We start from the raw sequence: 56,552 nt of genomic DNA on the forward strand, positions 1-56,552 counted from the left end.
GCCTGCGGTTTTGGAGACCGCTGCTCTGCCAGTTGAGCTACACCCCTAGTGCCCGGGACCGGTGCCACGCGTGCGGTGGTCCCGAGCGCCCCGGGACGGCCTGACCCGCCGGTCCAGCGCGGTTCCCCGGAGGTTCCGGGGCACGCCGGTGGCGGGGGTCGATCGCCCCAGGGTTGCCAGTGTACGGGACCACCGGATCGGTCCGTGACCACGCTCCGGACGGCGCCCCGTCGTCGGCCCGGGCGGCGACGAGGTGCACGTCGGCGCCGGTTCCGCACGGGGTGCTGCGCCGGCGCGGAGGAGGCCGTCCGGAACTGACCGGCCCCTCTGGCGCGTCCTCCGGCAGGATGGGCACATGACCGCCGTCTCCCCGTCGGAGCCCGCTGCCCCCTCCCCCGCCCAGCGCCGCGTCTCGCGGCGCATCGGGTCGATCGCCGAGTCCGCGACGCTCGCGGTCGACGCGAAGGCCAAGGCGCTCAAGGCGGCGGGCAAGCCGGTCATCGGCTTCGGCGCCGGCGAGCCGGACTTCCCGACGCCGGACTACGTCGTCGAGGCGGCCGTCGCGGCCTGCAGCCGGCCCGCGATGCACCGCTACACCCCGGCCGGCGGGTTGCCCGTGCTCAAGGAGGCGATCGTCGCCAAGACCGCCCGCGACTCCGGCCTGACCGTCACCCCGGCGCAGGTGCTGGTCACCAACGGCGGCAAGCAGGCCGTCTACGAGGCCTTCGCCACCCTGCTCGACCCGGGCGACGAGGTGCTCGTCCCCGCGCCGTACTGGACCACCTACCCCGAGGCGATCCGGCTGGCCGGCGGCGTGCCGGTGCCCGTCGTCGCCGACGAGGACAGCGACTACCTGGTCACCGTCGAGCAGCTCGAGGCGGCCCGCACCGAGCGGACCAAGGTGCTGCTGTTCGTCTCGCCGTCCAACCCGACCGGTGCGGTGTACCCGCCCGAGCAGGTGGAGGCCATCGGCCGGTGGGCGCTGGAGGCCGGCCTCTGGGTGCTCACCGACGAGATCTACGAGCACCTGACCTACGGCGGGGCCACCGCGCCGTCCATGCCGGTGGTGGTGCCCGAGCTCGCCGACCGCTGCGTCGTCGTCAACGGGGTGGCCAAGACCTACGCGATGACCGGCTGGCGGGTCGGCTGGATCGTCGGGCCGGCCGACGTCGTCAAGGCCGCGACCAACCTGCAGTCCCACGCCACCTCGAACGTCGCCAACGTCTCCCAGGCCGCCGCGGTGGCCGCGCTGACCGGCGACCTGTCGGCGGTCGACGAGATGCGCACCGCGTTCGACCGCCGGCGGAAGACGATCGTGTCGATGCTGCGCGAGATCCCCGGGGTCACCTGCCCGGAGCCGCAGGGCGCGTTCTACGTCTACCCGTCGGTCAAGGGCCTGCTCGGCCGGCCGATCAACGGCCGGACCGCGTCCTCCAGCGCCGAGCTCGCCGAGCTGCTGCTGGAGGAGGCGGAGGTCGCCGTCGTCCCCGGTGAGGCGTTCGGCACGCCGGGCTACGTGCGGATGTCCTACGCCCTCGGCGACGACGACCTCGTCGAGGGCGTCGGCCGGCTGCAGCGGCTGCTCGGATCCGCGGGCTGAGGCGGCTCAGTCCGGCAGGTCGTCCTCGTCGAGGGCACCGGCCGCCACCAGCACCTCGGTGGCGGCCGGGAGGTCGGCCAGCGCCGCCGCCAGGTCCGCGGGCGTGGCGGTCGACCAGGCGTTGACCTGCACGTAGCAGCGCACCGCCGCGTCGAACGGCGCCGGACCGGCCGCCTCCCGGGCGGCGACCAGCGCGGCGCCGCCCTTCTCGTACACGGCCTCGAAGTACGCGCCGGTGTCGGCGAACTCGTCCATCGCCGCACCGACGTCGCCCGGGCCGGCCAGCACCCGGTCGAGGGTCTCCTGGGAGACCTGGCCGTCGACGCGCTCGGCGTAGGTCGCGAACGCCTCGTCCAGCCACGGGTCGCGGAACTGCGAGTCGCCGACCATCCCGTAGAACCACATGTGCGCGACCTCGTGCTCGAGGACGACGCGGCTGGCGCCGGCCAGCAGGATCGAGCTCGGGTACTCGATGCCGCCGTCCTCCTCGGGCAGCAGCGGCACCGTGAGGGTGTCGTAGGGGAAGGCGCCGAACCGGTCGGCGAGCTCCGTGACGTCCTCGCTGGCCCAGTCGGCGAGCTCGCCGGGGCCGGTCCCCGACCCGGGCAGCACGCCGGTGGTGATCTCGACGCCGCCGGGTGAGGTGAGGGTGGCGGTGCGGAACTCCCCGACGGCCACGCTGACGTCGCGGGCCACCGGCTCGTGCGAGGTCCAGGTCCGCCGGCCGTCGTCGGGTCCGGAGGGCTCGTCCTGCGCGCCGGTCATCAGCACGGTGAGGTCCTCGGGCGCCGAGACGGTGATCGTGGTGTCGGCGACCGGGCTGCTCGCGGTCTCGCCGAGGATGCCGACGAAGGGGTCGCGCGCCCAGCCGACGCCGGGCTCCCACGCCAGCAGCGGGAAGCCGCTGGCCCACCAGGACACGTCCTCGGCCGTGCCGAGCCGCTCGAACCCGCGGCGGCCGAGGGAGACGGTGAAGTCCAGCTCCACCTCGGTGGACTCGCCCGCCGCGAGCTCGCCGTCGAGCTGCAGGACGTACAGCCCGCCCGGGCCCTCGGCGCCGGCGTCCTCGTAGCCGGCCTGGTCGACGTCGTCGCCGCGGACGTCGTCGACGGTGATCCGGTTGCCCAGCCCGGTGGCGCCGGGGCCGTTGGGCACCAGCCGGAACACCATCTCGTCGGTGTCCACGTCGGGGGTGAACACGACGGTCTCGGTGCCGGTGACGGTGCGTCCGTCGTCGGAGAGCCGGAAGTCCAGGTCGACGACGGGGCGGTCGGGGTCGGGGGCGGCGCGCTCGGCCGGGCAGCTCGGGCCGTCGCTGCTCCCGCCCTCGTCCGGCGGGGCCGGCGAGGAAGGGGCGGCCGGCGGGGCGTCGTCCGCGGCGAGCGTCTCGGTGAAGCTGGTGCCGCAGCCGGCGAGCAGCAGCAGTGCCGCGGCGGCGGCCGGGACGGTCCGCCGCCGCGTCATGCCAGTGCGACGGTGGCGCGGGCCAGCGACAGGACCTTCTCGCCGCCGCTGGTGACCGTGAGGTCCACGCGGACGCGGCCGCCGTCGAGGACGGCGCTGATCCTCCCGCGGACGGTCACCTCCGCGCCGGTGTCGTCGTCGGGGACGACGACCGGGCGGCCGAAGCGGACCTGGTACTCGACGACGGCACCGGGGTCACCGGCCCAGTCGGTGACCGCCCGGGCGGCCAGGCCCATGGTGAGCATCCCGTGGGCGATGACCCCGGGCAGGCCCACGGAGGTGGCCACCCGGTCGCTCCAGTGGATGGGGTTGAGGTCGCCGGAGGCGCCGGCGTAGCGGACGAGGTCCGCGCGGGTGACGCGGTGGGTCTGCTCGGGCAGCTCGGTGCCGACGGCGACGTCGGCCGCCCGCAGTCGGGCGCTCACGCCGTCCCCCGGGCCACGAGCATCGAGGTGGCGGTGCAGACGGCCTCGCCGTCCTCGGTGGCGACGTCGACCCGCGTGGTGAGCAGGTCGTTGCCGGCCACGCTGCGCACCGTCCCGATCGTGGTGGTGCTCACCAGCCGGTCGCCGGCGCGGATGGGCCGGTGGTGGGTGAAGCGCTGCTCGCCGTGCACCACCCGGCTGTAGTCGAGGGCCACGTCGGGGTCGGCGAGCACCACGTCGGCCGCACCGAGGGTCACCACGATGGCGAAGGTGGGCGGCGCGACGACGTCGGGGTGCCCGAGCGCCCGGGCGGCGTCGGCGTCGGTGTGCGCCGGGTCGGCCGCGCCGACGGCGGTGGCGAACGCGGCGATCGCCGCCCGCCCGACCTCGTAGACGGCGGAGGGCGGGTAGCTGCGCCCGACCAGTCCTGCGTCCAGCGCCACGCCCGCCCTCCCTCGCTCCGTGCGGACCGGCGTCAGCGGGTCTCGCGGTGGACCGTGTGCTTGCGGTCCCGCGGGCAGTACTTCTTCATCTCGAGCCGGTCGGGGTCGTTGCGCCGGTTCTTGCGGGTGATGTAGTTCCGGCTCTTGCACTCCTGGCAGGCCAGGGTGATCTTCGGACGGACGTCGGTGGCTGCCATGGAGGCACTCCTCGCCTTGTGTGTGGACCGGCCCGGATGAGGCCGGGACCGTGGCGGCGGGTGCCGGCACGGCGACGGACCCCGGTCGCCCGAGGTCCGTCTGGGGTAGCGGTGACCGGACTTGAACCGGTGACACAGCGATTATGAGCCGCTTGCTCTACCAGGCTGAGCTACACCGCCGGGTGACCGCACGGCCCGGTCTCACGACTGGACCGGCTGGTCGGAGCCCCTTTACGGAATCGAACCGTAGACCTTCTCCTTACCATGGAGACGCTCTGCCGACTGAGCTAAAGGGGCGTGCTCGAAGAGCCGTCGAGGACTATACCCGACACCTCTCGACCCCCTGCGGGGGCCCCGCGGGGGTCCGTCCTCAGGCGCGGACGAACAGCCGGCGGTGCTGGGCGCCCGGCGCGGCCGAGCGGACGCCGGTGCGTGCGAGCAGCCACTTCTCCAGCACGTCGTCGGCGAGCGGCCGGCTGACCAGGAAGCCCTGCAGCTTGTCGCAGCCCATCTCGGTGAGCAGCTTGCGGGTCAGCTCGTCCTCGACGCCCTCGGCCACCACGCGCAGGCCGAGGTTGTGCGCCAGCTCGATGATCGAGCGCGCGATGAACGACTCGCCCTGGCTGGTGGACATCCCCAGCACGAAGGACTTGTCGATCTTGACCTCGTCGATGGGCAGCTGGCGGAGCTGCGACAGCGACGAGTAGCCGGTGCCGAAGTCGTCCATCGACAGCCGCAGGCCCAGGGCGTGCAGGTCGGTCAGGACGTTGCTGGAGCGCACGGAGTCGTCGACGACGCTGCCCTCGGTGAGCTCGAGGATGAGCAGCTCGCCGGGGACGCCGTGGCGGCGCAGCGCCCGCTGCACCCGCTCGACGAGGTCCGGCTCGGCCAGGCAGCGCGCCGAGAGGTTCACCGCGACCGACAGGGCGATGTCCTGGTCGAGCCACCGCCGGCAGCGCGCCAGCGCCAGGTCGAGCACGTGGTCGGTCAGCGGGCCGATGCGGCCGATCTGCTCGGCGAGGTGGATGAAGTCGTCCGGCGGGATCGCCCCGAAGCGCGGGTGCGCCCAGCGCACGAGGGTCTCCACCGAGACGATGTCGGAGGTCCGCGCGTCGATGATCGGCTGGAAGACGACGCTGATCTGCCCGTCGGCCATGGCCTGCTCGAGCTCGGTGCCCAGCTGGAGGCGCCGCAGGCTCTGCTGGTCGAGCACCTGGTGGTAGCTGGCCACGCCGCTGCTCTCCGAGGCGGCCGCCAGCAGCGCGACGTCGGCCCGCTGCATCAGCGTGCCCGAGTCGGTGCCGTGGACCGGTGCGGCGGCCACGCCGACGGTGAGCGTCACCTCCAGGTCCAGGCCGGCGACGCGCGCCCGGGTGGAGGTGGCCTCGCGCAGCCGGCGCGCGGCGCGGTCGGTGGCGGCCAGGGACAGCCCGGGCAGCAGGACGGCGAACTGCTCGCCCTCCATGCGCGCCACGAGGGCGTCCGGCGGCGCGTGCTCGCGCAGCAGGCCGGCGGTGACCAGGAGCAGCTCGTCGGCGGCGGCGTGCCCGAGGGTGTCGACGATCTCGGTGTGGTTGTCCAGGGCCGCCAGCACCAGGCCGGCCCGGGCGCCCACGGGGTCGGCCTCGAGGAGCTGGTCGATCTCGGCGGCCAGCCGCTGCCGGTTGGGCAGGCCGGTGAGCCGGTCGTGGTCGGCGTCGTAGCGGATCTGGGTCAGCAGCTGCTGCTGGCGGATGGCCGCGTTGACGTGGGTGAGCATCGAGTCGAGCGCGGAGCGGTCGCTGCCGGTGAAGGACACCACGTCGCTGCGCCGGTCGCAGACCTCCAGGTAGCCCGGCTCGCCCGCCGCCGTCGCCACCGGGGCCCCGAGGACCTCCTCGGCGCCGCGGCGGGCCAGGGCGGCGGCCTCGGCCGGCGTCGACCGCCCGGCGGCGACCAGGACCGGCTCGGACGAGCCGGGCATCAGCACCCGCTGGCGCAGGACGTCCTCGGGGTCGGCCGGCCCGTCGTACCAGCTGACGCCGCCGTCACCGGCCACCACCAGCCGCGGCGGCTCGTCGAGGTAGGGCGGCAGCCAGAGGGCGACCTTGTCGGCGTTGAGCAGCTCCTGGACCGCCAGGACGATCTGCAGCGGCCCGTCGGCGTCCGGCCGGACCTGCTCGACCCGGCGGGCGAACTCGTAGACCTGCTGCACGGTGCGCCGCTCGCGCAGGGCCGAGGCCGACAGGCGGAAGACCGCGATCATCGCCGCGAGGATCGGCAGGATGAGCAGCCAGGCCCAGCCGTTGTCGCGGATCAGCAGGACCGCCCCGACGCCGGCGGCCACGCTGAGCGGCCCCACGAGGAACTGCGGCACGAGGGCGCCGATCCAGAACTGCCGGTCCAGCCGGCCGTCGATCAACGTGATGATGGCGGCGACGCAGCCTGCCGAGACGACGTCGGCGACGGTGACGGCCACGGCCAGGGCGGCCCAGGTCAGCGGAGAGTCGATGTCCGACGTCGGGAAGAGCTGCAGGACCGCCACCGCCGCGGTCACCTCGAGGACGGCGAGGGCGACGTTGAAGACCGTCTTCATCGGCGCGTAGCGCTGGTGGACGAGGACGAGGACGACGGCAGCACCCCGCACGACGGCGGCCCACAGGCCGCCGAGCTCGACCAGCGCGATGACGACCAGCTCGATCGGTGTGACCTGGAAGGTCTGGCGCCGCACCTCGAGGTCGAGCTGGACCGACTCGGTGATCACGAAGGCGACGAACAGCGCCAGGAGCCCGAACACCGAGGTGGTCTGCCAGGTCGGCAGCAGCACGAGGGCACCGAGGACCACGGCCAGCACCGCCAGGACGCCGATCGGCACCCACGGCCGGGGCGCGGTCACGGCAGGCTGCGCGGGAGCGGGAGCCACGGGCTCGCTGCGCTCGACGGCATGGGCCTGGGGCTCGGCCAACGGAACCCTGTCTTCTGGATGGGGCGGGCGTCGGCAGAGGCTAACAGCGGGCACCGTGTCCGTCCTCACCCTTCGGGGGCGGTCGCCGGACGCCGGCGACCTCAGCCCCCGAGACGTTCCCCGGGGTCAGACGCCCCAGCGGTTGCCGCGCCCCCAGCGGTTGCCGCGGCCCCACCGGTTGCCACGGCCCCAGCGGTTGCCGGGCAGGGACTGGGTCGAGGACATGGTGGTGCTCATGACGCCTCCTCAGGCATGAATGGACAGCACTCGCAGTGCGGCTGTCACCCAGGCGCGGGGGCAGAGCGTCGTTCGTGTACGGACCGCGCCCGGAACCTTCGTGCCCTCACTCGGGCGAGGCAAGCACGCAGGATCACGATGGGGTGACGAACCGTTATGTCGTGACTCAGCGTGTCTGATGATCAGCTAGACGTCACCGGTATGGGTGACGACTGGGGCGCGTGGGTCCACCGATGCCGTGCACGGGGGGCGCGGGGCCGCGTTCCGTCCCTACGCTGCGCGCCGTGCGGGACGGGGCGACGACGGCGCGGGAGCGCGGCTCGGCACTGCCGTTCGTCCTCGTGTGCTGGCTGGTCGCGGCGTTCATGGCCCTGGGCGCCGTCGCGGCGTCCGACGCCTTCCTCGAGCAGCAGGACCTCCAGGCGGCCTGCGACGGCGCGGCCCTGGCCGCGGCCAACCAGGCCGACGAGGCGCGGGTCTACGCCGCCGGGGTGGGCACGTCCCTGCCGCTGACCGCCGAGACGGCCCGGGCCGCCGTCGCCGACCACCTCGCCGACGGCGCGACGCCTCTGGACGGGTGGACGGCGGAGACCGACGGCACGGAGGTGACGGTCCGCTGCGTGCGGTCGGTGGAGATCGCCTTCGGCGCGCTGTTCCTGGGTGGCCGGCCCCTGGAGGTCGACGCGGTCGCCGGGGCGCGCGCACCCGCGCTGGGCTGAGGACCCGGGACGCGCAGCGGCCCCCGACCTGCCGGTCGGGGGCCGCTGCCGTGGGTGTGGCGGGTGAAGGATTCGAACCTTCGTAGGCTAAGCCGACGGATTTACAGTCCGCTCCCATTGGCCACTCGGGCAACCCGCCGTGGTGCCACGGGAGAAGGGTACAAGACGGGCCGACCCCGGCCCGACGGGTCCCGGCGCGGGTCAGCCCCGCGCGGGAGGAGGAGCAGACATGGCCGACTCGTCCTTCGACGTCGTGAGCAAGGTCGACCGTCAGGAGATCGACAACGCGCTCAACCAGGCGGGCAAGGAGCTCTCCCAGCGCTTCGACTTCCGCGGGACCAACGCGAGCATCAGCTGGGCAGGGGAGGACGGCGTGCTCCTGCAGGCCGACACCGAGGAGCGGGTCACCGCCGCCCTCGACGTCTTCAGGGACAAGCTCGTCAAGCGCGGCATCTCGCTCAAGGCCCTCGACGCCGACGAGCCGCAGGCCTCGGGCAAGGCCTACAAGCTCTCGGCGCGCATCAAGCAGGGCATCGAGTCCGACGTGGCGAAGAAGATCGCGAAGATCATCCGCGACGAGGGCCCCAAGGGCGTGCAGGCGCAGATCCAGGGCGACCAGCTGCGGGTGAGCGGCAAGAAGCGCGACGACCTGCAGGTGGTCCAGCAGCTGCTGCGGGCCCAGGACCTCGACGTCGCCCTGCAGTTCGACAACTACCGCTGATCCCGTCCGTATCCGCAGCTCAGCGGCTCGTCCGTCCCGTTCGGTCCGCAGAGAGTCCGCAGGAGCGCGCGTCGCGGCCGCCATCAGCCCGGCGGCCGCGGCCCGCGTGCGGTCCTCCGCGGTGGGCCACAGGTGGGAGTAGGCGTTGAGCGTGATGGTCGCCGAGGAGTGCCCCGGCGCCCGCTGGACGGTGACCACCTCGCAGCCGGCGGCGATCAGCCCGCTGGCCTGGAAGTGCCGCAGGTCGTGCAGCGTGTACTGCTCGAGCCCGGCCGCACGCCGGACCTGGCGCCACTGGTGGCCGGCGGCGTTGCGGGTCAGCGGCGCCCCGCCGAGGGAGAACAGCCACTCCCCCGTGCCGACGCCGGTGCTGCGGACGTGCCCGGCCAGCAGGTCCACGAGCTCGGCCGGCGCGTGCACGATGCCCTACTGGTCCGACGGACTGACGGTCGGCGACTGCAAGAGGCGTGCGCCACTTCCTGGTGCGCGTTCTCCAGCACCTCGAGCAGCGGCGACCGCGGCCTGACCGGACGCCTGGGCAGCACGGCTCGGAGCCGATGCCCGTCCGGAGGCTGTGCCCTGGGGTGGATGTGCGGGCCGCGGGGGCCGGAGCTGATCGCAGCCACCCACCGTGCTGGATCACTGTCCGCCAGTGATGACGTGGCGGCGATCGTGCGCCGTTCACCCCGAGGTCGTCTGTGCGCCTCGTCCTGCCCGTCTGCCGGTCCGGCGAGCCCCGGCAGGGTCCGCCCGTCGGGGGCGGACGTCCCCGACGGTTGAGGGGAGACCGCACGCATGCGCAAGAAGCACCTGGTCGCTGCGCTGGCCGTTCCGGTGGCCGGCGCGGTGGTCATCGCCCCATCGGGGGCGACCGCGTCGGACGACGCGTCGCCGCCGGAGACGGGCAACATGATCTTCATCCACCCGGACGGCTCGGACGCCGCGCTGTGGGAGCTGTCCCGCATCTACTGGTACGGACCGGACTCGGTCAGCAACTGGGACCAGCTACCGGCGGCGGCGCCCTACCGGGGCCATGCGGCCGACATCCTGACCAACTCCTCGAACGGCGGCGCGACCACGCACGCCTTCGGGTTCAAGGTCGATGCACCGGACTCCTTCGGCACCGACTCGAGCGCCGAGGACGTCCTCGCGGGCGACGCCGAGGAGCCGCGCACCGTCAACGCGCTGTCGGGTTACGCCGGTAGCTGGCTGCGTGAGGCGGGTAACGCCGGTCACCCGATCGGCGTGGTCAACGACGGCGACGTCGCCGAGCCCGGTACCGCCGCCTTCCTGACCGAGGTCACCGAGCGGACCGACGCCTCGGCGCTGGAGATCGCCCGCCAGCTCGTCGAGGGCCGGCCGGACTTCGGCGCGGCCGATGCCGACCCGGTCGTGATCATGGGCGGCGGCGAGGACCTGTTCTTCCCGACGGAGACCCCGGTCTGCAGCCAGGCGGAGATCGACGCGGCCCTGGCCGCTGCGGGTGACCCCGTGGCGACGATCCCCGCGACCTGCGTCGTGCACCGCGCCCCGGGCGACACCCTCGACGAGGACGGCCCGTCGGCCACCGGCGGCCTGCGCACCGACGGGGTCAACCTGGCCCAGCTCGCCGTGGACGAGGGCTACACGCTCATCCGCACCCGGGCGGAGTTCGACGCCCTCGCCGCGGCCGTCGACTCCGGCGACGCGGACCCGGCGGACCTGAAGGTCCTGGCGCTGCTCGCCAGCCAGGACATCTTCAACGCGGTCACCGAGGAGGAGCTGATGGCCGCCGGGCTGGTCGACCCGAGCGTTCCCGAGGACGCACGCGAGACCAACCTCGTCCTCTACGGCTCCGAGCCGGGCACCCCGGGCTACCGCCCGCCCACGGCGCCGGAGATGGCCCAGGTCGCCACCGCGGTCCTCGACGCGCACAGCGAGGAGGCCGGCAAGCCCTTCGCCACCGTGTGGGAGGTCGAGGGCACCGACAACATGGCCAACATCGACAACGCCATCGGCACCTTGGTCGAGGCCCGCTCCGCCGACGAGATGATCGGCGTGGCGCAGGACTTCCTCGTGCAGGACCCGGCCACGACGGTGCTCACCGCCGCCGACGGGGACGCCGGCGGCATCCAGGCCCACGCCTACAACGTCGACGAGGAGACGCCGGCGACCGTGGGGACGATCGACCTCAACCCGGGCGAGGAGGTCGTCGGAGCCGAGGACCCCGAGGTCCCGCAGAACCCCCTCGACGGCCGCTACGGGCGGGGCACCGCGCCGTTCGTCGCCGCACCCGACCAGTTCGGCCAGGGCCTCGCGTTCGGCGTCGCCTGGACGAGCACGGCCGACCTCACCGGCGGCGTCGTCACCCGGGCGGCCGGGTTGGCAGCCGATGTCGTCGACGAGCGGCTCTCGGACCGGTTCGACAACATCGACGTCTACCGGATCGCCTACCTGACCCTCTTCGGGGAGGCCCTGGCCTACCCCGACGGGCGGCTGGCGCCGACCCGACCGGCGCTGCAGGGCACCACGCCCGGCCAGCCGGACGAGGACGTCGTCATCGACGAGATCCCGGTCGACGAGGGCGAGCGGGCCGACGGCGGCACTTCGACGCCCTGACCTCCTCACCTCCTGCCGGCCGGGTGGCCGGGGTCCCCACGGGCCCCGGCCACCCGGCCGTCCAGGCCAGGACCGGGTCCGTGCGGGTCCGGCGCTGAGGCCGGGCCAGCGCCTCCGGTCGGCGCGGTCAGTCCCTGCTACCAGACGCGCTCGGACAGGTGGCGCTGGTGCGCCTCCCGCGTCCTGGACTCACACGGCGCTCGCTGGCTCTCGCGCACCCCGGTCCGGCCGGACCAGGTGGGTTCCGAGACGCTGATCTGCGCGGCGGCGGCATCCACCCACGGCTGACCGGTGTCCACACCCTCGGCGGCGGCAGCGGCGCGCAGTGTGGCTGCGGCTACGTCCACCGGTGCTCCTGCCGCCCGTTCGCCCTGCACACGGCCTCCGCGCGCCATCCCGTGCGCCGACGCTCCTCAGCAGAGCAGCGCGTGCTCACTGCGCGGAGATCGCAAGGTGAACCGGTACGTGACAGCGGCGACGTCGACCGTGCGGAGGCTGCGCTCCTCGCATCCCGCGTTCGGCCATCCACGTCTTCGCGGGTCAGCGGTCGACGTCGACGGCGAGCGCCGGCCGCTGCGCTCGAGCCTCCAGGCCGAGGCGCGCGAGACGCCTCACAGCTGAGACGCCCCCACCACGTCGCCCACCGCACCGGCATGGACGGTCGTCAGCCCGTCACGGTCGTCGGGCGGTGAGGTTGAGGCGTCCGACGAGGTCGGTGCGCAGCTGGGTCCGAGCAACCACCGAAGGCCCCGCACTGCCGGAGGGGGACAGAGCGCCGGCGACCGCCCACCGACACCACGGCGGACGGCACCTACCGCTGTGTGCCTCGGTGGCACACGACAGCGGCTGGTCCGCACAGAGTCCGCAGGAGGACCGATCCTGGCCACCAACGGCCATCAAGGTCGACGACCACACGTGCAGGTCCGTGGCCCTTCTCCTCGGTGGCGGGCAACGACCGAACGTGCCGAAGAGGTACGACGACCATCGCTGACCCGCGACGGGCACGACCGGCGGAGCCCGGCTGGTCAGTCGCGGCCGGGCTCCTGCGCCATGCGCTCCAGCCGGGCGATCCGCTCGGCCATGGGCGGGTGCGTGGCGAACAGCGCCGCCAGCCCGGAGGCGCGCACCGGCGCGGCGATCATGAGGTGGCTCTGGGCCACCAGCCGGTCCTCTGGGGGCAGCGGCCGCGCGGCAGCACCCTCGGAGATCCGGCGCAGGGCGCCGGCGAGGGCCTGCGGGTCACCGCACAGCCGGGCGCCATCGGCGTCGGCCTCGTACTCCCGGCCGCGGCTGACCGCGAGGTGCACCAGCCCCGCGGCCAGGGGACCGAGCAGCACCAGCATCAGCGTCCCGAACACGCCGGCACCGTCGCGGTCCTCGTCGGGGCGGCCGCCGAACAGCGAGGCGAAGGTGGCGAGCGAGGCCAGGTAGGTGACGACGCTCGCCAGCGCGCCCGCGATGCAGCTGACGAGGACGTCGCGGTTGCGCACGTGCGAGAGCTCGTGGGCCAGCACCGCCCGCAGTTGGCGGCGGTCGAGCAGCTCGAGGAGGCCCTGGGTGCAGCAGAGGGCGGCGCGGCGCGGCGTGCGCCCGGTGGCGAAGGCGTTGGGCTGGTCGGTGGGGCTCACGTACAGGCGCGGCATCGGCTGGCGGGCCTGGGTGGCCAGCTCGCGCACCATCGCGTAGAGACCGGGTGCCTGCGTCTCGGGAACGGGGAAGGCCCGCATCGCGCGGAGGGCCAGCCGGTCGGAGGCGTACCAGGCCCAGCCGTTGACCCCGAGGGCGACGACGAACGCGACGAGCAGCCCGCCCCGGCCGCCGACCACGGCCCCCGCGGCGAGGGCGAGGCCGGCCACCAGCCCGAGCAGGAGCGCGGTCCGCACCCCGTTGCCCCATCGCCGCACCCTCCGAGAACGGAACGACCGGGACCGCCGTTCCCCGGCGTCCGCTGCGACGCCGGTCACGGACGGCACCGGTCCGGAAGAGGCTCCCCGCCGGGGTCGTTGTGCCCGGCAGTCCGTCCCGTGCGGGCCCCGTCCGTGGTCCGCGTCACGTGACCAGCCGCGACACCGCCCCGTAACCTGGGCGGTTGGAGGTAACACGCCCGATGACTGCTCTCGAACCGTCCACCACGCCCGGCAGCTCGGCCCCCGGTGGGCTCGTGAAGAGCGTCGTCGAGCTCGACCGCGTCGTCATCCGGCTCGCCGGTGACTCCGGCGACGGCATGCAGCTGACCGGTAACCGCTTCACCAGCGAGACCGCGTCCTTCGGCAACGACCTGTCGACGCTGCCCAACTTCCCCGCCGAGATCCGGGCGCCGACGGGGACCCTGCCCGGAGTCAGCTCCTTCCAGCTGCACTTCGCCGACCACGACATCATGACGCCGGGCGACGCCCCGGACGTCCTGGTCGCGATGAACCCCGCGGCGCTCAAGGCCAACCTCGCCGACCTCCCCGGCGGCGGCCTGGTGATCGTCGACAGCGACGAGTTCACCCCGCGCAACCTGGCCAAGGTCGGCTACGCCACCAACCCGCTCGAGGACGGCTCGCTCGAGGGCTGGCAGGTCGTCAGCGTCGGGCTGACCAGCATGACGCTCGAGGCGCTCAAGGACTCCGGGCTCGGGAAGAAGGAGGCCGAGCGGAGCAAGAACATGTTCACCCTCGGCCTGCTGAGCTGGATGTACCACCGGCCCACCGAGGGCACCGTGCGCTTCCTCGAGCGGCAGTTCCGGCGCAAGCCGGAGATCGCCGCGGCCAACATCGCCGCCTTCCGCGCGGGCTACAACTACGGCGAGACGACCGAGGCCTTCGCCGTCTCCTACGAGATCAAGCCCGCACCGATGAGCCCGGGTCGCTACCGCAACATCTCCGGCAACCAGGCCCTCTCCCTCGGGCTGGTGGCCGCCGGCCAGCGGTCGGGCCTGCCGGTCTTCCTCGGCGCCTACCCGATCACGCCGGCGTCGGACATCCTCCACGAGCTGTCCCGGCACAAGGCGTTCGGCGTCCGGACCTTCCAGGCCGAGGACGAGATCGCCGGCATCGGCGCGGCCTTGGGCGCCTCCTTCGGCGGCGCCCTCGGCGTCACGACGACGTCGGGCCCCGGCGTCTCGCTGAAGTCCGAGGCGCTCGGCCTCGCGGTGATGACCGAGCTGCCGCTGGTCGTCGTCGACGTGCAGCGCGGTGGCCCCTCCACCGGCCTGCCGACCAAGACCGAGCAGTCGGACCTGCTGCAGGCGATGTTCGGCCGCAACGGCGAGGCGCCGCTGCCGGTCATCGCGCCCCGCTCCCCCGGCGACTGCTTCGACGCGGCGCTGGAGGCGGCGCGGATCGCGCTGAAGTACCGGACGCCGGTCATGCTGCTGTCCGACGGTTACCTGGCCAACGGCGCCGAGCCGTGGGCCGTACCGGCCGCCGACGAGCTGCCCGACCTCCGCGTGGAGTTCGCCACCGAGCCCAACGGCGCGGCCGCCGACGGGACGCCGGAGTTCCTGCCCTACCTGCGCGACCCCGAGACGCTGGCCCGCCCGTGGGCCGTCCCGGGCACCTCGGGCATGCAGCACCGCATCGGCGGGCTGGAGAAGGCCGACAAGTCCGGGAACATCTCCTACGACCCGGCCAACCACGACCTGATGACCCGGCTGCGGCAGGCCAAGGTCGACGGCATCGCCGCCGACATCCCGGCCACCGACGTCGACGACCCCACCGGCGGCGCCCGGGTCGCCGTGATCGGCTGGGGCTCCACCTACGGGCCGATCGGCGCCGCCTGCCGGCAGATCCGCAACTCCGGTCGCGAGGTGGCCCAGATCCACCTGCGGCACGTCAACCCGATGCCGGCCGACCTCGGTGAGGTCCTGGGCCGCTACGACCGGGTCGTGTGCCCCGAGATGAACATGGGGCAGCTCGCGCTGCTCCTGCGCGCCAAGTACCTCGTCGACGTCCAGAGCCACACCCAGGTGCGCGGGCTGCCCTTCCGGGCCGCCGAGCTCGCCGCCGTGGTCCAGGACGTCATCGACTCGACGACGTCGACCAGCACCGCTCCGACCGGAGGCACGAAGTGACCACCACCCCGCACGTGCACGACCTCGGCATGCCGGGGACGACGATCGACGCGCGCATCCAGCAGGCCATCGCGGACTCGGTCGACAGCCAGGGCGAGAAGCAGACGGCCCTCAAGGCCAAGGACATGAAGACCGACCAGGAGGTGCGCTGGTGCCCCGGCTGCGGTGACTACGTCATCCTCAACGCCGTCCAGAGCTTCCTGCCCTCGCTCGGGATCGCCCGCGAGGACATGGTCATCGTCTCGGGCATCGGCTGCTCCTCGCGCTTCCCGTACTACATGAACACCTACGGGATGCACTCGATCCACGGCCGCGCCCCGGCCATCGCCACCGGACTTGCCGCCTCCCGGCCGGACCTGTCGGTGTGGGTGGTGACCGGCGACGGCGACGCGCTGTCGATCGGCGGCAACCACCTGATCCACGCGCTGCGCCGCAACGTGAACATGACGATCCTGCTGTTCAACAACCGGATCTACGGGCTGACCAAGGGCCAGTACTCCCCCACGTCGGAGGTCGGCAAGGTCACCAAGTCCACGCCGATGGGCTCGCTGGACCACCCGTTCAACCCGGTGTCACTGGCGATCGGCGCCGACGCGACCTTCGTGGGCCGGGCCATGGACTCCGACCGCAAGGGCCTCACCGAGGTGCTGCGCCAGGCGGCCGAGCACCAGGGCACCGCGCTGGTGGAGATCTACCAGAACTGCAACATCTTCAACGACGGCGCCTTCGACCTGCTCAAGGACCCGGCCACCGGCGCGCAGTGGACGATCCCGCTGGTCCACGGCGAGCCGCTGGTGTTCGGCCCGGACGGCGCCTCGTGCGTGGTCCGCGAGGACTTCGGCGGGCTGCGGATCGCCGAGACCAACCAGGTCGACCCGAGCGAGATCGTGGTGCACGACGCGACCCGCGAGGACCCGTCCTACGCGTTCGCGCTGTCGCGGCTGTCGAGCCAGGACCTGCGCTACACGCCGATGGGCGTCTTCCGGTCGGTGCGCAAGCCCACCTACGACCGGATGATGCTCGACCAGCTCGAGGAGGCCCGCACCGAGGGCGCCGGTGACCTCGACGCGCTGCTGGCCGGCAACGACACCTGGACCGTGTCGGCCTGAGCTCCTCCGGACGGCCCGCCTCCCCTCGGGAGGCGGGCCGTCCGCGTCTCACGGGGTCGTGCGCAGCACCTCCGTGAGCACGGGCAGGGCGCCGGCGAGCTCGGCGCGGGCCGGGGCGGCGAATCCGAGCACGAGTCCGGCGGCCGGGTCGTGCCGCCCCGGGCCGGTGCGGTGCCGAGCGAGCCCGTCGACGGCGAGCCCGCGCCCGGCCGCGGCCGCGACCACCGCCTCCTCGGCCGCGCGACCGTCCAGCGGGACGACCACGTGCGCCCCGGCGGGGTCCCCGGTCACCCGCGACCCCGCCCGGGCCAGCTCCCCCACCACCAGCCCGCGGCGCTCGGCGAGCTCCCGGCGCAGCCGCCGCAGGTGCCGGGCCAGGTCGCCCGAAGTAGCCAGCGCCGCGAGCACCCGCTGCCCCGCGCGGGCGGGCCGGGTGCCGGTCGCGGTCCGGGCGGCCACCAGGCCGGCGCGCAGGTCCGGCGGCGCCACGAGCCAGCCGGTGCCCAGCGTCGGGCTGAGGACCTTGCCGCTGGTGCCGAGGTGCACGACGACGTCGGGTGCCAGCGCGGCCAGCAGCGGGAGCGGCGCGACGTCGTAGCGCAGCTCGCCGTCGTAGTCGTCCTCGAGCACCCACCAGCCCTCGGCCCGCGCCCGGGCGACCAGCGCGAGCCGCCGCGCCGCCGGCATCCGCCGGCCCAGCGGCCACTGGTGCGCCGGCGTGCAGTAGACGGCCACCACGCCTTCGGGCACGGCGTCGACCACCAGGCCGTCGTCGTCGACCGGGCAGGGCACCACCTCCACCCCGGCGGCGCGCAGCGCCCCGGCCGCCCGCTGGTAGCCGGGGTCCTCGACGCCGACCCGGCTGCCCGGCGGGAGCAGGCGGGCGATCTCGCCCACCGCGGCCGACGTGCCGCCGGTGGCGAGCACCCCCGACGACTCGACCGGCAGCCCGCGGTGGCGCAGCAGGTGACCGGTGACCGCGGCCTGGAACGACGGGTCGGCCGCTGGCTCGGGCCCGGCGTCGGGGGACAGGTCACCGGCCGCCCGCCAGGCCCGCCGCCAGGCCGCCCGGTCGAGCACCTCCAGGCAGGGCGAGCCGGCCCGCAGGTCGACCACCGGCGCGCCGGCCGGCCGCACCGGGAGCCCGGGTGCGGCCGCCACCGGGCCGGCCGGGGCGGCGCCGACGACGAAGGTCCCCGCGCCCCTGCGCCCGGCGGCCCAGCCCTCGGCGACGAGCTGGTCGTAGGCGGCGGCGGTCACCGTGCGGCTGACCCGCAGCGCGGCAGCGAGCTCGCGGGTGGAGGGCAGCCGGTCCCCCGGGCGCAGGACGCCGCCGGCCGCCGCGGTCCGCAGGGAGTCGGCGAGCTGGACGGCCAGGGGCCGGCCGGCGGCGCGGTCGAGGACGACCGGGGGCATGTCCACCTCTGTCCTCCGTCCGCGAAGTGGCCTGGTGGATCGGCAGCCTACTGGCCCTTCCGGGAGGCCAGTCCGCCGCGCAGAGTGGGTCCGTGAGCACCGCACCGCCGCTGTCCCCCACCGCCCGCAGCACCGTCCGCCGTGGCGCGAGGCGTGCCCGCACCGACCGGGCCGAGCTGTACGCCGTCCTCGACGCCGGCCTGGTCGGCCACCTCGGCGTCGTCCTCGGCGGCGCGCCGGTCGTGCTGCCCACCGGCTACGGGCGCGACGGCGACGCCCTGTACCTGCACGGGTCCACCGGCGCGGCCACGCTCCGCGCCGCGGCGGCCGGGGCGCCGGTCTGCTTCACCGTCACCCACCTCGACGGCGTCGTGTACGCCCGCTCGGCCTTCCACCACTCGGTGAACTACCGCTGCGCCGTGGTGCACGGGGCCGCTCGGGTGGTCACCGACCCCGGGGAGCGGCTGCACGGCCTGGAGGTGCTGACCGAGCACCTGGCGCCGGGCTCGTGGTCGGCCACCCGGCAGCCGGACCGCAGGGAGCTGGCCGCCACGGCGCTGCTGGCCCTCGACCTCGCCGAGGCGAGCGTCAAGATCCGCACCGGCCCGCCCGGCGACGACGAGGCCGACCTGGGGACCCCGGTCTGGGCCGGCGTCCTGCCGCTGCGCACCGTCGTGGGGGAGCCCGAACCCTGCCCGCTGCTGCCCGGGGAGACGCCGGTGCCCGACCGGGTGCTCAGCCGGCGGGTGTGACGCGATGACACCGTCGGTCTGCCGGCCGACACCGCGGCCAGGTGCCGTCCCGGCCTGCGCTGAGCCGGAGCCGCCGCGCCTGCGCGGCCTCCTCCGGGGGCCACTCGGCGCGACGACCGGCTACGCCGGGGTCACCCGGAGCAGGAGGTCGTCGCCGCCGCCGTTGTCGGTGGTCACGTACAGCGCGCCGTCGCTGCCGAGCAGCGGCGTCCGGATCCGGCCGTAGGTGTCCTCCAGCTCCGGCACCCGGAACTGCTCGACCAGCTGCCCGGCGTCGTCGAGGCGCAGCGCCAGGAGGCCGGTGTCCTTCTGCACCCCGACCAGCAGCACGCCGTCGTACCCGCCCCAGCCGGTGCCGCTGACGAAGTCCGCGCCGCTGGTGGCGATGGTCGGGTCGCCCGACGACCAGACCGCGGGCACGGCACCGGGCAGGTCGGGGTCGGTCATCGGCACGCTCTCGTCGTAGCCGCCGTCGTCGCCGTCCGGGTCGTAGCCGTAGTTGCCGCCCGGCACCGACCGGTTGACCTCGTCGTCGCGGTCGGTCCCCTGCTCGGCGGTGAACACCTCGCCGGTCCCCGGGCGGACGGCGATGCCCTGCACGTTGCGGTGCCCGTAGCTGAGCAGCAACCGAGTGACCGGGTCGGGGTCGTCGGCGAACGGGTTGCCCGGCGCGGGACCGCCGGTGGCGGCGTCGACGCGCAGCACCTTGCCGGCCAGGGTGGCCCGGTCCTGCGGGTGGCTGCCGACGGCGTTGTCGCCGGTGCCCACGAGCAGGGCGCCGTCGGGGGCGAAGCGGAGGCGGCAGCCGCCGTGGCGGCCGCTGCGCTCGTTGACCGGGATGTCCCCGACCAGCGGGTCGGCGACGCGGGTGGCGCGGGTCCAGCCCTCGTCGACGGTCCAGGCGACCACCTGGATCTCCGCGCCGCCGTCCTCCTCGACGCCCTGGCAGGTGTACAGCCGCCGGTTGCCGGCGAAGGCGGGGTCGAGGGTGAGGCCCATCAGGCCGGTCTCGCCGTCGGCGAACAGGTCGTCGAGGTCGGCCTCGACCTCCCGGACGGTGCCGTCGGGCAGCACCGCGGTGAACCCCCCGCTGCGCTCGTCGACCAGCAGGGTGCCGTCCGGTGCCTGCGCGACGTCCCACGGGTGGTCCAGCCCGTCCAGCACGGTCTCCACGCCCAGGGTGGGCAGCGCGGCCGCCGTCGTCGCGGCACCGTCGGGGACGTCGGTGGTCCCCTTGTCCTCCTGGCCGCCCGGCAGGTCGCCGGTGCCGGTGCCGTTGCCGTTGCCCGAGCAGCCGGTCAGCACCAGGACGGCGGCCAGGACGACGGCGCGGGTGGACCTCACCCCGCCGAGCATCCCCGAGGCGGGCGGACGGCGCCGTCCGTCAGCTGGTCCGGGTGACGACGTAGTCGCAGAGGGCCGACAGCGCCTCGCGCACCTCGCCGGCGGGGACCGCGGACAGCGACGCCCGAGCACGGTCGGCGTAGTCGCGCAGCACGGCGCCGGCCCGCTCGAGCGCCGCGGACTCCCGCAGCAGCGCCAGGGCCTCGGCGTGCTCGGCGTCGTCGGACAGCGGGCGGGCGACCAGCGCGCGCAGCCGGGCGTCGGCGGGGTCGTCCCCGGCGAGCGCGATCAGCGCGGGCAGGGTGGCCACGCCCTCGCGCAGGTCGGTCCCGGGTGCCTTCCCCGAGGCGCCGTCCTGGCTGACGATGTCGAGCAGGTCGTCGGAGATCTGGAAGGCGACGCCGACCTCCTCGCCGAAGCGGGTCAGCGCGGTCACCAGGTCCGGCTCGACCCCGGCGAAGCCGGCGCCGAAGCGGGCCGAGGTCGCCACCAGGGAGCCGGTCTTGTCGGCCAGCACCTCGAGGTAGTGGGCCACGCGGTCCTCGCCGTCCCGCGCGCCCACCGTCTCGCGGATCTGGCCGGTGACCAGCCGCTCGAAGGTCCGCGCCTGGATGCGCACCGCCTCCGGGCCGAGGTCGGCCAGCAGGTCGGAGGCGCGGGCGAAGAGGAAGTCGCCGGTGAGGATGGCGACGCTGTTGGTCCACCGGCTGTTGGCGCTGGGCGCCCCGCGGCGGACGGCGGCCTCGTCCATGACGTCGTCGTGGTACAGCGTGGCCAGGTGGGTGAGCTCGCAGACGACGGCGGCCTGCACCACCTCGGGGGCGCGGGAGTCCCCGAGCTGCGCGGCCAGCAGGGCCAGCATCGGCCGGAAGCGCTTGCCGCCGGCGGCCATGAGGTGGCCGGCGGCCTCGGAGACGAACTGGTGGTCGCTGGCCACCGCGGTGGCCAGCGCGGCCTCCACGTCGGCCAGCCCCTGCGCCAGCGAGTCGCCGAGGGCCCCGCCCGGGAGCCAGGGGCCCATCGTGGAGGCGGGGGTGGAGATGCGGTGCCAGACCTCGGCCGGGGCGATCCCGTCGACGGCGGCACGGGGTCCGGTCATCAACCGACGAAGATAGCCGCCTGATCGGCGAGACCGAGCACCGCCCCGGGCACGACGCCCAGGACGAGCGTGGCCGCGGCGGTCACCGCCAGCACGACCGTCGTGGGCATCCCGGGCACGCCGACGGTGGGTCCGTCGGCGGCCGGCTCGGAGAAGTACATGAGCACGATGACCCGCAGGTAGAAGAACGCCGCCACCGCGCTGGCCAGCAGGGCGACCAGCGCCAGCGGCCAGGCGCCGTCCTCGATCGCGGCCCGGAAGACGGCGAACTTGCCGGTGAAGCCGCTGGTGAGCGGGATGCCGGCGAGCGCGAGCAGGAACAGGCTCATGACCGCCGCGGTGATCGGCGAGCGCTGCGCCAGGCCGGCCCACTGCGACAGGTGGGTGGCCTCGCCGTCGCCGCTGCGCACGAGGGTGAGGACGGCGAAGGCGCCGAGCGTGGTGAGCCCGTAGGCCAGCAGGTAGAACATGACGGCCGGCAGGCCGGAGCCGGCGGGGTCGCCACCGCCCGGGTGGCCGAGGACACCGGTGAGCAGGAAGCCGGCGTGCGCCACCGAGGAGTAGGCGAGCATCCGCTTGAGGTCGGTCTGGGTGAGCCCCAGGACCGCGCCGACGACCATCGAGACGATGGCCACGCCGTAGACCAGCGGGCGCCAGGTCCACTCCTCGGTGCCGAAGGCGACGTAGAGCAGCCGGAGGATCGCCCCGAACGCGGCGACCTTCGTGCAGGCGGCCATGAACGCCGTCACCGGGGTGGGTGCGCCCTGGTAGACGTCGGGCGTCCAGGTGTGGAACGGCGCGACGCTGGCCTTGAACAGCAGGCCCACGATCAGCAGCGCCAGGCCGAGGACGGCCAGCGTGCCGCTGCCGTCCCCCGCCACCGACTCGCGGACGGCGGAGAGCCGGACGCTGCCGGTGGCGCCGTAGACGAGGGCCACGCCGTAGAGGAAGAACGCCGAGGCGAAGGAGCCGAGCAGGAAGTACTTGACCGCCGCCTCCTGCGACAGCAGCCGGCGCCGTCGCGCCAGCCCGCTGATCAGGTACAGCGGCAGGCTGAGCACCTCGAGCGCCACGAACATCAGCAGCAGGTCGTTCGCCGTGACGAACAGCATCATGCCGCCGATGGCGAAGGTGGCCAGCGGGTAGACCTCGGTCTGCACCCGCTGCACGGTGAGCAGCTCGCGGTCGCGGACGCTGCCGGCCGGGACCGCCGCCGAGACGACGAAGGCCGAGCGGGCGGGGTCGAGGTTGCGCTCGGCGAACAGCAGGATCGACAGCGCCCCGAGTACGGCGATGGTGGCCTGCAGGAACAGCCCGGCGCCGTCGACGGCGAGCGCGCCGCCCGCCGTCACCTCGCGGGTGCCGGCCAGCAGCAGCGTGGCGACCAGCCCGCCCACGGTGCCCACCAGCGCGACGGTGACCTGGACCGGGTGGCGGCGCTCGCGCGGGCCGAAGGCCTCGACGAGCACGCCGATGCAGGCGGCGCCGAAGACGAACAGCAGCGGGGCGAGCGCGGCCAGCGACAGGTCGGGGGCCTCGATCGTCATCAGTCGGTCCCCTCGGGGGTCGCGGTGGTCCCGGCCGGGTCGGCGCCGACGTCGCTCATGGTGGCGGCGACCGCCGGCTCGATCAGCCGGATCAGCGGCTGCGGGTAGACCCCCAGCGCGAGGACCAGCGCCACCAGCGGGGCGACGACGGCCATCTCGCGGCGGGACAGGTCGAGCAGCCGCGGTGTCGTCCGGGCCGGGGCGGGGGCAGGGGCCGTGAGGGTCGCCGTCGCGGACGACGTCGCGGACGGCGTGGCCACGTGCGCGCCTCCGGGGAGGCCGGCGGCGTTCCCGGCCGGCTGGTCCGCCTCCGGGAACAGCACGCCGCGCTGCGGGCCGTGCATCGTCCGTTGGTAGAGCAGCAGGACGTAGAGCGCGGCCAGGATGATCCCGACGGTGGCCAGGACCGTGAACACCGGCCGGGTCGGGAACGAACCGATCAGCACGAGGAACTCGCTGACGAAGCTGTTGGTGCCGGGCAGTGCCAGCGACGCCAGGCCCGCGATCAGGAACACGCCCGCCAGCTTGGGTGCGCGGCTGGCCACGCCGCCGTAGTCGCCGACCAGCCGGGAGCCGCCGCGGGCGATGAGCATCCCGACGACGAGGAACAGCAGGCCGGTGGCGATGCCGTGGTTGACCATGTACAGCACCGCGCCGGTTCCGGCCTCGGTGGTGAAGGCGAAGACGCCGAGGGCGATGAAGCCGAAGTGCGCGATCGAGGTGTAGGACACCAGCCGCTTCATGTCGCTCTGCCCCATCGCGAGCAGCGCGGCGTACAGGATCCCGGCGACGGCGAGCACGAGCACCAGCGGGGCGAACTCGCGGGAGGCGTCGGGGAACAGCGGCAGGCAGTAGCGCAGGAAGCCGAAGGTGCCGACCTTGTCGAGGACGCCGACGAGCAGCACCGAGCCGCCGACGGGGGCCTCGGCACCGGCGTCGGGGAGCCAGGTGTGCAGCGGGACCAGCGGCGCCTTGATCGCGAAGGCGACGAAGAAGCCGAGGAACAGCAGCCGCTGCGCGGCCGGGTCGATGTCGAGCTGGCGCAGGGACTCGAAGGCGAACGTCCCGTCGCCGGCCGCCTCGCTGACGACGTACAGGCCGATCACCGCGGCGAGCATGACCAGCCCGCCGACCAGGCTGTAGAGGAAGAACTTGACCGCCGCGTACTGCCGGCGCGGGCCGCCGTAGCTGCCGACGATGAAGTACATCGGGACGAGCATCGCCTCGAAGAAGACGTAGAAGAGGAACACGTCGGTGGCGGCGAAGACGCCGACCATGCAGGCCTCGAGCAGCAGCAGCCAGGCGAAGAACGTCCGCATCGACCGGCGGGCCGGGGGCTGGTCCTCCCACGAGGCGAGCACGACCACCGGCACCAGCACGCCGACCAGCAGCAGCATGACCAGGGCGATGCCGTCGACACCGAGGGCGAAGTCGACGCCGAAGCCCTCGATCCACGGCACCGACGTCGTCAGCTGGAAGCGGTCGCCGTCGGGGTCGAAGGCGACCGTGGCCAGGACCGCCAGGACCAGCACGACCAGGCTCACCCCGAGGGCGAGCTGCCGGGCCAGCGCGGTGCGCTCGCGGGGCAGGGCGGCGACGACGGCCGCGCCCACCGCGGGCACCGCCAGCATCGCGACCAGGAGCAGGGAGTCGCTCACGCCACGGTCCTCACGTCGTCGGTCGTCGTCTGCAGGGCCTCGATCACCCGGCCGTCACCGCCAGCAGCGCCCCGGCCACCATGACCGCGCCGCCGAGCATCCCGAGCGCGTAGGACCGGACGAAGCCGGTCTGCGCCCGGCCCAGCCGCGACGACGAGCCGCCGAGGGTGGCGGCCAGGCCGTTGACCGCGCCGTCGACCCCGCGGTTGTCCACCCACACCAGCGCCCGGGTGAGCCACTGGCCGGGCCGCATGAACAGCGACTCGTTGACCGCGTCGGCGTACAGCGACCGGCGTGCCGCGCGGACCACCGGCGAGACGCGGGCCGGCGCGACCTCGGGCACCTCGCGGCGGCCGACGAACAGCCACGCCGCGAGCACGCCCACGGCCATCACCGCGGTGACGACGACGCCGACGACGGCCGGCGCCACCACGTGCTCGGCCTCCTCGGGGACCCCGAACACCGGCTCCAGCCACTCGCCCAGCGGCGCCACGACCACGAGCACGAAACCGGCGGCGACCGACCCGACGGCCAGCAGCACCATCGGCAGGGTCATCACCGACGGCGACTCGTGCGGGTGCACGCCGGGCGTCCACCGCGGCCGGCCGAAGAAGGTCATGATCATCAGCCGGGTCATGTAGAAGGCGGTCAGCCCGGCGCCGACGACGGCGACCGCGCCGAGCAGCCAGCCCGACCAGCCGCCGCGGTCCAGCGCCGCCTCGATGATCGCGTCCTTGGTCCAGTAGCCGGACAGGAACGGGAAGCCGATCAGCGCGAGGTACCCCAGGCCGAAGGTCACGAAGGTGACCGGCAGCTTCCTGGCCAGCCCGCCGAAGCGGCGCATGTCCACCTGGTCGTCCATGGCGTGCATGACCGACCCGGCGCCGAGGAACAGCCCGGCCTTGAAGAAGCCGTGGGTGAGCAGGTGCGCGATCGCCGCGGCGTAGCCGGCCGGGCCCAGGCCCACGGCCAGGAACATGTAGCCGATCTGGCTGACCGTCGAGTACGCCAGCACCTTCTTGATGTCGTCGTACGCGCAGCCCACGATCGCGCCGTAGAGCAGGGTGACCGCGCCGACCGCGAGGACGACGGTGCGCGCCGTGGGCGTGAGGTCGTAGATCGGCGCCGAGCGGGCGATGAGGTAGACGCCGGCGGTCACCATCGTGGCGGCGTGGATGAGCGCCGAGACCGGCGTCGGGCCCTCCATGGCGTCGGGCAGCCACGCCTGCAGCGGGAACTGGCCGGACTTGCCGCACGCGCCGAGCAGCAGGAGCAGGCCGAGCGCGGTCAGCGTGCCGCCGGCCAGGGCGCCGGCACCGCCGAAGACGCCCTCGTAGGACACCGTCCCGAGCTGGGCGAACATCACGAAGATCGCCAGGGCCAGACCGACGTCGCCGACCCGGTTCATCACGAACGCCTTCTTGGCGGCGGTGGCCGCGGCCGGGCGCTCGTGCCAGAAGGCGATGAGCAGGTAGGAGGCCAGGCCCACGCCCTCCCAGCCGACGTAGAGGGCCACGTAGTTGTCGCCGAGGACCAGCAGCAGCATCGCCGCGACGAACAGGTTGAGGTAGGCGAAGAACCGGCGGCGCCGCGGGTCGTGGGCCATGTAGCCGATCGAGTAGACGTGGATGAGCGCGCCCACGCCGGTGATCAGCAGCATGAAGGTGGCCGACAGCGGGTCGACCAGCAGGCCGGCCTGCACGTCGAGCGAGCCGGCCGACAGGAAGGTGAACAGGTCGACGTCGACCGCGCGCTGCTCGGTGCCGGCCAGCTGCACCGTGCACAGCAGCGCGACGACGAACGCGACGACGACGGTCGCCGTCCCCAGCAGGTGACCCCAGCGGTCGGTGCGCCGCCCGCCCAGCAGGAGGACCGCGGCACCGGCCAGCGGTAGTGCGATGACCAGCCACGAGGCCGACAGCAGGCCCTCGGCGGCGACGGTGTCCATGTGTGCCCCGGCTCCCGTCAGTACTTGAGCAGGTTGGCGTCGTCGACCGACGCCGACCGGCGGGTCCGGTAGATCGACATGATGATCGCGAGGCCGACGACGACCTCCGCGGCGGCGACGACCATGACGAAGAACGCCATGATCTGGCCGTCGACGGTGCCGGTGGACCGGGCGAAGGTGACCAGCGTCAGGTTCACCGAGTTGAGCATCAGCTCGATGCACATGAAGACGACGATCGCGTTGCGCCGCACCAGCACGCCGACGGCGCCGATGGTGAACAGGATCGCGGCCAGCACCAGGTAGTACGTGAGCGTCATGCCCGGTCCTCCGAGGCCGTGCCGTCTGGTGTGGTCGTCCCCAGGGCGGCGTCGGGGCTGCCGAGCTGGGCCCGGCCGGTGGGCCGGGGCATCTGGTCGACCTCCCGCGCCTCCAGCCCCGTGGCCAGGCTCTCCTCGGCGGTGCTCCCGTCGGGGAGCAGGGCACCGGTGGCCACGGAGTTGGCGCGCGCGAACACACCGGGGCCGGTCAGGGTCTGCGGCCGGTCGGTGAGGAAGCGGGCCCGGGAGAGCTCCTTCTGCGACTGCCGGCTGCCGGGCTCGCGCTCGATGTGCGCCAGCACCATCGCGCCGACCGCGGCGGTGATCAGCAGCGCGCTGGTGACCTCGAAGGCGAGCAGGTAGCGGGTGAACAGCAGCTCGGCGATCGAGTCGATGTTGCCGGTGCCGCCCTGCGCGTCGGACAGCCCCGTGCCCGGGGTGTCCTGGGTGGCGCGGGCGATGCCGGCCCCGACCAGCGCGGCGAACCCGACCCCGAGGACGGTGGCCGCCACCCGCTGGCCGCGCAGCGTCTCGACCACCGAGTCCGAGGAGTCCCGGCCGACCAGCATCAGCACGAAGAGGAACAGGATCATGATCGCGCCGGTGTAGACGATGATCTGCACCGCGCCGAGGAAGGGCGCGGACTGGACGACGTAGAAGACGCCCAGCGAGAGCATCGTGGTGACCAGCCACAGCGCCGAGTGGACCGCGTTGCGGCTGAACACCATCCCCAGGGCGCCGGCCAGGGCGACCGGCCCGAGGATCCAGAAGACGACGGCCTCGCCGGTGCTGATGACGACGTCGGTCATGCCTGCTCCACCGTGACCGGCTCGGCGGCCGAGCCCTGCTGCGGCTCGCGCAGGTAGTACGCCTTCTCGTCGTCGCCGAGGCGCATCGCGTGCGGCGGCGCCTCCATGCCCGGCAGCAGCGGGGCCATGAGCTGTTCCTTGGTGTAGATCAGGTCCTGCCGGTTGTCGTCGGCCAGCTCGAAGTCGTTGCTCATCGTCAGCGAGCGGGTGGGGCAGGCCTCGATGCACAGCCCGCAGAAGATGCACCGCAGGTAGTTGATCTGGTAGACCCGGCCGTACCGCTCACCGGGGCTGTAGCGGGCGTCCTCGGTGTTGTCGCCGCCCTCGACGTAGATCGCGTCGGCGGGACAGGCCCAGGCGCACAGCTCGCAGCCGATGCACTTCTCCAGCCCGTCGGGGTGCCGGTTGAGCACGTGCCGCCCGTGGTAGCGCGGCTTGGTCACCTTGGGCGTCTCGGGGTACTGCTCGGTGGTCACCTTCTTGAACATCTGGGCGAAGGTGACGCCGAAGCCCTGGCCGGGCGCCGGCAGCAGGCTGCGCCGGGGCGCGGGTGCGCCGGCGTCGCGCCCGGCCCGCTCGACCTCGCCGCGGGACGTCCGGGCCAGGCCCGTGGACTCGCCTCCGGTGGTGGGGTCGTGGTCAGACATCGGGGTCCTCCTGGACGCTGGTCGCGGTGCTGCCCCGGCGGCCGCTGCTGACCACGCCGCCCTCGGGACGCCTGGCGCCCGCGGGCTCGGCCACCCGGTCGGCCCTGCGCAGCCGCGGCGACGGCGGCACGGTGAGGTCCATCGGCGGCACCGGGAAACCGCCCTCGGCGCGGGCCGGGCCGGTGCGCTGGGCCGGCCGGCGCCGCGGCCCCGCCGGCGGCAGGACCTCGGGCTCGGGCTCGGGCTCGGGGTCGGTGGCGTGGACGCCGCCGGCCGCGGCGTCGGCGGCCATGACCCGGGTGTCGCGGTTGGCGATCCGGCTGGCCAGCGCCAGGCCGAGCAGCACCAGCAGCGCGATCGGGACGCCCACGAAGACCGCCACCTCGCCGGTGGACAGGTCGGCCTCGCGGGAGACGGTGCGCATCGTGGCGACGACGAGGATCCAGACCAGCGCGGTCGGCACCAGCACCTTCCAGCCGAAGCGCATGAACTGGTCGTAGCGCAGCCGGGGCAGCGTGCCGCGCAGCCAGATGAAGACGAACAGCGCGACGCACACCTTGAGGAAGAACCACAGCAGCGGCCACCAGCCGGAGTTGGCGCCGTCCCAGATCGACAGCGGCCACGGCGCCCGCCAGCCGCCGAGGAACAGCGTCGCGGCCAGCGCGGAGACGGTGACCATGTTGATGTACTCGGCCAGGAAGAACAGCGCGAACTTCAGCGACGAGTACTCGGTGTGGAAGCCGCCCACCAGCTCGCTCTCGGCCTCGGGGAGGTCGAAGGGGGCGCGGTTCGTCTCACCGACCACGGCGATCGCGTAGATGACGAAGCTGACCGGCAGCAGCACCGCGAACCAGCTGGGCCCGGTGAACTCCAGGCCGAAGAACGACAACCGGTTCCCGTCGGCCTGCGCGGCGACGATCTCCGAGGTCGACATCGTCCCGGCGTAGAGGAACACCGCGACGATCGACAGGCCCATCGCGATCTCGTAGCTGACCATCTGCGCCGCGCTGCGCAGGGAGCCCAGCAGCGGGTAGGTCGAGCCCGAGGCCCAGCCGCCGAGCACGATGCCGTAGATCCCCATCGCCGAGCAGGCGAGCACGATGAGCACGCCGATGGGAGCGTCGGTGAGCTGCAGCGGGGTGCGCTCGCCGAAGATGCTGACCACCGGGCCCAGCGGGATGACCGAGAAGGCCAGGAACGCCGGCACGGTGGCCAGCACCGGGGCCAGGAAGTAGACCGGCTTGTCCGCCATCGCCGGCATGATGTCTTCCTTGAACGCCAGCTTCAGCCCGTCGGCGAGGCTCTGCAGCGACCCGCGCGGCCCGACCCGGTTGGGGCCGGAGCGCTGCTGCATGCGGGCGACGACCTTGCGCTCGAAGACGATGGCGAACAGCGTCATCAGGACCAGCACGGCGAAGACGCCGACCACCTTGACGAGCACGATCCACCAGACGTCGTTGCCGAAGTCCTCGAGCGTCGGCTGGTCGGGCGAGGCGAGGATCCCGGGGGCGGGGACCCCGGCAGCGAGGATCACGAGCGCACCCCGGAGGCGGTGGCGCCGGTGCGGACCGCGCCGAGCCGGACCAGCCCGCCCGGCGGCGTGCCGAGCCCGGTCCGCAGCTCGCTGCCGGGCGAGCGCATGGGCAGCCACACGACACCGTCGGGCATCTCGGTGACGGCCACCGGGAGGGTCACCGACCCGGCGGTGCCGGTGACGGTGAGCAGGTCGCCGTCGGCCACGCCCAGCCGGGCGGCGGCCTCGGCGCCCAGCCGGGCCACCGGCGGACGGGCGGTGCCGGCGAGCTCGGGCTCGTCGCGCTGCAGGGTCCCGACGTCGAGCAGCTGCCGCCAGGAGGCGAGCAGCGCCTCGCCCTCGCCGGGCTCCGGCGCCACGGCCGGCGGGACGTCGAGGCCGGCGCCGTCGGCGCGGGTGCCGGTGTCGCCGAGCGCGGCGAGCTCGGCGCGGGCGGACTCGGGCGTGGGCAGCCGCAGGTCGGCGTCGAGGTGATCGGCCAGGCCGTGCAGGACCCGGCCGTCCGGAAGCCGGCCGGTGCCGTGCAGCGTGGCGTCGAAGGAGCGCACCCGGCCCTCCCAGTCGAGGTAGCTGCCGGCCTTCTCCGGGGCCGCGGCCACCGGCAGGACGACGTCGGCGCGCTCGGTGACCGCCGTGGGCCGCTGCTCGAGGCTGACCACGAACGACGCCGCGGCCAGCGCCTGCTCCGCCAGCGCCGGGTCGGGCAGGTCGGCGGGGTCGACGCCGCCGACGACGAGGCCGGCCAGCCGGCCGTCGCGGACCGCGGTGAGGATGCCGGTGGTGTCGCGGCCGGGCGTCGCGGGCAGGTCGACGGGGTCGATCCCCCACAGCGCGGCCACCTCGGCGCGGGCCACGGGGTCCTCGACCGGCCGCCCACCGGGCAGCAGCGCCGGCAGCGCGCCGGCCTCGACGGCGCCGCGCTCACCGGCCCGCCGCGGCACCCAGGCCAGCCGCGCGCCGGTGGCGCGGGCGAGAGCGGTCAGCGCGGTGAACGCGCCGGGCACCTCCGCCAGCCGCTCGCCGGCGACCACCACCGCGCCGGGCTGACGCAGCGCCTCGACGGCGGGACCGCCCCAGCTGCCCGCGGCGAGCGCGGCCAGGGCGCGGGCCTCCTCGCCGGGACGGGTGACCAGCACGGTGGCCTGCAGCTTCTGGGCGGCGCGGGTGGCGAAGGGCGCGAGGTCGTAGACGGCCAGCGAGCCCGTGCGCACCGCGCGGCGCAGGCGGAGGAAGACGATCGGCGACTCCTCCTCCGGCTCGAACCCGGCCAGCAGCACGGCGGGGGCGGAGCTCAGGTCGTCGTAGGTGACCGCACCCCGCCCGGGACCGGTGCCGGCGACGTGCCCGGCGAGGAACGCCTGCTCCTCGGCCGAGTGCGCGCGGGCGCGGGCGTCGACGTCGTGGGTGCCCAGCGCGACGCGGGCGAACTTCGCGTAGGCGTAGGCGTCCTCGACCGTCAGCCGGCCGCCGGGCAGCACGCCGACCCCGCCGGCGGCCCGGGCGGCGCGCAGGCCCTCGGCGGCCGCGGCCCAGGCCTCCGGCCAGGAGGCGGGCTCGAGCACGCCGTCGCGCCGCACGAGCGGGGTGTCCAGGCGGTCGTTGGTGGCGGCGTAGCGGAACGCGTAGCGGCCCTTGTCGCAGGTCCACTCCTCGTTGACCGCCGGGTCCTCCCCCGCCAGCCGGCGCATGACCTTGCCGCGCCGGTAGTCCGTGCGCATCGCGCACCCCGACGAGCAGTGCTCGCAGACCGAGGGCTCGCTGCGCAGGTCGAAGGGCCGCGACCGGAACCGGTACTGCGCGCTGGTCAGCGCCCCGACCGGGCAGATCTGCGTGGTGTTGCCGGAGAAGTAGGACGCGAACGGCTCGTCCTCGTAGACGGCGACCTGCTCCAGCGCGCCCCGCTCGAACAGCTCGATGAACGGGTCGCCGGCGACCTGCTGGGAGAAGCGGGTGCAGCGGGCGCACAGCACGCAGCGCTCGCGGTCGAGCAGGATCTCGGTGCTGATCGGCAGCGGCTTGGGATAGGTCCGCTTGACGTCCACGAAGCGGGTCTCGGAGCGGCCGTTGCTCAGCGCCTGGTTCTGCAGCGGGCACTCGCCGCCCTTGTCGCAGACCGGGCAGTCCAGCGGGTGGTTGATCAGCAGCAGCTCCATCGTGCCCTGCTGCGCCTTGTCGGCGACCGCGCTGGTCAGCTGCGTCTTGACCGCCATCCCGTCGGTGACCGGCATGGTGCAGGAGGCCACCGGCTTGCGCTGGCCCTCCACCTCGACCAGGCACTGCCGGCAGGCGCCGATCGGGTCGAGCAGCGGGTGGTCGCAGAACCGCGGGATCTGGATGCCGACCATCTCGGCGGCGCGGATGATCAGCGTGCCCTTCGGCACCGCGACGTCGAACCCGTCGATGGTGCAGTGGACGGCGTCGGGCGGGGTGTGCGGGCCGGGGACGCCGGGCGGCACGGCCGCCGCGGGTTCCGGGCTGACGGGGGTCACGGTCATGAGGCCACTCCGACGGGCTCGAGGCGCAGGGAGCGGCCCAGGCGGGCCTGCTCCTCGGGCGGCAGCAGGGCGACGTAGTCGTCGCGGAAGTACTTGAGGGAGGAGGTGATGCAGCTGGTCGCGCCGTCGCCGAGGGCGCAGAACGACCGGCCGAGGATGTTGTCGCAGGTGTCGGTGAGCAGGTCCAGGTCGGCCGCCGTCCCGCGGCCGCCGGCGATGCGCTGCAGCACCTGCACCAGCCAGTAGGTCCCCTCGCGGCAGGGGGTGCACTTGCCGCAGGACTCGTGCGCGTAGAACTCGGTGAACCGCAGGGTGGCCTCGACGATCGAGTCGGTCTCGTCGAACACCATCAGCGCCGTCGTGCCGAGCATCGAGCCCGCGGCGGCCACCGAGTCGAAGTCGAGCGGGACGTCGAGGTGCTCGGCGGTGAAGTACGGCGTCGACGAGCCGCCCGGCGTCCAGAACTTCAGCTCGTGCCCGTCGCGCACGCCGCCGGCCATGGCGAGCAGCTCGCGCATCGTGGTGCCCATCGGGGCCTCGTACTGGCCGGGCCGCACCACCCGGCCGGAGATCGAGTAGATCTTCGGCCCCGGCGACTTCTCCGGCCCGAACCGCTTGAACCACTCGGCGCCGCCGCGGACGACGAACGGCACGGTGGCCAGCGTCTCCACGTTGTTGATCACCGTCGGGGCGCCGTAGAGACCGGCGACGGCCGGGAACGGCGGCTTGAGCCGCGGCTGGCCGCGGTAGCCCTCGAGCGAGTCCAGCAGCGCCGTCTCCTCGCCGCAGATGTAGGCGCCGGCGCCGGCGTGCACGACCAGCTCGAGGTCGTAGCCCGAGCCCAGGACGTCGCTGCCGAGGTAGCCGGCCGCGTAGGCCTCCTCGACGGCGGACACCAGCCGGCGGTGGGCGTGCACCGCCTCACCGCGCACGTAGATGACGGCGAACCGGCAGCGGATCGCGTACGCCGAGATGATCACGCCCTCCACCAGGGAGTGCGGATCGGTCATCATCAGCGGCAGGTCCTTGCAGGTGCCCGGCTCGCCCTCGTCGGCGTTGACCACGAGGTACTTGGGCATCGCGGCCGGCCCGGTGGGCGTCTCCCCCTCCTTGGGTTGCGGGATGAAGCTCCACTTCATGCCGGTGGGGAACCCGGCGCCACCCCGGCCGCGCAGGCCGGAGTCCTTGACCAGCGACACCAGCTCGTCGGGCTGCATCGACAGCGCGGTGCGCAGCGCGGCGTAGCCGTCGAGGGACTCGTAGGTGGACAGCCGCCAGGGCTGGTCGGCGCCCCACCGCGAGGTGAGGACGGGGGTGAGGGGCACGGGGCTCAGGCCTCCCGGGTCATGGGCCCCTGGCCGGAGGTGCCCGGCTCGGTGCCCGCGGGGGTGTCGGGGGTGGGACGGGAGCCGCCGGGCGTGCGCCGGCCGTACTCGGTCCCGCTGTCGGGGTGGGTCTGCGCGGCGCCGGCCCGCTCGGCCGGGTTGTCGGCGGCCGCCACGCGCGCGTCGGCCGCCTCCTTCTCCGGTGTCTGCCCGGCGTCCCCGGACGGGGCCACCGTGTCCGCGGGCTCGCCGGCGTCGGCGGGCTGCGGCTCGGGGCCGCTCATCGGCGGCGCGGCCTCGCCGCGCTCGTCGGCCAGCCGGACGCCGGCCAGCGTGGGGCCCCACTCCCCCGGCGCGTCGACGGCGGCGCGCGCGGCACCGGCGTCGGCGTGCTGGGAGAAGCCGGCCAGCTGCCGGGAGACGCCGCGGAAGTCGGTGAGCGGGGCGCCGCGGGTGGGGTGCGGCTTCTCGCCCCGGCGCAGCGCCGCGACCAGCGCACGGGCGCTGTCGACGTCCTGCTGGTCGTAGAACTCGTAGTCGACGGTGACCACCGGCGCGTAGTCGCAGGCGGCCAGGCACTCGGCGTGCTCGAGGGTGACCGAGCCGTCGGCCGCCGTCTCGTCGTGGTGGACGGCGAGGTCGGCGGCCAGCGCGTCCATGATCCGCTGCCCGCCGAGGACGGCGCACAGCGTGTTGGTGCACACGCTGACCAGGTGCCGGCCGGTCGGGCGGCGCTTGTACATCGTGTAGAAGGTCGCGACCGCGCCGACCTCGGCCTTGGTCAGCCCCAGCTCCTCGGCGCACAGCGCGACGCCCTCGGGCGAGACGTAGCCCTGGTAGCTCTGCACCAGGTGCAGCATCGGCAGCAGCGCCGAGCGCGGCTGCGGATAGCGGGTCATGATCTCCCGCGCCTCGAGCCGGGTCTGCTCGGTCAGGGGCGGCAGGTCGGCCGGGGCGGGCTCCACCGGGCTGTCGACCAGTCCCGTCGTCGCTGCACCCTCCGCCGAACCGGGCAGCGCGCTCACCGGTCGACACCTCCCATCACTGGGTCGATGGAGGCGATGGCGGCGATGACGTCGGCGATCATGCCGCCCTCGCTCATCGCCGCGGTCGCCTGCAGGTTGACGAAGCTGGGGTCGCGCACGTGCACGCGGAACGGCCGCGTGCCGCCGTCGCTCACCACGTGGTAGCCGAGCTCCCCGCGCGGCGACTCGACCGGCACGTACACCTGCCCGGCCGGCACCCGGAAGCCCTCGGTGACCAGCTTGAAGTGGTGGATCAGGGCCTCCATGGAGGTGCCCATGATGTGGCGGACGTGCTCGAGGGACTGGCCCATCCCGTCGGCACCGAGCGAGAGCTGGGCCGGCCAGGCGATCTTGCGGTCCTCGACCATGACCGGGCCGGGCTCGAGCCGGTCGAGCGCCTGCTCGACGATCCTGAGCGACTCGGTCATCTCGGCCATGCGCACGAGGAACCGGCCCCAGGCGTCGCTGGTGTCGGCGGTCGGCACCTCGAAGTCGTAGTCCTCGTAGCCGAGGTAGGGGTCGACCTTGCGCAGGTCCCACGGCAGGCCGGCGGCGCGCAGCACCGGCCCGGTGACGCCGAGGGCCAGGCAGCCGGTGACGTCGAGGTAGCCGACGTCCTTGAGCCGGCGCTGCCAGATCGGCTGGCCGGTGAGCAGCCTGTGGTAGCCGGCCAGCCGCTCGGGCATGACGGCGAGCCACTCGCGGATCGACTCCTCCACGCCGTCCGGGAGGTCCTGGGCGACGCCGCCGGGGCGGATGTAGGCGTGGTTCATCCGCAGGCCGGTGATCTCCTCGAGCAGGTCGAGGCACAGCTCCCGCTCACGGAAGCCGTTGGTCATGCCGGTGAGCGCGCCGAGCTCCATGCCCCCGGTGGCCAGGCCGACCAGGTGCGAGGCGATCCGGTTGATCTCCATGACCATGACGCGGATGGTCTGCGCGCGCTGCGGCACCTCGATGCCGAGCAGCTTCTCCACGGCCATGCAGTAGGCGGCCTCGTTGTACAGCGGGGCGAGGTAGTCCATGCGGGTCACGAACGTCGTGCCCTGCGTCCAGTTGCGGTACTCGACGTTCTTCTCGATGCCGGTGTGCAGGTAGCCGATGACCACCCGCGCCTTGGTCACCGTCTCTCCCTCGAGGTCGAGCACCAGCCGCAGGACGCCGTGCGTCGAGGGGTGCTGCGGCCCCATGTTGACGACGAGGCGCTCCTCGCCGCTGTGGTCCACGCCGAGGGTCTGGTCCCAGTCGCCGCCGGTGACGGTGTAGACGCGGCCCTCGGTCGTCTGACGGGAGCCCGCGTAGGGGTCGTAGCCGGTCGTGGTCACCGGTAGCTCCGGCGGGTGTCCGGCGGCGGGATCGTCGCGTCGTGGTACTCCACCGGTACGCCTCCGAGCGGGTAGTCCTTGCGCTGCGGGAACCCGTCCCAGTCGTCGGGCATGAGGATCCTGGTCAGCGCCGGGTGGCCGTCGAAGACGACGCCGAACATGTCGTGGGTCTCCCGCTCGTGCCAGTCCGCCGTCGGGTAGACCGAGGACACCGACGGCACGTGCGGGTCCTCCACGGTGACGGCGACCTCGAGGCGGATCCGCCGCCGGAAGGTCATCGAGGTGAGGTGGTAGACGACGTGCAGCCGCGGCCGGCCGGCGTTCGCCGCGGGGCCGCCGCTGTCGAGGTAGTCGACGCCCGAGACGCTGCTGCACAGCTCGAAGCGCAGGGCGTCGTCGTCGCGCAGGGCCTGCACCAGGGCGAGCAGGTGCTCGCGGGCGACGAAGTAGGTGATCTCCCCGCGGTCGACCAGGACGCGCTGCACGGCGGCGTCGTAGGTGGCCGCGCCGACGGCGTCGGTCAGCGCGTCGGTGACCTCGTCGAACCAGCCGCCGTAGGGCCGGTCGGTGGAGTGCAGCGCCACCGCGCCGCCGGGCTCGACGCGGACCAGCCCGCCGAAACCGGAGGTGTCGCCGCTGCCGCTGACACCGAAGGCGCCCTTGCGGAAGCCCCCGCCGGCCGAGGCCGCGCCGAGCGAGGCGTCGGCGCCGCTGCGGTCGCCGGGGCCGGTCACCGCGACCCGCCGCGGGAGCCGGGGAGCAGGACGGCGTCGCCGCCGCGCTGCTCGATGGCGAACTGGCCGGTGCGGCCGAGGGCCGCCGCCTGCTCGTAGGCCGCCCGCTTGGTCTTGTCGGCGCGGATGCTGGAGGGCATCTCCACCAGCAGGTCGGGGGCGCGGCCCTCGGCCCGGGCCTCCTCCATCTGGCGGGCCCGCTTGGCGCCGAGCGGCTCGTTCTGGATCTTGTGGTGCAGCTTGAGGATGGCGTCCATCAGCATCTCCGGGCGCGGCGGGCACCCGGGCAGGTACATGTCCACCGGCACGACGTGGTCGACGCCCTGCACCACCGCGTAGTTGTTGAACATGCCGCCGGAGCTGGCGCAGACGCCCATGGCGAGCACCCAGCGCGGCTCGGGCATCTGGTCGTAGATCTGCCGCAGGACCGGCGCCATCTTCTGGCTCACCCGGCCGGCGACGATCATCAGGTCGGCCTGGCGCGGGGAGGCCCGGAAGACCTCCATGCCGAAGCGGGCGAGGTCGTAGCGGCCCGCGCCGGTGGCCATCATCTCGATGGCGCAGCAGGCCAGGCCGAAGGTGGCCGGCCACAGCGAGGACTTCCGCGTCCAGTTGACCAGCTTCTCGACCGTGGTGAGCAGGAAGCCGCTCGGCAGCTTCTCCTCGAGACCCATGTCAGCTCCCTGCGTTCGCGTGCACGGCCGTCAGTCCCACTCGAGGCCGCCGCGGCGCCAGACGTAGGCGTAGGCGAGGAAGACGGTGGCGATGAACACGACCATCTCGGCCAGGCCGAACAGTCCCAGCGCGTCGTTGGCGACGGCCCACGGGTAGAGGAAGACGATCTCGATGTCGAAGACGATGAAGAGCATCGCCGTGAGGTAGTACTTCACCGGGAAGCGGCCGCCCTGCAGCGGCTGGTCGACCGGCTCGATGCCGCACTCGTAGGCCGCGAGCTTGGCCCGGTTGTAGCGGCGGGGGCCCACGAACGGCGCCACCGCCACCGAGAACAGGGCGAAGGCCGCGGCGAGCGCGAACAGCCCCACGATGGGCACGTAGGCGGACAGCACAGGGCCTCCCCTCGGGTCGACGGCGCTTGTGAAGAAATTCACAAACTGGCTCTCACGAGCCTATGCCGCGGTCCTGCGGATCGGAAGCGTGGGGGGTGAGTGAGTTCACGTCCGCCCGTCACGGTCTGGTCACGGACGCGGACCGCCGCGCGGTCACACCGAGGGCGTCAGCCTCGTGAGCAGGGCGATCGTGCGGTCGAAGCGGTCGCCGTCGCGGCCGTCGGAGAGGTTGCCCATCAGCCGCAGCGCCGCGCCGACCATCGCGGGGCGCTTGAGCCCGTGCGCCGTGGCGAAGCGGACCAGGCCGGGGCGGTCGAGCGCCGCCAGGAAGGCCATCCCGAGGCGGTGGTGGCGGCCGTAGGCCTCCCGCAGCCGTGCGGGGTAGGTGCGCAGCACGGCCTCCCGCGCCGGGCCCTCGGGTGCCGTCAGCGCCGCGGCCGCGGTCTCGCCGGCCATCCGCCCGGTCTCCAGGGCGTAGCTGATGCCCTCCCCGTTGAACGGGTTGACCACGCCGGCCGTGTCGCCGGCCAGCAGCAGCCCGCGGGTGTAGGCCGGGCCGCGGTTGAGCGCCATGGGCAGGCCCGCACCGCGCACCGGGGTGACCGCGTGCTCCTCGCCGAGCTGCCACTCCGGCGGCAGGGTGGCCAGCCAGCGCCGCAGCACCGTGCGGGGGTCGGTGTCGCCGCCGCGCCGGGTGTCGAGCAGGCCGAAGCCGACGTTCGCGGTGCCGTCGCCCATGCCGAAGGACCAGCCGTAGCCGGGCATCGAGTCGGCCGTGGGTCCCTCGGCCGAGAGGTCGAAGGAGATGTCGAGGTAGGGGTCCTCGCCGCGCGGCGTCTCCACGTAGCGGCGGACGGCGACGCCGAGCGGGCGGTCCTCGCGGCGGGTCAACCCGATCGCCTTGGCCAGCCGGCCCGACAGGCCCTCGGCGGAGACGACGAGCGGCGCGCGCCACGTGACCGGCTCCCTGCCCGGACCCGCCTGGGCGCGCACGCCCACCACGCGGCCGGCGTCGTCGAGCAGCGGGTCGGTGACGGTGACCTCCTGCTCGAGCCGGGCGCCGGCGGCCACGGCGTGCTCGGCCAGCATCGGGTCGAGGTCCTTGCGCGCGCGGATCAGCCCGTGGCCGGGCCAGGAGGACAGCCGCGGCCAGTCCACCTCGACCACCTGGCCGCCGCCGAAGACCCGCAGCCCCCGGTGCCGCACCCAGCCGGCCGTCGGCGAGACGTCGACGCCCATCTCGTCGAGCGCCTTGACCCCGCGGGGGGTGAGGCCGTCGCCGCAGACCTTCTCGCGCGGGAACCGGGCCTTCTCCAGGACGACGACGTCGCGGCCGGCACCGGCCAGCGCCCACGCGGCGGCCGACCCCGCGGGCCCGGCGCCGACCACCACGACGTCGGCACTGCCCCCGCTGGTCGGACTCGTCACGCGCCGGCTCCCTGGTCGTCGTCGGTCCCGGGTGGACCGGCGTCCGAGCCTAGGCGGGGCCCGGACCGGAGGCGGCGGCGAGCGCGGAGCGGACCTCGTCGTCGGAGGTCTCGCCGAAGTCGTCGTAGTGGCGGCCCACGGCGCCGAACGGGTCGGGGGTGAGCGGGCAGACCACCTCGTCGGCGGCGAGCGCGGCGCAGACCTCCGGCACGCCCACCGGGACGGCGACGACGACCGCGGCGGGGCCGGCGGAGCGGACCGCGGCGAGCGCGGCGCGCATGGAGGAGCCGGTGGCCAGGCCGTCGTCGGCGAGGACGACGGTGCGCCCGGCGAGGACCGGCGGCGGCCGGTCGCCGCGGTAGGCCCGCTGGCGGCGGCGCAGCTCGGCGAGCTCCGCGCGGCGGACCTCCGCGGCGGCGCCGGGGTCGACCGCGACCCGGGCGAGCACCGCCTCGCTGCGGACGCTCACGACCGCCTCGCCCACCGCGGCCAGCGCGCCCATGGCGAGCTCGGGGCGGTCGGGCAGGCCGAGCTTGCGGACGGCGACGACGTCGAGCTCTGCACCGAGCGCGGCGGCGACCTCCGCGGCGACCAGCACGCCGCCGCGGGGCAGGCCGAGGACGAGCGCGTCGGGGCCGAGCGGCACCGCGGGGACGCGGGCGGGGTCGGTCAGGCACGCGGCGAGCTGCCGGCCGGCGTCGCGCCGGTCGCGGTACGGGCGGTGGTCCACCGCGCGGCCGGTCAGACCGGCTGCGGCCCCGTCGGAGGCGGGGCGGTCGGGTCGGTGGGGCTGGGCTGCGGCAGCGGGGCCGGCGACGGCGGTGAGATCGGGTCCACCGGGGACGGCGACGGCCCGGGCGGCTCGGGCGGCGGGAACGGATCTGTCATGGACCGACGCTAGCCCTCGCGCGCGGCCGCACGGGCTCCTGCGCCGCCGCACCCACCGACGACCACGGCGCCGGGACGCCGACGAGCCGGCGTGTCGCGGTCCCGGCGCCGTGATCGCGGGGACGGTCGTGCGCTAGGGGCGGCGGGCGCGGTGCAGGGCGACGATGCCGCCGGTGAGGTCGCGCCACTCGACGTCGGCCCAGCCCGAGGCCTGGATGCGGGCGGCCAGCGCCGGCTGGTCGGGCCAGGCGCGGATCGACTCGGCCAGGTAGACGTAGGCGTCGGGGTTGCTGCTCACCGCGCGGGCGATCACCGGCAGCGCGCGCATCAGGTACTCGGTGTAGACGGTGCGGAACGGCGTCCACGTGGGGCTGGAGAACTCGCAGACGACGAGCGTGCCGCCCGGGCGCACCACCCGGGCGAACTCGCGCAGGGCGGCGTCGGGGTCGGCCACGTTGCGCAGCCCGAAGGAGATCACCAGCCCGTCGACGCTGGCGTCGCCGAGGGGCAGCGCCATCGCGTCGCCGGCCACCTTCGGTACCGGCCGCGCGGCGCCGGCGCGCAGCATCCCCTGGGAGAAGTCGCAGGCGATCGCGTGCACTCCCCCGGCCGCCAGCTCCACGGTGGAGACGGCGGTGCCGGCCGCCACGTCGAGGACGACGTCCCCCGGGCGGGCGCCCAGCGCCTCCCGCGTGGCGCGCCGCCACGACACGTCGCGGCCGCCGGAGAGGACGGTGTTGGTGAGGTCGTAGCGGCGGGCGACGCCGTCGAACATGGCCGCCACCTCGTGCGGCTGCTTGTCCAGACCGGCCCGCCGACCGGCGGTGTGTGCGCTGTCTCGCCGGTCTGCCACGGCGGACGACGCTACCGGCTGCCTACGCTGGGGAGCGTGACGGCAGCGGCGGTGACCTCGCGGGACGCCGTCGCGCCCGCGTCCACCACCGTCGCGCTGCCCGACTCCCCCGCCCTGCTGCACCTGCTGCCCCGTGAGGGCGGGCTGTCCTGGGTGCGCCGCGGCGAGGGCCTGGTCGGCTGGGGCGAGGCCGACCGCCTCGAGGTCTCCGGCCCCGGCGCGCTGGCCGAGGCCGCCGCCTGGTGGGCCGAGCGCACCGCCGGGCCGGCCGTCGACGACGGCGTGGGCGTGCCCGGCTCGGGCCCGGTCGTGTTCGCCAGCATCGCGTTCGACCCGGCCGCCGGCACGTCGGTGTTCGTCGTCCCGGAGGTCGTGGTCGGCCGCCGCGGCGGCAGGGCCTGGGTGACCACCACCGGTGACGCCGACCCGCGCGACGTCCTGCCGCCCTCCCGCGAGCCGCTGCTCCCGCCGCCGTCCCGGCTGCGGTACGCCGACGGCGCCCTCGACCCGGCCACCTGGTGCGGCGCGGTGTCGGCCGCCGTGGACCGCATCGGCGACGGCGACCTCGCCAAGGTGGTGCTCGCCCGCGACCTGCTGGTCACCGCCGACGTGCGCCTGGACCCGCGCCGGCTGCTCGACCGGCTGGCCGAGCGCTTCCCCGACTGCTGGACCTTCGCCGTCGACGGGCTGCTCGGTGCCACCCCCGAGCTGCTGCTGCGGCGCACCGGCCGGCAGCTGTCGGCACGGGTGCTGGCGGGCACCGCCCCGCGTGGCGCGGGCGCCGAGGACGAGCGGCTCGCCGCGGGGCTGCTGTCCAGCGGCAAGGACCGCGCCGAGCACGCCCTCGCCGTCGACTCGCTGGTGCGGGCGCTGGACCCGTACTGCAGTGCGCTGTCGGTGCCCGAGGGGCCCTCGCTGCTCACGCTGGCCAACGTGCGGCACCTGGCCACCGACGTCGTCGGGACCCAGCGCCGCTCCGGCGGGCGCGGGCGGGCCGGGCTGCTGGAGCTCGTCGACGCCGTCCACCCGACCGCCGCCGTCTGCGGCACGCCGCCGGACCGCGCCGCGGCGGTCATCGCCGAGCTCGAGGGCATGGACCGCGGCCGCTACGCCGGGCCGGTGGGCTGGCTCGACGGCCGCGGTGACGGCGAGTTCGGCCTGGCCCTGCGCTGCGCGCAGCTCAGCGACGAGGACCCGTGCTCGGCGCGGCTGTTCGCCGGCTGCGGCATCGTCGCCGGGTCCGACCCCGCGGCCGAGCTGGCCGAGACCCAGTCGAAGTTCGCCGCGTTCCAGGCGGCGCTGGAGAGCTGACGCGGCCGGTCCCGCCGAGCGGCCCGGGGGACGACGAGGCCCCGGCCGCGGGGTGCGGCCGGGGCCCTCGTGGGGGTCGTGCGGGTCAGCCCGCGTAGGTCACGTGCACGTGGTCGAAGTGGTTCGCCGTCACGCCGCCGCGGTCCTCCATCGGCTTCCACGAGCCGGTCGGCGAGGTGAGGATCCGCTGCTCCCAGATCACGTACTCGACGCCGAGCTCGTCCCAGTGGTCGACGTGGTACTGGGCGATCGCGTCGCCGAGGGCGGCGTCGGTCATGACCATGTAGTCCACCGCCAGGCCGGACGGGTGCCCGTTCGGGTCGACCGCGCTGGCGCGCGTGCCCCCGAGGGTGATGCCGGCGGCGCCCGGCACGTTGCCGACGACGGCGTCGGCCGCGGCCTGGGCCTGCGGCTTGAGCGCGCCGGCGGTGTTGGTGACGTGCGCGGTCGCCGACGTCGGGGCGACCTGGGGGGCGGCCTGGGCGAGCGGCGGGGTGGCGGCCGGGGCCGCGTTCCCGGACGCGACCGGGACACCGGCGGGCGCCTCGGGTGCCGCGGGTGCCGCGGACGCCTCGGCGGCCGGGCCGCTGACGGCCAGGACCTGCCCCGGGTAGATGCGGTGCGGGTTCGAGCCGATCACGTCGGCGTTGCGCTGGTACAGCTCGCGCCAGCTCTGCTGGTGGGCGGCGGCGATCTCCTTCACCGTGTCGCCCCAGCGGACGGTGTAGTCCTCGGTCGCGTCGGCCGCCTCGGGAGCCGACTGCTCGGTGGCGGCGGCGGGGGCGGCAGCGGGCACCTCGGCGGGCGCGGCGGCCGGGGCCTCGGCGGCGGCCGCGGTCGTGCCCTCGGTCAGGTACTGCCCGCAGGACGGCCACGCGCCGATGCCCTGCCCGGCGAGCACCGCCTCGGCGATCTGCACCTGCTCGGCGGGGGTGGCGAGGTCGGCGCGCGGCGCGAGGTCGGTGCCGCCGAACGCGGCCCAGGTCGACGGGCTGAACTGCAGGCCGCCGTGGTAGCCGTTGCCGGTGTTGATCGCCCAGTTGCCACTGGACTCGCACTGGGCGACACCGGACCAGTCGTGGGCGGTGGAGGCCGAGGCGGCGGGCGTGCTCAGGACGCCGAGCCCGACGGCCGCGGCGCCGGCGGCGACGGGGGCCTTGGCGATGACGGTCTTGGTGCGGACGTAGCGGGGTGCGCGGTGCTTGGGCATGAGGATGATCTCCCGATCGCCGCCGGCGAGGTGAGCTGTCGGGTTCGGGCGATCGGTGCCCGGCCGCGGTCCGCGGCTTCACCCCGAGGCGCGCTCGGACAGGCCCCCGTGGGCCGTCGCGCGCCGGAAGTGGGTCCCCCACCCCTGCCCTGGGAGTTGGGATGAGCGACCGGTGGGCAGGGTTTGGCGGACCGGCGCCGCGCTCTCGTTTGCTGAGCGCAGCCAAAACGTTACATAGGGCTATGTGAACTGTCGTCGTGACGGCGGTCACACTGCGGGTCCGAGGGGGTCTGATGGGGTCCGTGGGGTACGGCGTGACGTCGGCGTGATGGCCGTCCGTCCCCGCCACCGGGATACGGAACGCACTGCTCGTCCGGCGCGGTACCCGCGGAGCACGGTCCCGGGCGGCACGGCCGGCCGACGGGCCGGACGCCGGATCCCCGTGACGGAGGACACAGCGGGCGGGCTCCGCCCTCGGGTCCGGCCCCTGGCGGAGCCGTGCCACGGGGACCCCCTGACGTCCCCGGTCCTCCCTAGGGTCCCCGCATGGACATGCGACTCGAGGTGATCGGCATCCCCGTGAGCGACGTCGAGGCCGCGAAGGCCTTCTACGTCGAGAAGGTCGGCTTCGGACTCGACCACGACGTGACCCCCGCTCCCGGCATGCGCGTGGTGCAGATGACGCCGCCGGGCTCCCCCTGCTCGGTGGTCATCGGCGAGGGCATGCCCCTCGGGGAGCCCGGCACCACCAAGGGCCCGCAGCTCGTCGTCGAGGACGTCGACGCCGTGCGCCGGCAGCTCGCCGAGCGCGGGGTCGAGATCAGCGAGGTCCAGCAGCTCGGGCCCGAGGGGTCCCCCGGCTCGCGGTTCGCCTTCTTCGCCGACCCCGACGGCAACGCCTGGTCGCTCCAGGAGATCCGGCGCTCCTGAGGCCGCTCAGGGCAGCGCGCGGCCCGCGGCCTCGCGCAGGGACACGGCGAGGTCGGCCTCGGCGCGCTGGTCGGTGCGGACGACGACCACCCGCGGGCCGCCCAGCGCCAGCGCGGCGGGCAGGTCGTCGGCGGACGTCACCGCGGTCGCCTCCCAGCCCATCGCCCGCGCGACGCCGACCAGGTCGCGGCCGTGCGGGGTGCCGAACACCCGCCGGTAGTCGCGGACGTACGCCGGACCGCCCGGCTCGAGCTGCGCGAAGATCCCGCCGCCGTCGTTGTCGGGGACGACCACGGTGAGGTCCGGGCGCACCTCGCCGTCACCGGTCAGCAGGCCCTGCAGGTCGTGCAGGAACGTGAGGTCGCCCATCAGGGCCACCGCACGGCCGCCGTGCGCCAGCGCGGCCCCCACGGCCGTGGAGACCGTGCCGTCGATCCCGGCGACGCCGCGGTTGGCCAGCACGATGAGGTCCCCGCGCGGCACGGCGAGCCGGTCGACGTCGCGCACCGGGGTCGAGGAGCCGAGCACGAGCAGCGCCCCCGGCGGCAGCGCGGCGACGACGTCGCGGGCCAGCCGGGCCGCGGTGAGACCCGCCTCGGCGCCGAGGGCGGCGTCGACGGCGGCGCCCACCCGGTCGGCGGCCGCGCGCCAGGCGGCGGCCCAGTCGCCCCCGGACGGCGGGCCCGTCGGCGGCGCGGCACGGGTCACCAGCGCGGCCGAGCGGCCGGCGTCGGGCCAGCGCGGCGTGCCGACCACCGTCTCGACGCGCACCCGCGGGTCGGCCAGCAGCGCCGACACCGGCCGGGACAGCGTCGGCCGGCCCACGACCACCACGCGGTCGGGCCGGTGGGCGTCCAGCCAGCCAGGGACGCCGAGCAGCAGCGCCCCGCCGCGGACGGCGTCGTCGGTCCACGCCCCGCCGCTGGGCTCGGCGACCACCGGCCAGCCGGCCGTGGCGGCACCGTCGGCCCAGGCGCGGCCGGCCGCCGGCGGCCCATCGCCGGCGACGACGAGCGTGCGCGGGCCCTGCCCGATCGGCCCGGCCGGGGCCGGTGCGGCCGCGCCCGCGGTCCACGGGGCGCCGCCGTCCCGGCCGGTCCACGGGCCGTCCAGCACCGGCTCGCCGTCGGGCAGGAGCGGATCGCGGAAGGGCAGGTTGAGCTGCACCGGGCCGGGGTCGCCGGACAGCGTCCCGGTGGCCGCCAGCAGCGCCCGCGACACCACCGAGCGCCAGTAGCGGTTCTGCGCGGCCTCGCGGCCGGCCTCCGGCACGCCGACGTCGGCCGCCCAGCGCACCGCGTCGCCGTAGAGCCCGGGCTGCTCGATCGTCTGGTTGGCGCCGGTGGCGCGCAGCTCCGGCGGGCGGTCGGCGGTCAGTGCGACCAGCGGCACGCCGCTGACGTCGGCCTCGAGCACCGCGGCGTGCAGGTGCGCGGTCGCCGTCCCCGAGGTGGTGAGCACCGGCACCGCGCGGCCGGACGCGCGGGCCAGGCCGAGCGCGAGGAAGGACGCCGTCCGCTCGTCGATGCGCACGTGCAGCCGCAGCCGGCCGTCGCGCTCGGCGGCGGCGAGGGCGAGCGCGACCGGCGCCGAGCGCGACCCGGGCGCGACGACGGCGTCGCGGACGCCGCCGCGGACCAGCTCGTCGACCAGCACGCGGGCCAGCGCGGTGGAGGGGTTCACGCGGCGAGCACCGCGGCCAGCCGCCGGGTCCAGCGCGCGGTCACGTCCTCCGGTGCCGCGACGCCGGCCAGCCGGCCGGGGTCGGGCCGGGTCACCGGCAGCGCGCCGTCGACCGGCAGGAGGGAGGCCTCGGTGACGTCGCCGTCCAGCAGCGCGACCGTGGCCAGGCCGCAGGCGAAGGGCAGCTCCGGCAGCGCGGCGGCCAGCGCCACGCCCGCGGCGATGCCCACCGAGGACTCCAGCGCGGAGGAGACCACGCACGGCAGGCCGTGCGCCTCGGCCACCCGCAGCGCCGCGCGCACGCCGCCCAGCGGCTGCACCTTCAGGACGACGACGTCGCCGGCCTCCCGCAGGTCGACGCCGAGCGGGTCGTCGGCCCGCCGCACGCCCTCGTCGACGGCCACGCGGACGTCGACGCGGCGGCGCAGCGCGGCGAGCTCGGGGAGGGTGGCGCAGGGTTGCTCGACGTACTCGAGGCCCGCCCGGTCCAGCTCCCGGATCCGCGCCACCGCGGTGTCGACGTCCCAGGCGGCGTTGGCGTCCACCCGCAGCGCGCCGGCGGGCCCGAGCGCGTCGCGGACGGCCTCCACCCGCGCCAGGTCGTCGGCGGCGCCCTGGCCCGGCTCGGCCACCTTCACCTTCGCGGTGCGGCAGCCCGACGCCGTGACGATGGCGTGCGCCCGCTCGGCGTCCACGGCGGGGACGGTCACGTTGACCGGTATCGAGGAGCGCACCGGCGCCGGCCACCCCTGCAGCGCCGCCTCGGCCGCGGCGCGCCACCAGCGCCGGCTCTCGGCCACGCCGTAGTCCCAGAACGGGGAGAACTCGCCCCAGCCGGCCGGTCCGTGCACCAGCACGCCGTCGCGGACGTCGATCCCGCGGAAGCGGCTGCGCACGGGCACCGACCACACCGCCACCCGGTCGATCCCCGCGGGGAGGCCGGCGACGGTGATCACGCCCGCCAGCGTATGTCGGCGCGACGTAGGCTCGTTCGACGTGCCCCGGCAGCTGACCGTCCTCCCCGCGCCGGACTCCCCCGACGCCGTCCTCGGCACCGTGCTCCCCGCCGTCCGCGCCGCGCTCGACGGCACCGCGCCGTTCGCCGTCCTCCCGTCCGGACCGGCCGCGGCGGCGGCGCGCGAGGTCCTCGCTCCGGGCGAGCCGCTCGAGGACGGCGCGGACCTCGTGGTCGTCACCTCCGGGTCGACCGGCGGCGGGCACGGGGTGCTGCTCCCGGCGTCGGCGCTGGCCGCCTCGGCCACCGCGACGGCCGAGCGCCTCGGCGGGCCGGGCGCCTGGCTGCTCGCGCTGCCGGTGTCGGCGATCGCCGGGCTGCAGGTGCTGGTCCGCTCGGTCCTCGCCGGCACCGTCCCGACCGCGCTCGCGCCCGGTGAGGAGCTGGCCGCGGCGGTCGCCCGGATGCCCGCCGGCCGCCGGTACACCGCGATGGTCCCCACCCAGCTGCGCCGGTACCTCGGCTCGGAGCCCGAGGCGATGCGCGCGTTCGACGCGGTCATCGTGGGCGGCGCGGCCACCGACCCCGCGCTGCTGGCACGGGCCCGCGAGGCCGGCGTCGCCGTGGTGACCACCTACGGCATGACCGAGACCGCCGGCGGCTGCGTCTATGACGGCGTCCCGCTCGACGGCGTCCGCGTCCGGGTGGGCGAGGACGGGATCGTGGTCGGCGGCCCGGTGCTCGCGCTCGGCTACCGGCGCGACCCGGCCGGCACGGCCGCGGCGTTCGCCGACGGGGAGTTCCACACCCGCGACGCCGGCGCGCTCGGCCCCGACGGGCGGCTCACCGTCCTCGGCCGCCTCGACGACGTCGTGGTGACCGGCGGGGTCAACGTCGCCCCGCAGGCGGTCGAGGGCGCGCTGCGCGAGCACCCGGCCGTCGCCGACGCCGTGGTCTTCGGCCGGGCCGACGACGAGTGGGGGCAGCGGGTGGTGGCCGCCGTCGTCCCGGCGCCCGGCGCCGCGCCCGACCTCGCCGCGCTGCGGCCCTGGGTGACCGAGCGGCTGGGCGGCCCGTCGGCGCCGCGCGAGCTGCACCTGATCGGGTCGGTGCCCACGCTGCACACCGGCAAGCCCGACCGCCGCGGCGTGGCCGCCCGGCTGGCCGTGGGTCCCTCCTGATGGCCACGCCCGCCCAGTGGGTGGCCGGCGCGCGGCCCCGCACCCTGCCCGCTGCCCTGGCGCCGGTCGTCGTGGGCACCGGCGCCGCCGCCGCGCTCGGCGGCTTCCGGCTCGTGCCCGCCCTGCTGGCGCTGCTGGTCGCGCTGGCCCTGCAGGTGGCGGTCAACTACGCCAACGACCACTCCGACGGCAAGCGCGGCACCGACGCCGACCGGGTCGGGCCCATGCGGCTGGTCGGCTCCGGCGCGGCGTCGGCCGGCTCGGTCCTCGTCGCGGCGCTGCTGGCCTTCGCCGTCGCGGGGGTCGCGGGTCTGGTGCTGGCGGCGCTGTCGAGCTGGTGGCTGGTCGCCGTCGGCGCGGTGTGCATCGCGGCCGCCTGGACCTACACCGGCGGCCCGCTGCCCTACGGGTACCGCGCGCTGGGCGAGGTGTTCGTCTTCGTCTTCTTCGGCCTCGTCGCCGTCGCCGGGACGACGTTCGTGCAGACCGGCCGGGTCGAGGGGCTGGCGCTGGCCGCCGCGGTGCCCGTCGGGCTGCTGTCCACGGCGCTCCTGGTGGTGAACAACCTGCGCGACGTCGAGGGCGACGCCCGGGTGGGCAAGCGCACGCTCGCGGTGCTGCTCGGCGACCGCGCGACCCGGCTCTTCTACGTCGGACTGCTCGCGGTCGCCGTCGCCGTCGTCGTCGCGATCGGGGTGGGCCGTCCCTGGGCGCTGCTGGCCCTGGCGGCCGTCCCGCTGGCGGTGCCGCCGGCGCGGGTGGTGCTCTCCGGCGGGCGCGGGCCGGCGCTGATCGCGGCGCTGCAGGCCACCGGGCTGCTCACCCTCGCCACCGGCGTGCTGCTGGGCGCGGGGCTCGCGCTGTCGGGCTGAGCGGGCCTCAGGCGGCGCGCTCGCCCGGGACGTCGCCCGACAGGCGGGCGCGCAGTTCCTCCTTGCGGGCGCGGCGGGCGACGCTGCGGGCGGCCAGGCCCTCGGTCAGCCGGTCGCGCACCGGGCGCAGCAGGACCAGCGACACCGGCATGGACAGCAGCAGGCCGAACAGCAGCGCCGGGAAACCGGGCAGGCCCAGCAGCCAGATCAGCGCGATGAGGGCGACGGCGATGACCAGCCGGCCCAGCGTGTAGACCAGCAGCCACGGCACGATCCGCGGCGGCGTCGCGGGGCCGCCGGTGGGCGCGCCCGGGGTGGTGCTCTCGGCCATGCTGCTGTCCTCCTGCGTGCGGTCGGGCGTCATCCCGTCCGGCCCTCCCACTTGGTGGAGAGCACGACGGTCGTGCGGGTGCGGGCGACGCCCTCGATCCGGTTCAACGCGTTGATGGCGGCCTCCAGTGCCGGGATGTCGGTCACCCGGACCTTGAGCACGTAGCCCTCGCTGCCGGCGACCCGCCAGCAGTCCTCGACCTCGGGCATCCCCCGCAGCGCCGCCTCCACACCGGTGTCGTCGACGGCGTCGCTCTCGATCACCCCGACCAGCGCGGTGACGTCCAGCCCCAGGGCGGCCGGGTCGACGACGGCGCGGTAGCCGGTGATGGCCCCGGAGGCCTCCAGCTTGCCGACGCGCTCGTGCACGGCCGGCGCGGAGAGCCCGACCTGCCGCGCCAGCTCGGCGTAGCTGGCACGGCCGTTGGCGCGCAGCAGGTCGATCAGCTGCCGGTCGACGGCGTCGATGGGGGCGCTCCGTCCTGGTCGTCCGCGGCCCCGGTCGGCGACCGCTCCCCCGAGTATCCCCACGCTCGTACCCTGGGCGGAGGAACGCTCTCGAGGAGGAAGCCGGGTGCCGGTCGTGCTGCTGGTGGTGGCGTTGGTCGTGGTCTTGCTGGTCGTGCGGGCGACGGCCGTCGCCGGGAGCGACATGCGCGCGCGACGGCCCAGGTCACGCCCCGGGCATCGCCCGCGGTCCTCGGGCGCGGTCCGCCCTCCGGCCCCCGACGACGACCCGGAGTTCCTCCGCGAGCTGGCCCGCCGCGTCCGCCGCGACGACTCCCCCGCCTGAGCCCCGGGCGGCGACTCCCCCGCCCGAGCCCTAGGCGGCGTGGCCGCCGAAGAGGCGGCGCCAGCCGCGCGGCCCGGGCTCGGACTCGCCGTCGGGATCCGCCCCCGGAACGGCCGGGACGGCCGCCATGCGCGCGGTCGCGTCGACCTCGTCGACTCCGGCGCCCCGGATGACGGCGTCCTGGGCCACCGCACCTCGCTGGACGCCGTCCTGGTCGGTGGCATCGGGCCAGCCGAGCCCGCCGCCGGTGGTGGTGTCCCCGGGCCAGCCCAGGTCGCCCTCGGTCCCCTGCGCCGACGCCGGGGCGGTGCCGGGAGCGTGCCGGTCGGCCGGTGTGCCGTCGGGCCGGGAGGCCAGCGCGGCCGCCACGATCGGGTCGGTCCCGGCACCGTCGGCGGCTGCGTGCCTACCCACGGCGGCCCCCCGCACGAGCAGTCATGAACCGATCGAAGCACGGTCCGCCGACGATCCGCGGCCGCACCCCCTCACCCGAGTGACGGGCGGGGCGGGTGGAACGAACGAGGCGCCGGTCAGTCGACACCGCCGTAGCTGTGCAGCCCCGACGACACCATGTTCACGTAGAGCAGGTTGAAGACCATCACGCCGAGGCCGATCACGTTCACCCACGCCGCGGGGCGCCCGCGCCAGCCGGCCGTCGTGCGGGCGTGCAGGTAGGCGGCGTAGACGACCCACGCGATGAACGCCCACGTCTCCTTGGGGTCCCAGCCCCAGAAGCGGCCCCAGGCGCTCTCGGCCCAGATGGCGCCGGCGATGACGGCGAAGGTCCAGATCGGGAAGCCGAAGACGGCGGTGCGGTGCGCGACGCGGTCCAGCGTGGCGGCCGAGGGGATCCGGGCGACCGGCCGGGACGACGACGCGTCGCCCCCGCGGGCCTCGAACCGGCCGCGGACCAGGTACAGCACGCTGGCGATGCCGCTGACGAAGAAGACACCGAACCCGAGGATCGCCGTCGTCACGTGCACGGCCAGCCAGCTCGAGCGCAGCGCCGCCACCAGCGGGGCGCCCTCGACGTAGAGGAACAGCCCGATCGCGACCAGGCTGACCACGACCGGCGCGAGGACGAACAGCCCGAGGTGCCGCAGGCCCGGCGAGCGGACGGCCAGCACGACGAAGGCCACGACGGCGACCAGCACGACCGCGGTGGCGAACTCGTACATGTTGCCCCAGGGCAGCCGGTCGACGGCGAGCCCGCGGGCGACCAGGACCCCGGCGTGGGTGAGCGCCCCGAGGACCGTGAGGAGCATCGCCACCTGCCCCCAGCGGCGCACCGCCGGCGGGTCGTCCAGGACGGGCGTCCCCGGGGTGTGCGTGTCCGGGCCGGCCGGCTCGTCGACGGGGGCGCCGGCGCCGACCAGCGCGCGGGCGGGCGCCGGGCGGCGGCCGAAGGCCAGCTGGGCGCAGAAGGCGACGACGGCCAGCGAGTACAGGCCGACGCTGGCGGAGAACAGGGTGTCCGACAGTCCGGACAACTGGTCGGCGGTCACTCGGGTGGGCCTCCGGTCGGGGATGCGGCCCCGGACGGGGCGCGGGTCGCGGCGCGGGCGGCCAGGGCCGTCCGCAGGTCGTCGGTCAGGGCGGCGAAGCGCGGTGCGCCGTCGCCGCTGCCGCGGGTCAGCGCACCGACCTCGAGGACGGTACCGCCGTCCCCGGGCCGGCCGGCGGCGCGGGCGAAGACCCGCTCCCGACGCAGCAGCAGCATGCCGAGCAGGCCGGCGAGGACCGCGATCGCCGCGGCGAGCACCCACACCTGTCCCGGGTCGTGCGAGAACTGCAGGGCGGCGAACTCCTTGTAACCGCTGAGGGTCACCGTCGTCCCGTCGGGCAGCGTCAGCGACTCCCCGACCGACAGGTTGCCCCGTGCGACCTCGCTGAGCCGGCCGCGCTCGATCTGCGAGGGGTCCAGCGAGTACACCGACTGCGGCAGGCCCGAGTCCAGGCCGAGGTAGCCCTGGTAGGCCACGACCGCCGCCTGCGGCGCGAGCGGGCGCGGGTCGATCGAGGTCAGGATGCCGCCCTGCGTCAGCCCGGTGGGCGCGAAGAAGCCCTGCAGCGCCAGCTGCTGGTCGGTACCGGCGCCGAGGTCGGGGAGCTTGAGCGCGCCCTCGCTGGCCATCGTGCGCTGGTCGGTGGGCAGGAACGGGCTCGAGACGTCGTCGAAGCTCGTCCCGTCGGGGAGGGTGACGGTGAACGTCGGGCTGAACCCGTGGCCGGTGACGTAGACGCGGTCGCCGTCGACGCGCAGCGGGTCGTTGACGCCGATCGTCGTCGGCCGGCCCTCCTCCCCGGGAGGGCCGTAGGTGATGTCGGCGGTGAACGAGGACGCGGTGAGGTCCTCCTCGTACTCCGCGCGGAAGTCACCGAGACCGATGCAGATCGGCGTCAGGTCGCTGCCCTCGACCAGCGCGCCGGAGGAGTGGGTGTCGTACTGCTGGAAGGAGTTGCAGAACCGCTGCCCCTCGGTGACCAGGATGCTGCCCTCGTAGCCCCAGAGCTTGCCGCCGGCCAGCGCCAGCAGCAGGCCCACGAGGGCGAGGTGGAAGACCAGGTTGCCGGTCTCCTTGAGGGCGCCCTTCTCCGCCGAGAGCTCGGCCATGGTGCCGCTGGACCCGGCGGAGGAGGGCAGGGCGCGGTCGCGCCGGACCACGCGGTAGCGGCGGACGCGCAGTTCCTCCTCGACCGCGTCCAGGGCGTCGGCGGCCGGCAGCGTGGTGGGCAGCTCCGCGGAGTCGGGCAGGCGGGTCAGCCGGCGCGGGGCGGGCGGGGCTGCGGTGCGCAGCGCGCGGGCGTGCTCGACGGCGCGCGGCAGCACGCAGCCGATGAGCGAGACGAACAGCAGGAGGTAGACCGCGGCGAACCACGGCGAGCCGAAGACGTCGAAGAGGTGGAGCCGGTCGAGCACCGGGGCGAGCGTGGGGTGGTCGGTGAAGTACTGGCGCACGGTGCTCTGCGACAGCGAGCGCTGCGGCAGCAGCGAGCCGGGGATGGCGGCGAGCGCGAGCAGGAACAGCAGGATGATCGCCGTCCGCATCGCGGTGAGCCGCCGCCACTGGCGCAGCAGGAACCCGCCGGTGCGGCGCAGCGCCGACGGGCGGGTCGGCGGGGTGGGGGCCGCCTCCGGTCGCGGCGGGGCGGTGATCGTCACAGCGGCGTCGCCTCCCCCAGCCCGGTGACGGCCAGCCAGGACCGCAGCCAGGCCATCATCTCGGTCCAGGCGCCGGTGACCAGGAGCAGGCCGACGACGACGAGCACCGCACCGCCGAAGCGGGTGACCCCGCGGGCGTGCCGGCGCAGGAACGTCGTCGCCCCGACCGCCCAGCGGGCACCGAGCGCGACGAGCACGAACGGCACACCCAGGCCCAGGCAGTAGGCGACCGACAGCAGCGCGCCGCGGCCGGCGGTGGCCTCGGTGTAGGCCAGCGAGTAGACCGCCGACAGGGTCGGGCCCAGGCACGGCGTCCAGCCCAGCCCGAAGACGACGCCGAGCAGCGGGGCGCCGGCCAGCCCCGCGGCCGGGCGCACCGACAGCCGCGCGGTGCGCTGGAGGAAGGGCAGCCAGCCGAGGAAGCCGAGGCCGACCAGGATGACGACGGCGCCCATCACCCGGGTGATGACGTCGTCGTACTGGACGAGCAGCCGGCCCAGCCCGCCGAACGCGGCGCCGGCGGCGACGAAGACGGCGGTGAAGCCGAGGACGAACAGCAGCGCGCCGAGCACCATGCGCCCGCGCGGGGTGCGCTCGTCGGTGCGGACGGCGGTGGCGGTCGCGGTGCCGCCGGTCCCGCCTGTACCGCCACCGGCCGCCGGGGTGGGGGCCGGGGCGGTGCGGGCGCCGCTGCCGACCAGCCCGGTGACGTAGGACAGGTAGCCGGGGACCAGCGGCAGCACGCAGGGCGAGGCGAAGCTGACCAGCCCGGCCAGCGCGGCGACCGCGGCGGCCACCAGCAGCGGGCCGTCGGTCACCAGGTCGCGGATGCCGTCCACTCAGCCCTCCCCGAGCAGCCGGTCGAGGACGGCGCGCAGGTCGTCCTGCGACACCTCGCCGGTGTAGACGGCGGCCACCCGGCCCTCGCGGTCGAGCACGATGGTGGACGGGATCGCGTTGGCCGGGTAGTCCCGGAACGCCAGCGCGACCTCGCCGGCGGGGTCGTAGAGCGAGGGGAACTCGATGCCCTCGCTGTCGACGAACGCCTGCCCGAACTGCTCGTCGGCCTCCTTGACGTTCAGCCCGACGAAGGCCACGCCCTCGTCGCGCACCTCGGCGAAGACCTCCTGGAACTGCGGCGTCTCCACCCGGCAGGGCGCGCACCAGGAGCCCCAGAAGTTCAGCACGGCGATCTGCCCGTCCAGCTCGGCCGAGGTCCAGTCCCCGCCGCCGAGCAGCGTGCCGCCGAAGTCGGGCGCGGCCGCCCGCTCGCCGTCGGGGATGACCTCGCCGTCGGGCGTGCCCTCGACGAAGCGGAACTCACCGCCGTTGGTGACGTCGACCTGGCCCTCGCCGGTGGCGCAGCCGGTCAGGAGCGCGAACGCCGCGAGCGCGGCGGGGAACAGCCGCCTCATGCGCCGGGGACCGCGTCGGGGTCGGTGGCACCCGCGGGCTCGGCGTAGGAGATGCCGGCGACCCGGTCGCCCTCGTAGGTGACCGAGGTGACGCTGGCCAGCCCGCACTGCCGGCGGCGCGGATCGTGCGCGTACCGCCGGCCCTGCAGGTGCAGGCGCAGGGTCCAGATCGGCAGCTGGTGGCTCACGCAGACCGCCGCGCTGCCGCGGGCGGCGTCCCGGGCGGCCTCGACGGCGAGCAGCATCCGCGCGGCGATCTCCACGTAGGGCTCACCCCACGACGGGCGCACCGGGTTGCGCAGCTTCCACCAGTCCCGCGGACGGCGGGCCACCCCGGCGCCGCCGCCGACCCTCGTGCCCTCGAAGGCGTTGCCGGCCTCGATCAGCCGCTCGTCGACGGCGACCGGCAGGTCCAGCGCCTCGGCGATCGGCGCGGCGGTCTGGCGGGCGCGCTCGAGCGGGCTGGACACGAGGTACGTGACGTCGCGACCGGTGAACCACTCCGCGGCGCGGCGGGCCATGCCCTCGCCGGCCTCGGACAGCCGGAAGCCGGGCAGCCGGCCGTAGAGCACGCCGGTGGGGTTGGACACCTCCCCGTGCCGGAGCAGGTGGACGACGGTCGACTCCATCAGGGCTGCAGCTCCTGGGCGTCCTTGGAGTCCGCGTCGGACGGGGCGTCGGCGGGGTCGGCGGCAGCGGCGGCGCGGGCGGCGGCCGGCAGCGCGTCGAGCACCCGCTCCACGGCCTCGTCGTCCAGCGCGGCGCTGACGAACCAGGACTCGAACGCCGACGGCGGCAGGTACACGCCGCGGGCGAGCATCTCGTGGAAGAAGGCCCGGTGCGCCGCGGTGTCCTGCGTGCGGGCGTCGTCGTAGTCGTGCACCTGGCGCTCGTCGGGGACGAAGAAGACGGAGAACATCGAGCCGGCCTGCTGCACGCGGTGCGGGACGCCCGCGGCGAACAGGGCCGCGCTGGCCGCGCCGCGCAGGGTGACCGCGACCTGGTCGCAGCGCGCGTAGACGTCGTCGGTGCACAGCCGCAGGGTGGTGAGCCCGGCGGCGACGGCCACCGGGTTCCCCGACAGCGTGCCGGCCTGGTACACCGGCCCGATCGGGGCCAGCTGCTCCATCAGGTCGGCGCGGCCGCCGAACGCCGCGGCCGGCAGCCCGCCGCCCATGACCTTGCCGAAGGTCATCAGGTCGGCGTCGACGGGGTCGAGGCCGTACCAGCCCGAGCGGGACACCCGGAAGCCGGTCATGACCTCGTCGAGCAGCAGCAGCGCGCCGTGCGCGGCGGTGATCCGCCGCAGCGCGGCGTTGAAGCCGTCGCGCGGCGGGACGACGCCCATGTTGCCGGGCGCGGCCTCGCTGACGACGACGGCGATGTCGGACCCGCGCTCGGCGAAGACCGCCTCGACCGCGGCGACGTCGTTGTAGGGCAGCACGATCGTGTCGGCAGCGGCGCCGGTGGTGACGCCGGGGGTGTCGGGCAGCCCGAGCGTGGCGACGCCGGAGCCGGCCGAGGCCAGCAGGGCGTCGACGTGGCCGTGGTAGCAGCCGGCGAACTTGACCACCAGCGGCCGGCCGGTGGCACCGCGGGCCAGCCGCACCGCCGAGAGCACCGCCTCGGTGCCGGAGTTGACCAGCCGGACCCGCTCCACCGGGGCGACGCGGTCGACGATCTCCTGCGCCAGGTCCAGCTCGCCCTCGGTGGGCGTGCCGAAGGAGAACCCGCGGCGGGCGGCCGCGGTCACCGCCTCGACGACGGCCGGGTGGGCGTGGCCCAGGATCATCGGCCCCCACGAGGCGACCAGGTCCACGTAGCGGCGGCCGTCGGCGTCGGTGAGCCAGGGCCCCTGTCCCTGCGCCATGAAGCGCGGGGTGCCGCCGACGGCGCGGAAGGCCCGCACCGGCGAGTTCACCCCGCCGGGGGTGACGCGCTGCGCGCGGGCGAACAGGTCGGCGGAGACGGGTGCCGTGTAGTCGTA

General features: G+C 75.1%; 51 protein-coding genes, 4 tRNA genes, 1 pseudogene and 1 riboswitch (2 of these 57 only partly in view). Of the genes and pseudogenes, 12 read left to right on the plus strand and 44 right to left on the minus strand.

What is annotated here, in order from left to right:
* Positions 1-47: transfer RNA gene (locus HLV61_RS17850), tRNA-Trp, on the minus strand; it reaches 26 nt to the left of the window's first position.
* Positions 48-355: 308 nt separating this feature from the next.
* Here HLV61_RS17850 and HLV61_RS17855 point away from each other — a divergent pair.
* Entirely contained in the window at positions 356-1,600 is a 1,245-nt protein-coding gene (locus HLV61_RS17855; protein ID WP_369257791.1) for a pyridoxal phosphate-dependent aminotransferase, read from the plus strand.
* 6 nt (positions 1,601-1,606) lie between these two features.
* On the opposite strand, the gene HLV61_RS17860 is transcribed toward HLV61_RS17855, so the two are convergent.
* The 7 genes from HLV61_RS17860 to HLV61_RS17890 form a co-directional block, all read right to left on the minus strand.
* Entirely contained in the window at positions 1,607-3,064 is a 1,458-nt protein-coding gene (locus HLV61_RS17860) for a M1 family aminopeptidase (protein ID WP_369257792.1), read from the minus strand.
* The gene (locus HLV61_RS17865) at positions 3,061-3,489 is read right to left on the minus strand and encodes a MaoC family dehydratase (RefSeq protein WP_369257794.1); all 429 of its coding nucleotides are present in this window, start codon (positions 3,487-3,489) and stop codon (positions 3,061-3,063) included. The genes HLV61_RS17860 and HLV61_RS17865 overlap by 4 nt, the downstream gene beginning before the upstream one ends.
* Positions 3,486-3,932, minus strand: a complete 447-nt coding sequence (locus HLV61_RS17870) for an FAS1-like dehydratase domain-containing protein (protein ID WP_369257796.1) — start codon at positions 3,930-3,932, stop codon at positions 3,486-3,488. Before HLV61_RS17870 ends, HLV61_RS17865 begins: the two co-directional genes overlap by 4 nt.
* Positions 3,933-3,964: 32 nt before the next feature.
* Positions 3,965-4,129: a 50S ribosomal protein L33 gene (gene rpmG, locus HLV61_RS17875; RefSeq protein ID WP_093578218.1), complete on the minus strand. Its 165-nt coding sequence runs from the start codon at positions 4,127-4,129 to the stop codon at positions 3,965-3,967.
* 106 nt (positions 4,130-4,235) lie between these two features.
* Positions 4,236-4,309, minus strand: a tRNA-Met gene (locus HLV61_RS17880).
* A gap of 44 nt (positions 4,310-4,353) precedes the next feature.
* A tRNA-Thr gene (locus HLV61_RS17885) sits at positions 4,354-4,426 on the minus strand.
* 73 nt (positions 4,427-4,499) lie between these two features.
* On the minus strand, positions 4,500-7,004 hold the full coding sequence (locus HLV61_RS17890) for a putative bifunctional diguanylate cyclase/phosphodiesterase (protein WP_369257798.1): 2,505 nt from the start codon (positions 7,002-7,004) through the stop codon (positions 4,500-4,502).
* A 590-nt stretch (positions 7,005-7,594) separates the two neighbouring features.
* On the opposite strand from HLV61_RS17890, the gene HLV61_RS17895 reads away from it, so the two are divergent.
* Positions 7,595-8,029 (plus strand): pilus assembly protein TadG-related protein, encoded by a 435-nt coding sequence (locus HLV61_RS17895; protein ID WP_369257800.1) that lies wholly within the window; start codon positions 7,595-7,597, stop codon positions 8,027-8,029.
* Positions 8,030-8,086: 57 nt separating this feature from the next.
* Here HLV61_RS17895 and HLV61_RS17900 read toward each other — a convergent pair.
* Positions 8,087-8,168: transfer RNA gene (locus HLV61_RS17900), tRNA-Tyr, on the minus strand.
* Between the two features lie 90 nt (positions 8,169-8,258).
* Here HLV61_RS17900 and HLV61_RS17905 point away from each other — a divergent pair.
* On the plus strand, positions 8,259-8,750 hold the full coding sequence (locus HLV61_RS17905) for a YajQ family cyclic di-GMP-binding protein (protein ID WP_369257802.1): 492 nt from the start codon (positions 8,259-8,261) through the stop codon (positions 8,748-8,750).
* 141 nt (positions 8,751-8,891) lie between these two features.
* Here the strand turns inward: HLV61_RS17905 and HLV61_RS17910 are convergent.
* Positions 8,892-9,170 (minus strand): annotated as a pseudogene (locus HLV61_RS17910) (tyrosine-type recombinase/integrase); the annotation flags it as partial.
* Positions 9,171-9,545: 375 nt separating this feature from the next.
* On the opposite strand from HLV61_RS17910, the gene HLV61_RS17915 reads away from it, so the two are divergent.
* Positions 9,546-11,348: an alkaline phosphatase gene (locus HLV61_RS17915; protein WP_369257804.1), complete on the plus strand. Its 1,803-nt coding sequence runs from the start codon at positions 9,546-9,548 to the stop codon at positions 11,346-11,348.
* 1,025 nt (positions 11,349-12,373) lie between these two features.
* On the opposite strand, the gene HLV61_RS17920 is transcribed toward HLV61_RS17915, so the two are convergent.
* Positions 12,374-13,231, minus strand: a complete 858-nt coding sequence (locus tag HLV61_RS17920) for a M48 family metalloprotease (RefSeq protein ID WP_369257806.1) — start codon at positions 13,229-13,231, stop codon at positions 12,374-12,376.
* A 224-nt stretch (positions 13,232-13,455) separates the two neighbouring features.
* Between HLV61_RS17920 and HLV61_RS17925 the strand changes: the two genes are divergently transcribed.
* On the plus strand, positions 13,456-15,405 hold the full coding sequence (locus tag HLV61_RS17925; RefSeq protein WP_369257808.1) for a 2-oxoacid:acceptor oxidoreductase subunit alpha: 1,950 nt from the start codon (positions 13,456-13,458) through the stop codon (positions 15,403-15,405).
* A complete protein-coding gene (locus HLV61_RS17930) occupies positions 15,402-16,514 on the plus strand; it encodes a 2-oxoacid:ferredoxin oxidoreductase subunit beta (protein ID WP_369257810.1) in 1,113 nt (370 codons plus the stop codon). Before HLV61_RS17925 ends, HLV61_RS17930 begins: the two co-directional genes overlap by 4 nt.
* A gap of 48 nt (positions 16,515-16,562) precedes the next feature.
* Here the strand turns inward: HLV61_RS17930 and HLV61_RS17935 are convergent, their stop codons facing one another.
* Positions 16,563-17,930, minus strand: coding sequence for an aminotransferase-like domain-containing protein (locus tag HLV61_RS17935; RefSeq protein ID WP_369257917.1), 1,368 nt, complete (start codon positions 17,928-17,930; stop codon positions 16,563-16,565).
* A gap of 92 nt (positions 17,931-18,022) precedes the next feature.
* On the opposite strand from HLV61_RS17935, the gene HLV61_RS17940 reads away from it, so the two are divergent.
* Positions 18,023-18,682, plus strand: a complete 660-nt coding sequence (locus HLV61_RS17940; RefSeq protein WP_369257812.1) for a pyridoxamine 5'-phosphate oxidase family protein — start codon at positions 18,023-18,025, stop codon at positions 18,680-18,682.
* A gap of 120 nt (positions 18,683-18,802) precedes the next feature.
* On the opposite strand, the gene HLV61_RS17945 is transcribed toward HLV61_RS17940, so the two are convergent.
* From HLV61_RS17945 to HLV61_RS18040, 20 genes are all read right to left on the minus strand, one after another.
* Positions 18,803-20,026, minus strand: a complete 1,224-nt coding sequence (locus HLV61_RS17945; protein ID WP_369257814.1) for a PQQ-dependent sugar dehydrogenase — start codon at positions 20,024-20,026, stop codon at positions 18,803-18,805.
* Between the two features lie 40 nt (positions 20,027-20,066).
* Positions 20,067-21,125, minus strand: coding sequence for a polyprenyl synthetase family protein (locus tag HLV61_RS17950; protein ID WP_369257816.1), 1,059 nt, complete (start codon positions 21,123-21,125; stop codon positions 20,067-20,069).
* Positions 21,125-22,672, minus strand: coding sequence for an NADH-quinone oxidoreductase subunit NuoN (nuoN, locus tag HLV61_RS17955; RefSeq protein ID WP_369257818.1), 1,548 nt, complete (start codon positions 22,670-22,672; stop codon positions 21,125-21,127). The genes HLV61_RS17950 and nuoN overlap by 1 nt, the downstream gene beginning before the upstream one ends.
* Positions 22,672-24,330, minus strand: coding sequence for an NADH-quinone oxidoreductase subunit M (locus HLV61_RS17960; RefSeq protein WP_369257819.1), 1,659 nt, complete (start codon positions 24,328-24,330; stop codon positions 22,672-22,674). Before HLV61_RS17960 ends, nuoN begins: the two co-directional genes overlap by 1 nt.
* A gap of 43 nt (positions 24,331-24,373) precedes the next feature.
* On the minus strand, positions 24,374-26,278 hold the full coding sequence (nuoL, locus tag HLV61_RS17965; RefSeq protein WP_369257821.1) for an NADH-quinone oxidoreductase subunit L: 1,905 nt from the start codon (positions 26,276-26,278) through the stop codon (positions 24,374-24,376).
* Between the two features lie 17 nt (positions 26,279-26,295).
* Entirely contained in the window at positions 26,296-26,595 is a 300-nt protein-coding gene (gene nuoK, locus HLV61_RS17970; RefSeq protein WP_369257823.1) for an NADH-quinone oxidoreductase subunit NuoK, read from the minus strand.
* On the minus strand, positions 26,592-27,404 hold the full coding sequence (locus tag HLV61_RS17975) for an NADH-quinone oxidoreductase subunit J (RefSeq protein ID WP_369257825.1): 813 nt from the start codon (positions 27,402-27,404) through the stop codon (positions 26,592-26,594). Before HLV61_RS17975 ends, nuoK begins: the two co-directional genes overlap by 4 nt.
* Positions 27,401-28,051 (minus strand): NADH-quinone oxidoreductase subunit NuoI, encoded by a 651-nt coding sequence (gene nuoI, locus HLV61_RS17980; protein WP_369257827.1) that lies wholly within the window; start codon positions 28,049-28,051, stop codon positions 27,401-27,403. The genes HLV61_RS17975 and nuoI overlap by 4 nt, the downstream gene beginning before the upstream one ends.
* Positions 28,044-29,585 carry an NADH-quinone oxidoreductase subunit NuoH gene (nuoH, locus tag HLV61_RS17985; protein ID WP_369257829.1) on the minus strand — a complete coding sequence of 514 codons (1,542 nt, stop codon included), beginning with the start codon at positions 29,583-29,585 and terminating at the stop codon, positions 28,044-28,046. The genes nuoI and nuoH overlap by 8 nt, the downstream gene beginning before the upstream one ends.
* The gene (locus tag HLV61_RS17990; protein WP_369257831.1) at positions 29,582-32,080 is read right to left on the minus strand and encodes an NADH-quinone oxidoreductase subunit G; all 2,499 of its coding nucleotides are present in this window, start codon (positions 32,078-32,080) and stop codon (positions 29,582-29,584) included. Before HLV61_RS17990 ends, nuoH begins: the two co-directional genes overlap by 4 nt.
* A complete protein-coding gene (gene nuoF / locus HLV61_RS17995; protein WP_369257833.1) occupies positions 32,077-33,405 on the minus strand; it encodes an NADH-quinone oxidoreductase subunit NuoF in 1,329 nt (442 codons plus the stop codon). The genes HLV61_RS17990 and nuoF overlap by 4 nt, the downstream gene beginning before the upstream one ends.
* Before the next feature lie 5 nt (positions 33,406-33,410).
* Positions 33,411-34,430 (minus strand): NADH-quinone oxidoreductase subunit NuoE, encoded by a 1,020-nt coding sequence (gene nuoE / locus HLV61_RS18000; protein ID WP_369257835.1) that lies wholly within the window; start codon positions 34,428-34,430, stop codon positions 33,411-33,413.
* The gene (locus HLV61_RS18005) at positions 34,427-35,752 is read right to left on the minus strand and encodes an NADH-quinone oxidoreductase subunit D (protein WP_369257837.1); all 1,326 of its coding nucleotides are present in this window, start codon (positions 35,750-35,752) and stop codon (positions 34,427-34,429) included. The genes nuoE and HLV61_RS18005 overlap by 4 nt, the downstream gene beginning before the upstream one ends.
* Positions 35,749-36,486 carry an NADH-quinone oxidoreductase subunit C gene (locus HLV61_RS18010; protein WP_369257839.1) on the minus strand — a complete coding sequence of 246 codons (738 nt, stop codon included), beginning with the start codon at positions 36,484-36,486 and terminating at the stop codon, positions 35,749-35,751. The genes HLV61_RS18005 and HLV61_RS18010 overlap by 4 nt, the downstream gene beginning before the upstream one ends.
* Complete coding sequence (locus tag HLV61_RS18015; RefSeq protein WP_440285020.1) at positions 36,483-37,160, minus strand: NuoB/complex I 20 kDa subunit family protein; 678 nt, start codon at positions 37,158-37,160, stop codon at positions 36,483-36,485. The genes HLV61_RS18010 and HLV61_RS18015 overlap by 4 nt, the downstream gene beginning before the upstream one ends.
* Positions 37,161-37,190: 30 nt before the next feature.
* A complete protein-coding gene (locus HLV61_RS18020) occupies positions 37,191-37,553 on the minus strand; it encodes an NADH-quinone oxidoreductase subunit A (protein WP_440285022.1) in 363 nt (120 codons plus the stop codon).
* A gap of 153 nt (positions 37,554-37,706) precedes the next feature.
* A complete protein-coding gene (locus tag HLV61_RS18025; protein WP_369257841.1) occupies positions 37,707-38,981 on the minus strand; it encodes a geranylgeranyl reductase family protein in 1,275 nt (424 codons plus the stop codon).
* Positions 38,982-39,030: 49 nt separating this feature from the next.
* Positions 39,031-39,711 carry a phosphoribosyltransferase gene (locus HLV61_RS18030; RefSeq protein ID WP_369257843.1) on the minus strand — a complete coding sequence of 227 codons (681 nt, stop codon included), beginning with the start codon at positions 39,709-39,711 and terminating at the stop codon, positions 39,031-39,033.
* A gap of 11 nt (positions 39,712-39,722) precedes the next feature.
* Positions 39,723-39,869, minus strand: a complete 147-nt coding sequence (locus HLV61_RS18035; protein WP_369257845.1) for a hypothetical protein — start codon at positions 39,867-39,869, stop codon at positions 39,723-39,725.
* A 133-nt stretch (positions 39,870-40,002) separates the two neighbouring features.
* Entirely contained in the window at positions 40,003-40,722 is a 720-nt protein-coding gene (locus tag HLV61_RS18040) for a demethylmenaquinone methyltransferase (RefSeq protein ID WP_369257847.1), read from the minus strand.
* A 36-nt stretch (positions 40,723-40,758) separates the two neighbouring features.
* On the opposite strand from HLV61_RS18040, the gene HLV61_RS18045 reads away from it, so the two are divergent.
* Complete coding sequence (locus tag HLV61_RS18045; protein WP_369257849.1) at positions 40,759-42,033, plus strand: isochorismate synthase; 1,275 nt, start codon at positions 40,759-40,761, stop codon at positions 42,031-42,033.
* Between the two features lie 85 nt (positions 42,034-42,118).
* Here HLV61_RS18045 and HLV61_RS18050 read toward each other — a convergent pair whose 3' ends face one another.
* Positions 42,119-43,243 carry a transglycosylase family protein gene (locus tag HLV61_RS18050; protein ID WP_369257851.1) on the minus strand — a complete coding sequence of 375 codons (1,125 nt, stop codon included), beginning with the start codon at positions 43,241-43,243 and terminating at the stop codon, positions 42,119-42,121.
* A 4-nt stretch (positions 43,244-43,247) separates the two neighbouring features.
* Positions 43,248-43,421, minus strand: a riboswitch (cyclic di-AMP (ydaO/yuaA leader).
* 368 nt (positions 43,422-43,789) lie between these two features.
* Here HLV61_RS18050 and HLV61_RS18055 point away from each other — a divergent pair.
* Positions 43,790-44,173, plus strand: a complete 384-nt coding sequence (locus HLV61_RS18055) for a VOC family protein (RefSeq protein WP_369257853.1) — start codon at positions 43,790-43,792, stop codon at positions 44,171-44,173.
* Between the two features lie 6 nt (positions 44,174-44,179).
* On the opposite strand, the gene menD is transcribed toward HLV61_RS18055, so the two are convergent.
* Positions 44,180-45,856: a 2-succinyl-5-enolpyruvyl-6-hydroxy-3-cyclohexene-1-carboxylic-acid synthase gene (gene menD, locus HLV61_RS18060; protein ID WP_369257855.1), complete on the minus strand. Its 1,677-nt coding sequence runs from the start codon at positions 45,854-45,856 to the stop codon at positions 44,180-44,182.
* On the minus strand, positions 45,853-46,812 hold the full coding sequence (locus HLV61_RS18065) for an o-succinylbenzoate synthase (protein WP_369257857.1): 960 nt from the start codon (positions 46,810-46,812) through the stop codon (positions 45,853-45,855). The genes menD and HLV61_RS18065 overlap by 4 nt, the downstream gene beginning before the upstream one ends.
* A 40-nt stretch (positions 46,813-46,852) precedes the next feature.
* Between HLV61_RS18065 and menE the strand changes: the two genes are divergently transcribed.
* On the plus strand, positions 46,853-47,992 hold the full coding sequence (gene menE, locus HLV61_RS18070; protein ID WP_369257859.1) for an o-succinylbenzoate--CoA ligase: 1,140 nt from the start codon (positions 46,853-46,855) through the stop codon (positions 47,990-47,992).
* Positions 47,992-48,864 (plus strand): 1,4-dihydroxy-2-naphthoate polyprenyltransferase, encoded by an 873-nt coding sequence (locus tag HLV61_RS18075; protein ID WP_369257861.1) that lies wholly within the window; start codon positions 47,992-47,994, stop codon positions 48,862-48,864. The genes menE and HLV61_RS18075 overlap by 1 nt, the downstream gene beginning before the upstream one ends.
* A gap of 7 nt (positions 48,865-48,871) precedes the next feature.
* Here HLV61_RS18075 and HLV61_RS18080 read toward each other — a convergent pair whose 3' ends face one another.
* Positions 48,872-49,195, minus strand: a complete 324-nt coding sequence (locus HLV61_RS18080; protein WP_369257863.1) for a DUF4229 domain-containing protein — start codon at positions 49,193-49,195, stop codon at positions 48,872-48,874.
* A 29-nt stretch (positions 49,196-49,224) separates the two neighbouring features.
* Positions 49,225-49,725, minus strand: a complete 501-nt coding sequence (locus HLV61_RS18085; RefSeq protein ID WP_369257865.1) for an Lrp/AsnC family transcriptional regulator — start codon at positions 49,723-49,725, stop codon at positions 49,225-49,227.
* Between the two features lie 43 nt (positions 49,726-49,768).
* On the opposite strand from HLV61_RS18085, the gene HLV61_RS18090 reads away from it, so the two are divergent.
* Entirely contained in the window at positions 49,769-49,987 is a 219-nt protein-coding gene (locus HLV61_RS18090; RefSeq protein ID WP_369257867.1) for a hypothetical protein, read from the plus strand.
* A 30-nt stretch (positions 49,988-50,017) separates the two neighbouring features.
* Here HLV61_RS18090 and HLV61_RS18095 read toward each other — a convergent pair whose 3' ends face one another.
* The 7 genes from HLV61_RS18095 to hemL all read right to left on the minus strand — a co-directional run.
* Complete coding sequence (locus HLV61_RS18095; RefSeq protein WP_369257869.1) at positions 50,018-50,401, minus strand: hypothetical protein; 384 nt, start codon at positions 50,399-50,401, stop codon at positions 50,018-50,020.
* A gap of 116 nt (positions 50,402-50,517) precedes the next feature.
* Positions 50,518-51,492, minus strand: a complete 975-nt coding sequence (gene ccsB / locus HLV61_RS18100; RefSeq protein ID WP_369257871.1) for a c-type cytochrome biogenesis protein CcsB — start codon at positions 51,490-51,492, stop codon at positions 50,518-50,520.
* On the minus strand, positions 51,489-53,150 hold the full coding sequence (resB, locus tag HLV61_RS18105) for a cytochrome c biogenesis protein ResB (RefSeq protein ID WP_369257873.1): 1,662 nt from the start codon (positions 53,148-53,150) through the stop codon (positions 51,489-51,491). Before resB ends, ccsB begins: the two co-directional genes overlap by 4 nt.
* Positions 53,147-53,989 carry a cytochrome c biogenesis CcdA family protein gene (locus HLV61_RS18110; protein ID WP_369257875.1) on the minus strand — a complete coding sequence of 281 codons (843 nt, stop codon included), beginning with the start codon at positions 53,987-53,989 and terminating at the stop codon, positions 53,147-53,149. The genes resB and HLV61_RS18110 overlap by 4 nt, the downstream gene beginning before the upstream one ends.
* Positions 53,990-54,565, minus strand: coding sequence for a TlpA family protein disulfide reductase (locus HLV61_RS18115; protein WP_369257877.1), 576 nt, complete (start codon positions 54,563-54,565; stop codon positions 53,990-53,992).
* On the minus strand, positions 54,562-55,194 hold the full coding sequence (locus HLV61_RS18120) for a histidine phosphatase family protein (RefSeq protein ID WP_369257879.1): 633 nt from the start codon (positions 55,192-55,194) through the stop codon (positions 54,562-54,564). Before HLV61_RS18120 ends, HLV61_RS18115 begins: the two co-directional genes overlap by 4 nt.
* A protein-coding gene (gene hemL, locus HLV61_RS18125; RefSeq protein ID WP_369257881.1) for a glutamate-1-semialdehyde 2,1-aminomutase crosses the window boundary here: on the minus strand, positions 55,194-56,552 show its 3' portion. 24 nt of this gene lie beyond the right edge of the window; 1,359 of the gene's 1,383 nt are visible here — the last part of the coding sequence; the start codon falls outside the window, past its right edge — the gene reads right to left on this strand; its stop codon occupies positions 55,194-55,196. Before hemL ends, HLV61_RS18120 begins: the two co-directional genes overlap by 1 nt.

The organism is Geodermatophilus amargosae, from assembly GCF_041028265.1.
Classification (GTDB): domain Bacteria; phylum Actinomycetota; class Actinomycetes; order Mycobacteriales; family Geodermatophilaceae; genus Geodermatophilus; species Geodermatophilus amargosae_A.

What these genes read in the sequence shown, in the direction of transcription:
- HLV61_RS17855 (WP_369257791.1), top strand. Translation starts at nt 356, where the DNA reads ATGACCGCCGTCTCCCCGTCGGAGCCCGCTGCCCCCTCCCCCGCCCAG.
- HLV61_RS17860 (WP_369257792.1), bottom strand. Translation starts at nt 3,064, where the DNA reads ATGACGCGGCGGCGGACCGTCCCGGCCGCCGCCGCGGCACTGCTGCTG.
- rpmG (WP_093578218.1), bottom strand. Translation starts at nt 4,129, where the DNA reads ATGGCAGCCACCGACGTCCGTCCGAAGATCACCCTGGCCTGCCAGGAG.
- HLV61_RS17905 (WP_369257802.1), top strand. Translation starts at nt 8,259, where the DNA reads ATGGCCGACTCGTCCTTCGACGTCGTGAGCAAGGTCGACCGTCAGGAG.
- HLV61_RS17915 (WP_369257804.1), top strand. Translation starts at nt 9,546, where the DNA reads ATGCGCAAGAAGCACCTGGTCGCTGCGCTGGCCGTTCCGGTGGCCGGC.
- HLV61_RS17925 (WP_369257808.1), top strand. Translation starts at nt 13,456, where the DNA reads ATGACTGCTCTCGAACCGTCCACCACGCCCGGCAGCTCGGCCCCCGGT.
- HLV61_RS17935 (WP_369257917.1), bottom strand. Translation starts at nt 17,930, where the DNA reads ATGCCCCCGGTCGTCCTCGACCGCGCCGCCGGCCGGCCCCTGGCCGTC.
- HLV61_RS17950 (WP_369257816.1), bottom strand. Translation starts at nt 21,125, where the DNA reads ATGACCGGACCCCGTGCCGCCGTCGACGGGATCGCCCCGGCCGAGGTC.
- nuoN (WP_369257818.1), bottom strand. Translation starts at nt 22,672, where the DNA reads ATGACGATCGAGGCCCCCGACCTGTCGCTGGCCGCGCTCGCCCCGCTG.
- nuoL (WP_369257821.1), bottom strand. Translation starts at nt 26,278, where the DNA reads ATGGACACCGTCGCCGCCGAGGGCCTGCTGTCGGCCTCGTGGCTGGTC.
- nuoK (WP_369257823.1), bottom strand. Translation starts at nt 26,595, where the DNA reads ATGACGCTCACGTACTACCTGGTGCTGGCCGCGATCCTGTTCACCATC.
- HLV61_RS17975 (WP_369257825.1), bottom strand. Translation starts at nt 27,404, where the DNA reads ATGACCGACGTCGTCATCAGCACCGGCGAGGCCGTCGTCTTCTGGATC.
- nuoI (WP_369257827.1), bottom strand. Translation starts at nt 28,051, where the DNA reads ATGTCTGACCACGACCCCACCACCGGAGGCGAGTCCACGGGCCTGGCC.
- HLV61_RS17990 (WP_369257831.1), bottom strand. Translation starts at nt 32,080, where the DNA reads ATGACCGTGACCCCCGTCAGCCCGGAACCCGCGGCGGCCGTGCCGCCC.
- HLV61_RS18015 (WP_440285020.1), bottom strand. Translation starts at nt 37,160, where the DNA reads ATGGGTCTCGAGGAGAAGCTGCCGAGCGGCTTCCTGCTCACCACGGTC.
- HLV61_RS18035 (WP_369257845.1), bottom strand. Translation starts at nt 39,869, where the DNA reads ATGACAGATCCGTTCCCGCCGCCCGAGCCGCCCGGGCCGTCGCCGTCC.
- HLV61_RS18050 (WP_369257851.1), bottom strand. Translation starts at nt 43,243, where the DNA reads ATGCCCAAGCACCGCGCACCCCGCTACGTCCGCACCAAGACCGTCATC.
- HLV61_RS18055 (WP_369257853.1), top strand. Translation starts at nt 43,790, where the DNA reads ATGGACATGCGACTCGAGGTGATCGGCATCCCCGTGAGCGACGTCGAG.
- HLV61_RS18075 (WP_369257861.1), top strand. Translation starts at nt 47,992, where the DNA reads ATGGCCACGCCCGCCCAGTGGGTGGCCGGCGCGCGGCCCCGCACCCTG.
- HLV61_RS18080 (WP_369257863.1), bottom strand. Translation starts at nt 49,195, where the DNA reads ATGGCCGAGAGCACCACCCCGGGCGCGCCCACCGGCGGCCCCGCGACG.
- HLV61_RS18115 (WP_369257877.1), bottom strand. Translation starts at nt 54,565, where the DNA reads ATGAGGCGGCTGTTCCCCGCCGCGCTCGCGGCGTTCGCGCTCCTGACC.
- HLV61_RS18120 (WP_369257879.1), bottom strand. Translation starts at nt 55,194, where the DNA reads ATGGAGTCGACCGTCGTCCACCTGCTCCGGCACGGGGAGGTGTCCAAC.